Annotated in this window: 41 protein-coding genes, 1 tRNA gene and 1 riboswitch (1 of these 43 running past the window's edge); of the genes, 13 read left to right on the top strand and 29 right to left on the bottom strand. The window is 46.8% G+C overall.

The genetic code is table 11. From position 1 onward, the window contains the following. Both rny and rfbA read left to right on the top strand, forming a co-directional pair. A protein-coding gene (gene rny, locus CIK89_RS03775) for a ribonuclease Y (protein ID WP_094390109.1) crosses the window boundary here: on the top strand, positions 1-139 show its 3' end. Its footprint begins 1400 nt before the window's first position; 139 of the gene's 1539 nt are visible here — the last part of the coding sequence; its start codon lies beyond the left edge, outside the window; it ends in the stop codon at positions 137-139. Between the two features lie 174 nt (positions 140-313). Then, positions 314-1189, top strand: coding sequence for a glucose-1-phosphate thymidylyltransferase RfbA (rfbA, locus tag CIK89_RS03770; protein WP_094390108.1), 876 nt, complete (start codon positions 314-316; stop codon positions 1187-1189). Between the two features lie 98 nt (positions 1190-1287). Here rfbA and CIK89_RS03765 read toward each other — a convergent pair whose 3' ends face one another. The 4 genes from CIK89_RS03765 to CIK89_RS03750 form a co-directional block, all read right to left on the bottom strand. Beyond that, positions 1288-3249 carry a hypothetical protein gene (locus CIK89_RS03765; RefSeq protein ID WP_094390107.1) on the bottom strand — a complete coding sequence of 654 codons (1962 nt, stop codon included), beginning with the start codon at positions 3247-3249 and terminating at the stop codon, positions 1288-1290. 43 nt (positions 3250-3292) lie between these two features. Further along, a complete protein-coding gene (locus CIK89_RS03760) occupies positions 3293-3964 on the bottom strand; it encodes a hypothetical protein (protein WP_094390106.1) in 672 nt (223 codons plus the stop codon). 12 nt (positions 3965-3976) lie between these two features. Further along, positions 3977-5926 (bottom strand): hypothetical protein, encoded by a 1950-nt coding sequence (locus CIK89_RS03755; protein WP_094390105.1) that lies wholly within the window; start codon positions 5924-5926, stop codon positions 3977-3979. A gap of 119 nt (positions 5927-6045) precedes the next feature. Next, on the bottom strand, positions 6046-7989 hold the full coding sequence (locus tag CIK89_RS03750) for a sugar phosphate nucleotidyltransferase (protein WP_094390104.1): 1944 nt from the start codon (positions 7987-7989) through the stop codon (positions 6046-6048). Positions 7990-8197: 208 nt separating this feature from the next. Between CIK89_RS03750 and CIK89_RS03745 the strand changes: the two genes are divergently transcribed. Next, positions 8198-8779 (top strand): sigma-70 family RNA polymerase sigma factor, encoded by a 582-nt coding sequence (locus CIK89_RS03745; RefSeq protein ID WP_094390103.1) that lies wholly within the window; start codon positions 8198-8200, stop codon positions 8777-8779. A gap of 130 nt (positions 8780-8909) precedes the next feature. Here the strand turns inward: CIK89_RS03745 and rpe are convergent, their stop codons facing one another. From rpe to CIK89_RS03705, 9 genes are all read right to left on the bottom strand, one after another. Continuing rightward, positions 8910-9557, bottom strand: a complete 648-nt coding sequence (gene rpe, locus CIK89_RS03740) for a ribulose-phosphate 3-epimerase (protein WP_094390102.1) — start codon at positions 9555-9557, stop codon at positions 8910-8912. A gap of 29 nt (positions 9558-9586) precedes the next feature. Continuing rightward, positions 9587-9718, bottom strand: coding sequence for a hypothetical protein (locus CIK89_RS13900; protein ID WP_256387362.1), 132 nt, complete (start codon positions 9716-9718; stop codon positions 9587-9589). Positions 9719-9797: 79 nt separating this feature from the next. Then, a complete protein-coding gene (gene fmt, locus CIK89_RS03735; RefSeq protein ID WP_094390185.1) occupies positions 9798-10772 on the bottom strand; it encodes a methionyl-tRNA formyltransferase in 975 nt (324 codons plus the stop codon). Positions 10773-10812: 40 nt separating this feature from the next. After that, positions 10813-12618, bottom strand: a complete 1806-nt coding sequence (locus CIK89_RS03730; protein WP_094390101.1) for a chloride channel protein — start codon at positions 12616-12618, stop codon at positions 10813-10815. 39 nt (positions 12619-12657) lie between these two features. Next, positions 12658-13227, bottom strand: a complete 570-nt coding sequence (locus CIK89_RS03725; protein WP_094390100.1) for an L-threonylcarbamoyladenylate synthase — start codon at positions 13225-13227, stop codon at positions 12658-12660. Positions 13228-13241: 14 nt separating this feature from the next. After that, positions 13242-14828: a peptide chain release factor 3 gene (locus CIK89_RS03720; RefSeq protein ID WP_094390099.1), complete on the bottom strand. Its 1587-nt coding sequence runs from the start codon at positions 14826-14828 to the stop codon at positions 13242-13244. Next, positions 14825-15673 carry a dTDP-4-dehydrorhamnose reductase gene (gene rfbD, locus CIK89_RS03715; protein WP_094390098.1) on the bottom strand — a complete coding sequence of 283 codons (849 nt, stop codon included), beginning with the start codon at positions 15671-15673 and terminating at the stop codon, positions 14825-14827. Before rfbD ends, CIK89_RS03720 begins: the two co-directional genes overlap by 4 nt. 4 nt (positions 15674-15677) lie before the next feature. Beyond that, complete coding sequence (locus CIK89_RS03710) at positions 15678-16223, bottom strand: DUF4924 family protein (RefSeq protein WP_094390097.1); 546 nt, start codon at positions 16221-16223, stop codon at positions 15678-15680. Positions 16224-16238: 15 nt separating this feature from the next. Further along, complete coding sequence (locus CIK89_RS03705) at positions 16239-16901, bottom strand: LysE family translocator (protein ID WP_094390096.1); 663 nt, start codon at positions 16899-16901, stop codon at positions 16239-16241. A gap of 137 nt (positions 16902-17038) precedes the next feature. Between CIK89_RS03705 and CIK89_RS03700 the strand changes: the two genes are divergently transcribed. Then, positions 17039-18019 carry an ROK family protein gene (locus CIK89_RS03700; RefSeq protein WP_094390095.1) on the top strand — a complete coding sequence of 327 codons (981 nt, stop codon included), beginning with the start codon at positions 17039-17041 and terminating at the stop codon, positions 18017-18019. Between the two features lie 113 nt (positions 18020-18132). Then, positions 18133-18320: riboswitch (cobalamin riboswitch) on the top strand. 605 nt (positions 18321-18925) lie between these two features. Here CIK89_RS03700 and ccsA read toward each other — a convergent pair. The 7 genes from ccsA to CIK89_RS03665 form a co-directional block, all read right to left on the bottom strand. Next, positions 18926-20929, bottom strand: a complete 2004-nt coding sequence (ccsA, locus tag CIK89_RS03695; RefSeq protein ID WP_094390094.1) for a cytochrome c biogenesis protein CcsA — start codon at positions 20927-20929, stop codon at positions 18926-18928. Positions 20930-20963: 34 nt separating this feature from the next. Beyond that, the gene (locus tag CIK89_RS03690; protein WP_094390093.1) at positions 20964-22106 is read right to left on the bottom strand and encodes a Rid family hydrolase; all 1143 of its coding nucleotides are present in this window, start codon (positions 22104-22106) and stop codon (positions 20964-20966) included. Positions 22107-22120: 14 nt separating this feature from the next. Beyond that, positions 22121-22834 carry a hypothetical protein gene (locus CIK89_RS03685; RefSeq protein WP_158214966.1) on the bottom strand — a complete coding sequence of 238 codons (714 nt, stop codon included), beginning with the start codon at positions 22832-22834 and terminating at the stop codon, positions 22121-22123. Positions 22835-22857: 23 nt separating this feature from the next. Beyond that, positions 22858-24144, bottom strand: a complete 1287-nt coding sequence (locus CIK89_RS03680) for a porin (protein WP_094390091.1) — start codon at positions 24142-24144, stop codon at positions 22858-22860. A 63-nt stretch (positions 24145-24207) separates the two neighbouring features. Further along, positions 24208-25617, bottom strand: a complete 1410-nt coding sequence (locus tag CIK89_RS03675) for a di-heme oxidoredictase family protein (RefSeq protein WP_371593238.1) — start codon at positions 25615-25617, stop codon at positions 24208-24210. A 148-nt stretch (positions 25618-25765) separates the two neighbouring features. After that, positions 25766-26917, bottom strand: coding sequence for an imelysin family protein (locus CIK89_RS03670; protein ID WP_094390089.1), 1152 nt, complete (start codon positions 26915-26917; stop codon positions 25766-25768). Positions 26918-26956: 39 nt separating this feature from the next. After that, on the bottom strand, positions 26957-28357 hold the full coding sequence (locus CIK89_RS03665) for a hypothetical protein (protein WP_094390088.1): 1401 nt from the start codon (positions 28355-28357) through the stop codon (positions 26957-26959). Positions 28358-28575: 218 nt separating this feature from the next. On the opposite strand from CIK89_RS03665, the gene CIK89_RS03660 reads away from it, so the two are divergent. Then, positions 28576-28953 (top strand): hypothetical protein, encoded by a 378-nt coding sequence (locus CIK89_RS03660; RefSeq protein WP_094390087.1) that lies wholly within the window; start codon positions 28576-28578, stop codon positions 28951-28953. A gap of 80 nt (positions 28954-29033) precedes the next feature. Next, the gene (locus CIK89_RS03655) at positions 29034-29993 is read left to right on the top strand and encodes a LuxR C-terminal-related transcriptional regulator (RefSeq protein ID WP_094390086.1); all 960 of its coding nucleotides are present in this window, start codon (positions 29034-29036) and stop codon (positions 29991-29993) included. A gap of 4 nt (positions 29994-29997) precedes the next feature. On the opposite strand, the gene CIK89_RS03650 is transcribed toward CIK89_RS03655, so the two are convergent. The 5 genes from CIK89_RS03650 to CIK89_RS03630 all read right to left on the bottom strand — a co-directional run bounded on the left by CIK89_RS03650 (position 29998) and on the right by CIK89_RS03630 (position 35462). Continuing rightward, entirely contained in the window at positions 29998-30621 is a 624-nt protein-coding gene (locus CIK89_RS03650; protein WP_254046607.1) for a response regulator transcription factor, read from the bottom strand. Between the two features lie 400 nt (positions 30622-31021). Continuing rightward, complete coding sequence (locus CIK89_RS03645) at positions 31022-32182, bottom strand: sodium ion-translocating decarboxylase subunit beta (RefSeq protein WP_173815665.1); 1161 nt, start codon at positions 32180-32182, stop codon at positions 31022-31024. A 32-nt stretch (positions 32183-32214) separates the two neighbouring features. Beyond that, entirely contained in the window at positions 32215-32670 is a 456-nt protein-coding gene (locus tag CIK89_RS03640) for an acetyl-CoA carboxylase biotin carboxyl carrier protein subunit (RefSeq protein WP_094390084.1), read from the bottom strand. Positions 32671-32672: 2 nt separating this feature from the next. Next, positions 32673-33713, bottom strand: a complete 1041-nt coding sequence (locus CIK89_RS03635; RefSeq protein ID WP_094390083.1) for an OadG family protein — start codon at positions 33711-33713, stop codon at positions 32673-32675. A gap of 57 nt (positions 33714-33770) precedes the next feature. Continuing rightward, a complete protein-coding gene (locus CIK89_RS03630) occupies positions 33771-35462 on the bottom strand; it encodes a putative transporter (RefSeq protein WP_094390082.1) in 1692 nt (563 codons plus the stop codon). A gap of 201 nt (positions 35463-35663) precedes the next feature. Here CIK89_RS03630 and mutA point away from each other — a divergent pair, with 201 nt between their 5' ends. The 4 genes from mutA to CIK89_RS03610 all read left to right on the top strand — a co-directional run bounded on the left by mutA (position 35664) and on the right by CIK89_RS03610 (position 45072). After that, positions 35664-37514 (top strand): methylmalonyl-CoA mutase small subunit, encoded by a 1851-nt coding sequence (gene mutA, locus CIK89_RS03625; RefSeq protein ID WP_094390183.1) that lies wholly within the window; start codon positions 35664-35666, stop codon positions 37512-37514. A 4-nt stretch (positions 37515-37518) separates the two neighbouring features. Beyond that, a complete protein-coding gene (gene scpA, locus CIK89_RS03620) occupies positions 37519-39684 on the top strand; it encodes a methylmalonyl-CoA mutase (RefSeq protein ID WP_094390081.1) in 2166 nt (721 codons plus the stop codon). A gap of 236 nt (positions 39685-39920) precedes the next feature. Next, positions 39921-42806, top strand: coding sequence for a putative LPS assembly protein LptD (locus CIK89_RS03615; protein ID WP_094390080.1), 2886 nt, complete (start codon positions 39921-39923; stop codon positions 42804-42806). A gap of 4 nt (positions 42807-42810) precedes the next feature. Continuing rightward, the gene (locus tag CIK89_RS03610; protein ID WP_094390079.1) at positions 42811-45072 is read left to right on the top strand and encodes a cation:proton antiporter; all 2262 of its coding nucleotides are present in this window, start codon (positions 42811-42813) and stop codon (positions 45070-45072) included. Positions 45073-45128: 56 nt separating this feature from the next. Here CIK89_RS03610 and pepT read toward each other — a convergent pair whose 3' ends face one another. The 3 genes from pepT to CIK89_RS03590 all read right to left on the bottom strand — a co-directional run bounded on the left by pepT (position 45129) and on the right by CIK89_RS03590 (position 50572). Continuing rightward, entirely contained in the window at positions 45129-46352 is a 1224-nt protein-coding gene (gene pepT / locus CIK89_RS03605) for a peptidase T (protein ID WP_094390078.1), read from the bottom strand. Positions 46353-47216: 864 nt separating this feature from the next. Further along, on the bottom strand, positions 47217-48017 hold the full coding sequence (locus CIK89_RS03595) for a ThiF family adenylyltransferase (RefSeq protein ID WP_094390076.1): 801 nt from the start codon (positions 48015-48017) through the stop codon (positions 47217-47219). A 2-nt stretch (positions 48018-48019) separates the two neighbouring features. Continuing rightward, a complete protein-coding gene (locus CIK89_RS03590) occupies positions 48020-50572 on the bottom strand; it encodes a C10 family peptidase (protein WP_158214965.1) in 2553 nt (850 codons plus the stop codon). Positions 50573-51004: 432 nt separating this feature from the next. Between CIK89_RS03590 and CIK89_RS03585 the strand changes: the two genes are divergently transcribed. The 3 genes from CIK89_RS03585 (at position 51005) to asnA (ending at position 55327) form a co-directional block, all read left to right on the top strand. Beyond that, positions 51005-51078: transfer RNA gene (locus CIK89_RS03585), tRNA-Arg, on the top strand. Positions 51079-51391: 313 nt separating this feature from the next. Then, positions 51392-53824 carry a beta-galactosidase GalA gene (gene galA, locus CIK89_RS03580; protein ID WP_254046606.1) on the top strand — a complete coding sequence of 811 codons (2433 nt, stop codon included), beginning with the start codon at positions 51392-51394 and terminating at the stop codon, positions 53822-53824. 465 nt (positions 53825-54289) lie between these two features. Next, positions 54290-55327: an aspartate--ammonia ligase gene (gene asnA, locus CIK89_RS03575; RefSeq protein WP_094390073.1), complete on the top strand. Its 1038-nt coding sequence runs from the start codon at positions 54290-54292 to the stop codon at positions 55325-55327. 105 nt (positions 55328-55432) lie between these two features. On the opposite strand, the gene CIK89_RS03570 is transcribed toward asnA, so the two are convergent. Continuing rightward, positions 55433-57283 carry a DNA polymerase III subunit gamma/tau gene (locus CIK89_RS03570; RefSeq protein ID WP_094390072.1) on the bottom strand — a complete coding sequence of 617 codons (1851 nt, stop codon included), beginning with the start codon at positions 57281-57283 and terminating at the stop codon, positions 55433-55435. Positions 57284-57671: the final 388 nt, after the last annotated feature.

Genomic DNA, 57671 nt, shown 5'->3' with positions numbered 1-57671 from the left:
TGCAGATAAGATGGATGACGCAGAGACCGAGGCACTCAGTGGTGAGATTGCTACCAAGATTCAGAATGAGATGACCTATCCCGGACAGGTGAAGATTACTGTCATCCGTGAAACTCGTTCTGTGGCTTACGCCAAATAAAAGCAATTCATAGTATCAAATAACGAAGACTCCTTCTTTGCCTAATAGGGAAAGAGGGAGTCTTTGCTGTATATCATGCGGACCTTTGGTGGTTATTTGCTTTTTCTTATTCATTTTCTTTGTCATACAAAGAATATTTCGTAACTTCGCACCGAAAGATTAAAACACAGAACTATGAAAGGTATCGTATTGGCAGGAGGTAGTGGCACACGTCTCTATCCTATCACAAAGGGAATATCCAAGCAACTGATTCCCATTTTCGACAAACCGATGATTTACTATCCTATATCGGCTTTGATGCTGGCAGGCATACGGGAGATTCTTATCATCTCTACTCCTTATGACCTTCCTGGTTTTAAACGCTTGTTGGGAACAGGTGAAGACCTCGGAGTACGTTTCGAATATGCAGAACAACCATCGCCGGATGGACTGGCACAGGCCTTTATTATAGGTGAAGAGTTTATTGGCAAAGATAGTGTATGTCTTGTCTTGGGCGATAATATCTTCTATGGTAGTGGATTCACGGGATTGCTCCATCAGAGTGTGAAAAATGCGGAACAAAAAGGACTCGCTACGGTGTTTGGCTACTATGTCAACGACCCAGAGCGCTATGGCGTGGCAGAATTTGATGCCGACGGCAATTGCCTCAGCATCGAAGAGAAACCCGCAACCCCCAAATCCAACTATGCCGTGGTGGGGCTCTATTTCTATCCAAACAGCGTGGTGGAAATTGCCAAAAATATCAAGCCAAGTGCACGAGGCGAATTGGAAATAACAACAGTCAATCAACAATATCTGTCACAAAAGACGCTGAAGGTGCAGACATTGCAGCGTGGTTTCGCTTGGCTCGACACGGGCACTCACGACTCACTGTCGGAGGCTTCTACCTTTATCGAAGTGATCGAAAAGCGTCAAGGACTGAAAGTGGCCTGTCTGGAAGAGATTGCCTACAAGCATGGTTGGATTACGAAAGAAAAACTTCGTGAGGTGGCTGCTCCAATGGCAAAAAACGAATATGGCAAATACCTCCTGCAACTGGCAGAGAAATAACAGGACACCGTCTTTTTGGAAGGCATCACTCTTCGCCCGGAAAGCGCGACCACATAAGAAGATACCGCCCGATGCGTTACACATCGGGCGGTATCTTCTTATCGCAGCAAGCCTTGCCAACTCACGGGCCGACCATCTTCCGTTGCTCCTTCTATCGTGACAAGATAGCGTTTCGATGAGTCGGAAGAATAAAAACGCACAATGGCTTCACCAGCATCGTCGGTCTGCAACGAGGGATTCCAATAGAGCGTCGTGCGATAGTCGGGGCGCGTATAGTCGCTCTTATCCGTCTTGGGATACTGTGGTGAATAGAACTCCATATTGTAGCGATAGCCCAACGGGGATATCCTTGCCATGGAGAGCAGGTGTTTGCGCTTTTCTATCTCCGAACCATCTTTAAGGAAGATGAACAACACGCCAGGGATTCTGCCTCTAATATCAGCGCGCACACCATACATCGTATTCTGAGGATGGTTCATCGAGAAATATTCTATACTCCGCACATTCTGCGGCAAGATAGCCAATATTTCTTCGTCATCTGTTTCTGTCACATTGTCCACATATTTTTTTCCAACAATCTGTCCAATACCACCGATTCTCTTGTGGCCATCTTCACCAACAGAACAATAGATGCCCAACTGGCTGAGGAGTGTTTCCATGGATGCCGCATGCTCAATACGAGGATCATTCGGATAAAGATTGCGAGGGGCTTCCAGTTGGCCATAGTTCATCGATTTGGGTTTCTTTTTACTTCCTTTCTTCTCAAATTCGGGCAGTTCTACCACTCCATTCCAAGCATACATCTGCTGTTGGTTGCTCTGCTTGACATAGACGGACAAATCATTGCCCGTTTGACAAGCATAGTGAGGCAATCTCACCGTAGGGGGTATTTGCTTGTCAACTTGTAGTTCGACCATCTCCGTACTACCACTTTTTTTTGTGCCTTCCAATAGCCATGTCGTGCCTTCGGGACTGTCCACCGTCAGCGAGAAAAGACTGCTGTCGCCCAACTCAAACTCATGGCGCACTCCCTCCGCGGGGTTCACCAATAGCAGATGAGGATTCTTTAATTTCGATTTCAACGTGCCTTTCACTCTGCCCGTGATACGTTGTTCTGTCTCTATCGGATAGGTCATCTGTGGATAGCGGCCACGAAGCATATCGGCAAGGGGATAGACGCCATCGCGGCGACTCACTGCCCATTGCGATAGTGTTGGCTGCAACGTGTCGGGCTTCACCACGTCATAGTCGGTCACCGAAACTGAAAAAGTGCCTTTTAAGGGGCGGCCTTCCTGATCGGTCAAGGTCAGCGTGGACGCTATGGGCATCTTCTTGCCTTCTGTCATCTGACTTTTCATGCTCACACATATGCTGTCGCGACTGGCAATTTGCGTCTCACAAGAGGCCAAGACCAATTTGTCTCGAGGACGGATCATGGCCACCGTCACTACGCCTGGACGCAAACGACTCATACCGATTCGCAACACACGCGAACCGATATAGGGTGTTTCCACCAAGTTGCCGCCACCATATATCACACAGGTCAACGTGTCAGACTCGCTCGCATCCGACATGCGGATCAGCAATTGTCCCTTGCGTTGCTTCACTTCCAATAGGGGCGATGATTGCAGGGCAATAGGCGCTTCCACGCACGACACATAGCGGTCGTCGCCTGTCTTTGCCGTCACATAGATGGGCTTATAGCAGAAATAATCCGAACCGAAGTTGCGCATCCACTGCGTATAGGCCACCATGGTGTAGCTACCACTCGTCATCGTCTTCGATAGAAACATCGCATTGGCAAACACACCATTGCTGTCACAACGCACTTTCATGCGCTGAACCAACGTGTCTGCGCGTTGGTCATAGAGTTCCACATAGACATAGCGCGAGCGTGACACAGGGATGCGAGTGGCGGCATCCAACAGATGAGCACGAAACCATATCGTGTCTCCAACCATATAATAAGGACGGTCTGTGTGCAGATAGATTCGCTCCTGAGGAACCTTTGAGTAATAGTCAAGCAGATGAGACATCACAGAGATGCTGTCATTATCCATCGCACTTGCCTGTACAGATTGGCATATCCATAAAATTAAAAAACTAACATTTATCTTCACATTGTTCATACTCCAAATCAGCATTTAAAATACAGGTTCTATAATCGCACCATTGTTCGTATTCAAGTCTATCCAAATTCTTTCGAATAATTTCATCTATGTCATCATTGGGATTAACAGCCGATAGATCCCAATTACCAATACCACAATATTCACAAGCACTTGTGGCAATTCGATATGACGTCATACAATTAGCCAAACATTGAGATTCGTTGTCTATACTTCTCGTTTTAGTTTGCAAATCAATTCTAATATTGTACCGTTGAAGAGCTCGCAAATAATCTGTTCGGCAAATATTTATATTCTTAAAAGCCTTATTCTTTGCATTATATAGCACTAATGCCCTATGAGAATAATTTATGCCTGTCATCATCGTCAACTGTCTAACAAAATTTGTTTGGCGCATATGCGAATCTGTATGTACAGCAGAATCCAAAAGCATTATATAACGTTTTTTCTCTTTAGCAGACATTCTATTTACTATACTTCGAATTTCAGAACGATCTCTACCAACAACTTCTTGATATTCCTGAAATTGCTCTGAGGCAACAAACATATCAGCATCCGTCAGAATCCGCTCTGTTGTACCATTATTATCATCGCCACATGCCATAAAAGTAGCGAATGCAAATATCATCATTACAAACTGTTTCATATTTATCTTATATTAGATATTAATCAATCCTTGCCAACTCACAGGTCGTCCATTAGCCATCACTCCCTCTATAGTGAGAAGATAATGCTTCGACACATCAGAAGAGTAGAACTGCACCCTTACTTTCCCTGCATCATCCGTTGTCACCGAAGGATTCCAATAGAGCGTCGTGCGATAGTCGGGGCGCGTATAGTCACTCTTATCTACCTTGGGATATTGTGGCGAATAGAATTCCATGTTGTAGCGGTAGCCTAAAGGCTGTACCTTTGCCATGGAGAGCAGATGATTTCTACGTTTGATTTCCGAGCCATCCTTAAGAAAAATAAACAGCACGCCTGGGATTGTTCCATTTGGTGAAAACCTCACACCAAATACGCCATTTTCCGAACGATTTTTCGGGAAATACTCTATTGACTTAACGTCAGAAGGATTCGTTTGCAGTACTATTGAATGATCAGTTTCCTTAAAATTATCAATATAACAAACAACATTTTGCATATGTTGTTCTCCTTCAGGAGTTATCGTAACCCAAATTCCCAATTGCGACATCAAAACACGCATTGTTGTGGCCCACTCTAATCGAGGATCATCTTGAGGAATTCCACGAACAGCTTCAATATTCATGAAATTTTTCTTCTGTTTTTTTTGATATTTTCCAATTCGGACGAACTCTGGGAGTTCTATCTCTACATTACGACTAAACATTTGTTGCAATTTGCTTTGCTTCATAAACGAATTCAAAGAGCTTGATTCTCTAATAGAATATATAGGAAGACTTATTTGAGGAAAGCTTTGCTTGTCGATTTCGAGTTGAACGAGGGAGGTCCTGCCATTTTTCTTTGCGCCCTCTAAGACCCATTCTGCCCCCTCAGGACAATCTATTTCCATTGAGAAAGAAGAACTATCACCTAATTCAAATCTATTATAGTATGCCCTCATAGGATTCACCACCAATAGACTTGGATTCTTTAATTTCGATTTCAACGTGCCTTTCACTCTGCCCGTGATACGTTGTTCTGTCTCTATCGGATAGGTCATCTGTGGATAGCGGCCACGAAGCATATCGGCAAGGGGATAGACGCCATCGCGGCGACTCACTGCCCATTGCGATAGTGTTGGCTGCAACGTGTCGGGCTTCACCACGTCATAGTCGGTCACCGAAACCGAAAAAGTGCCTTTTAAGGGGCGGCCTTCCTGATCGGTCAAGGTCAGCGTGGACGCTATGGGCATCTTCTTGCCTTCTGTCATCTGACTTTTCATGCTCACACATATGCTGTCGCGACTGGCAATCTGCGTCTCACAAGAGGCCAAGACCAATTTGTCTCGAGGACGGATCATGGCCACTGTTACTACGCCTGGACGCAAACGACTCATACCGATTCGCAACACACGCGAACCGACATAGGGTGTTTCCACTAAGTTGCCGCCACCATATATCACACAGGTTAACGTGTCAGACTCGCTCGCATCCGACATGCGGATCAGCAATTGTCCCTTGCGTTGCTTCACTTCCAATAGGGGCGATGATTGCAGGGCAATAGGTGCTTCCACGCACGACACATAGCGGTCGTCGCCCGTCTTTGCAGTCACATAGATGGGCTTATAGCAAAAATAATCCGAACCAAAATTGCGCATCCACTGCGTATAGGCCACCATGGTGTAGCTACCACTCGTCATCGTCTTCGATAGAAACATCGCATTGGCAAACACACCATTGCTGTCACAACGCACTTTCATGCGCTGGACCAACGTGTCGGCATTCTGTTCATAGAGTTCCACATAGACATAGCGCGAGCGTGACACAGGGATGCGAGTGGCGGCATCCAACAGATGAGCACGAAACCATATCGTGTCGCCAACCATATAATAAGGACGGTCTGTATGCAGATAGATTCGCTCCTGAGGAACCTTTGAGTAATAGTCAAGCAGATGAGACATCACAGAGATGCTGTCATTATCCATCGCACTTGCCTTGAACCCGCAGGTGCTCAGCAAAATAAACAAGAACAACTTCCTACACATCTTAATTGTATCTATATTCGCAATCAGATTTACATTGCATATTGTATTTCTGCATCCGATTATTCTTTTGGTTTAGAGAAGGCTGCTACGCAACGACAGAGGGCATCGGGATTGCCCATGTCATACATCTCACCATCAAGCCGCACACCCATCATGCCATGGTTGCTACGAACGGCCTCAAGTGCTGAGGTGAGCTCTATCTCGCGTGTATGGTCGTTTCCTTCATCGGCTTTTCGTATATCGGTTTCCAACTGCTGGAAGACCTCCGGTGTGAGGATATACTGTCCAAACACACTGCAATACTCTTTCTTTCCATCGTTGCCACGCACACCAAGGAACTCTTCGGCATAACTGGCCTTGGGTTTCTCGTTCATTGCCGATACATTGAGAATGGTGTTCTCTTTGTCTTCCCAGATGCCACTGAGTATGCCGTAACGACTAACTTCGGTCAGTGGAACGGAATGGATACTGACCATGAGTCTGTTGTAGCGCTCATATTCCTCGATGAGTTGTAGGGCACAGGGTTTATTGCGATGGCTACGGTAGATCGTGTCACCTAAGAGTAGGAGCACTGGCTCATTGTGTGTGAATTCCACAGCCTGATAAACGGCATGGCCGAAACCGCGCTTTTCTTTTTGATATACGTAGCGCAGTCGCTTACCGATATCAAGAATGCGGTTTTCATATTCTTGTGCTTCGGTATTGAGCTTCGACAGATGTTCTGCAGAAAGCGGTGTTTCGAAGAATTCAGTATAGAGTTTACGTTCCTCCTCAGAGCCCAATACGAGACAAATCTCCTCGATGCCACTCTTTACCAGTTCTTCAAGCAAAATGAGAATGACGGGGCGCACCATGCCATCGGCACAGGGTATGGGGAAAAAGTCCTTCTTTAATCCGCGGGTCGCGGGGTATAGTCGTGTGCCGAAACCTGCCACGGGGATAATAGCGCGACGTACCGTATGTACAGGGTTGATGGTCAATTGGTAGGCACGCATGCCTTCGCTGTTGAGGTAATCAACCAATTTCTTCTGTGATTCCGCATCGCGTGCGAGAAATTGCACACTTCCATCGCCGTGTGAACCAACACCCTTTCCACCATATACCAATGGTTGGATGGCAGGATCCCTCAATACTTCATGGAGTTTTGGTGCTTGTAGTGCAGGCGACATGGGCGTGATGTATTCCTCAAACATATTTTCTGTCTCTGTCATCAGTTGGCCCAGTTGCTCCACTTGTCCCTCTGCCATATATTTCACAGCACGTTCTATGATTTTGTGGTTCCATTCTCCTAACGCCCGATGGAGGTTTTGCTCCTTCTCGTTTTGCGCAAATGGATAGGGCTTATTCAAGTCAGAAAGGATGCGGATTGTATCTTTTGCAGTGCAAAGGTCTGCAAACACCCAGTGTAGTGTCTTTTTGACATTGAGTGACTGCACTTCGATTTCATCGCCATCAAAGGTCATCAGATTGGGTTTCACACCAAAGGCGCATGCTTGGTCAAGTCGTCCGCAACGTGACGAAGTGCGCTGTTCACCGAGATAGGCGATATTCATTTCGCCCATGGTGTTGAGGTTCAAGTTGTACAGCAGGTTGAAAGCACGTGCAACCAAAACACAAATAGCTGCAGATGACGATAGTCCGCTCTTCATGGGAAGCGTCATATTGGTAATGCGGATGCGCACACCACCCACCTTATACCATTCCAACATGTAGCTGGCTACACCTGCACAGTAGCAGAAGAACGATCCCGATTTGGCAACACGCTTCAGATCTGTCTCTGTCATGCGGCATGAAAAGTCACGCCACGCATCTTTCATTTCAGCGGCATCGCTATGCATTTCGAAGTTGGAGGCTTTCTCCACTTCTGCATAAATTCCTTGTTCGATACCAGTAACTATAGCCATACCCGGAAGGATATCGGCATTCATGGTTCGGTAATGGCCTGCCCAGTCGGTGTGTTCTCCAAAGAGGCACAAACGCCCCGGAACAAATAGTTTCAACATAAATAAGTCTTAGCTTGGTTATATATTCAGTTCACAAAGTTAAAACAAAAGAATGAGAAATCACGAATTTCTGTTAGAATAATTTGGAGATACTGAAATTTTACCTTAAATTTGCATCATATAATGGTAATATTGCCAGTAACCCATCTTAAAAAACAATAGGCTTATCGATTAAATTCTACCCTCAAGAAATCAAAACATTTGGACCATGAAGGGATATGCAAACTGCTCCGACGATATGTTGGTGCAAGCCTATATGGAGGGCAAGGATTCTGCTTTCGATGAGTTGTTGGCACGCAATCAGCAGCAATTATTCGATTTTATCTTGGCTTTGACCCGTGATAAGGACAAAGCCGATGACCTCTTTCAAGAAACTTTCATCAGAGCTATCGTGAAGATGAAAGATGGACAATACTTCAATCAAGGCAAGTTTCTATACTGGTTGATGCGTATTGCCCGTAATTTGCTGATTGATGATGTGAGAAAACAAAAGAAAGGACAGGCGGTAAATATCAGCGATGACGAGTTGCTGACGGTCATAGATTGTGGACATCCCTATAAAAGTAGGGAAGATATGCTGGTGGCTGAGGAACTCAGTGGCCACATGCGACAACTGATGGATCTGCTTCCTGATGAACAGCGCGAGGTGGTATTGATGCGTTATTATCAGGGTTTGCAGTTTAAAGACATAGCCGAAATTACCAATGTCAGTATCAATACTTCGCTTGGGCGTATGCGCTATGCCATTCGCAACATGCGCCGTATGGCCAAACGTATTAATTTGATATAGTATCTGATAGTATGATGTGAGGTATGAAACTCCTTTACACCAATACTGATGTTTCATCTTGGTGTAAAGGAGTTGTCGTATGTGCAGGATGATTTAGATCATCTGCTGTTGTTGAACTGCTATTGGTTGTTTAGAGATTGCGCAATTCGTGGATAGTCTGTTCTGGTTGCTTGCTTTTGAATACGTAGCTACCGCTGACAAGAACATCCACACCGGCTTTAACCAAGCGTGGCGCAGTCTCGCCCTGTACTCCACCATCCACTTCGATTAGTGCTTTACTGCCAGTTTGGGCGAGTAATTGGCGCAAGCGCTGCACCTTGCCGATGGTGTTTTCAATGAATTTTTGTCCGCCAAATCCAGGATTGACGCTCATCAGCAATACCATATCCACATCTGCTGCAATGTCTTCCAATACGGAAACAGGTGTGGCGGGATTGAGTGTGACACCAGCTTTCATGCCAGCATCGTGTATTTCCTGTACTGTGCGGTGTAAGTGGCGACAGGCTTCTACGTGAACATTCATCATCATAGCGCCAAGTTTAGCGGTTTGCTTGATATACTGTTCTGGATTTACAATCATGTAATGCACATCCAATGGTTTGGTGCACTTTGATGCAACAGCTTCGAGTACAGGAAAGCCGAAGGAGATATTGGGTACAAAAACCCCGTCCATAACATCGAGATGAAGCCAGTCTGCTTCACTTCTGTTGATCATTTCAATATCGCGGTCGAGGTGCAGAAAGTCGGCCGCCAGTAATGATGGAGATACTTTAGTCATCTTGTCAGTTGTTGATTTAAGTTTCAAGTTCAGTTCATCCCCACTACCTTGACAGTCCCATCGCTTTCAACAATGGTCTTGTAGGTGCGAGCCACCTGTTTAATGAGCAGGATGGTTGTTTCGCTGGGTTTGTCCGTTTCGTGCTTATTGGCGCTTGACATCGGCTTTTTCCTTATAGTTTTCTATAAGAATAAACGAGGTCTTTGCCGTTTTAGTATATTTTTAAAGTGATTTTTTTACTTATCCCACGTGACACTGATCCAGTTCCTTCATGCCATTCATGAAGTCGCGTGCCATCATGCGCTTCTTTCCTGCCAGTTGAAGTTCCTCGAAACAGAGCCATTCATCAATAGTAGCCACCAGCAAGCGCTTACCTTCTATGCAGATTGTGCCTGGTGCAGCGGTGGTGGATTGACCGGTTTTGCTTGTGCGATAGACTTTCAACAGTGTCTCTTTACCATCTGGTGTTATCAGATTGGTCCAAGCTCCTGGTATGGGACAGAGGCCGCGCACGAAGTCATACACCTGTTTTGCTTTCTGGTTCCAATTGATTTCGCAGTTTTCTTTGAACAGTTTCGGAGCGTCTTTGAGGTCCTTGTCTTCTATCTTTTCGCTTTGTGCCACGGTCGCAGGATGCCCATTGGTAGCCACAATTTGTTCGAGCGTTTCGAGACAGAGTTGTGCGCCGAGGTGCATCAGTCCGTCATAAACATATTCCACATCGGCATCGTCTGGAATGTCGAAAGGCTTGCTCATGATGATACGACCAGTATCAATATCGTGGTCGAGGAAGAATGTTGTCACGCCAGTTTGTGTCTCACCATTGATGATGGCCCAGTTGATGGGCGCCGCACCACGGTATTGTGGCAGTAGGGCAGCATGTACATTGAATGTGCCATATTCGGGCATTGCCCATACCACTTCGGGTAACATGCGGAAAGCCACTACCACCTGAAGGTTGGCATTGTAGCTCTTCAACTGTTCCACGAAGTTCTCGTCTTTCATCTTCTCAGGTTGTAACACCGGTAATCCATGTTCCAAAGCATATTTTTTGACGGCAGGTGCTTGGAGTACCGAACCGTGTCTTCCTACGGGTTTATCGGGTTTGGTGACTACAGCCACTACATTATAGTCGTGTTCTACCAGTGCTTGCAGTGTCTCTACGGCAAACTCCGGTGTTCCCATAAATACTATTCTAAGGTCTTCTTTCTTCATCATTGATATGATTGCTACACATTATTAATATAAATAAATGCTATTCCTGACTGAAGTCGCGCACCATCTTACGATACATACCGTATATGCGTTTCTGTGAGATATAGCCACGCAGACAGCGGTCAGCGTCAAGTACAGGCAGCCAGTCAGCCTGTGTTCGTTCAAAAGCCTTCATTACATCAGTCATCGGCATGCCATCGGTGAGTACTGCAGCCGGTTTAGTCATGAGTTGACTGGCATGGAAATGGTGATATAGTTCGGTGCGGAACATCACGTGGCGAATGCGTATAATATCTATTTCCCCTAACAGATGTCCTGCAGCGTCAGTAACAGGAAGCACACTCTGCTTAGAGCGACTGATCTTATGTACCATTTGTCCGAGTTCCATATCAGCATCCACCGATTGGTAGTCGCGGTCTATTACGGTTTCCATATTCATCAGTGTGAGCACAGAATGGTCGGTGTGGTGGGTGAGCAACTTACCTTGTCGGGCGAGTCGCATACCATATATACTATGCGGTTCAAAGATGATGATGGTGAGATATGCCGATACCGAAACAATCATCAACGGCATGAATAGGTTGTATCCACTGGTAATCTCGGCGATGAGGAATGTTCCTGTCAGCGGTGCATGCATCACTCCCGACATGACTCCAGCCATGCCCAATAGTGCAAAGTTCTTCTCAGGCACATATATTCCCACTTGATTCATGTTCCACAAGCGTGAGAAGACGAATCCGGTGAAGCATCCTATGAACAAACTGGGTGCGAAAGTACCACCACAACCGCCGCCTCCATTGGTTGCCGATGTGGCGAACACCTTGGTGAAGAGCACCAGCGATAGATATATCATCAGATATTCCGGATGTCCGTAGAATAGTGAACCGTCGAGAATCTGGTTCCAGTCAGTCTCCGATTTACCGTTGAGCAACAGGTTGATGGCATGGTATCCTTCGCCATAGAGTGAAGGAAAGAGGAAGATCAGCGTGCTCAGAACAACGCCACCGATAAGGAGTTTGACGTATGGCTTGTTTTTAAATCGAGCATAAACATCCTCGCAGGCATTCATAGACCGTATAAAATAGAGGCTGACGAGACCGCAGGTGATTCCTAATAGAATAGATGCCGGTACACGTTCCACCGTCCAGTCGTTGTCGAGATGGAAGGTGAATAGTGTTGAGGCACCGCTGAAAATATAGGTGAAGCAGGTTGCTGTCACACACGATACCAATACAGGCAGCAGCGAAGCCATGGTCAAATCGATCATCAATACTTCCAGCGTGAATACCAATCCTGCAATCGGCGCCTTAAAGATTCCGGCAATGGCACCAGCAGCACCGCATCCCACGAGCGTCATCAGCGTTTTGTTGTCGAGTCGAAACAGTTGCCCGAGCCTTGACCCGATGGCCGATCCCGTCAAAACGATAGGCGCCTCAGCTCCCACCGAACCACCAAAACCGATGGTGATGGCTGATGCAATGACCGATGACCATGTGTTGTGGGCTTTCAGTCGCGACTTGTTTGACGAGATGGCATATAGTATTCGCGTGATACCGTGAGATATATTGTCTTTGACGACATGTCTCACAAAAAGCGAGGTAAGGTAGATGCCGATGACAGGATATACCAGATAGAGCCAGTTATAACTTGTTGCAGTAAACTTACCCGTCAGCAGTGAGCCTATCAGGTCAATCATACTGTGCAGGATGAAAGCGGCTACAGCAGACAACAGGCCCACAAAGAACGCCAGAACGAGTAGAAACATTCTGTCGCTAATGTGTGTTACCCGCCATTCGTGAATGCGGTGTCTCCAGTCTGTGCGTGTCGCTATTTCATGTTGACTCATATCTGTTCTCTTGTTTCGGTCTGTTGGTTGAGGGGGTTGCTATTTGCGGATGATGGTCACTTGACCGTCTTCTGTCAGTTTAATGATACTCGATGGCTTGTGAGGCTTATGCTCCTGTCGGCGGCTCCAGCATACATAATCTACGGCTTCGATAATCTTCGGATCGATGTCGGGGTAGTTTTGTGCAGCAGGTTCACCGCTGATGTTTGCCGATGTAGATACCAGCGCTTTCTGGAATCGGAAGCATAGCTCCTTGGAGAAAGGCTCCTGAGTGATGCGTATGCCGACGGAACCATCTTCGGCAATAAGGTTTTCTGCTAAATTGACCGCACCGTCGAGAATAACGGTAGTAGGTTTGTCGCAGCAGTCGAGCAACTGCCATGCCACATCGGGCACTTTGCGGATGTATCGTTGCAGGCGTGCATCGCTATCCACGAGGCAGATGAGTGCCTTCGAATCATCACGTTGTTTGATGTCATAAACACGTTTCACCGCTTCGCTGTTGGTAGCATCGCAACCTATTCCCCATACGGTATCGGTGGGGTAGAGTATAACGCCTCCCTTGCGGAGCACTTCCACAGCCTTACGAATATCTTCTTCTCTGGTCATTTGTTGGTATGTTTTTAGAATTCTGAAGTGAAATGGAACTTGATGTTCTCAAAGTCCTGTTGTGCCATAGACAATACATAGCTTGAGTCAGCGAGAAACACATCGCGTCCGTCCTTATCTTTTGCCATATACTGATACTTGCGCTTTTTGAAGTTGTCGAGCTCTGCGGCATTGTCGCTTTCTATCCAACAGGCCTTGTAGAGCTGTACGGGCTCCCATCGGCATTTTGCGTTGTACTCGTTTTCCAAACGGTACTGGATGACCTCAAACTGCAGTTGTCCTACCGTACCGATAATCTTTCTGCCGTTAAACTGGTTGACAAACAACTGTGCCACACCTTCGTCCATCAACTGGTCGATACCCTTCTGCAATTGTTTTGACTTCATTGGATCGTCGTTCTCAATGTATTTGAAGAGTTCGGGCGAGAATGATGGCAGTCCGCGGAAGTGGAGCTTTTCACCTTCGGTCAGCGTGTCTCCGATTTTGAAGATACCATTGTCTGGCAGACCGACAATATCTCCGGGCCATGCTTCGTCGATAGTACTCTTGCGCTGTGCCATAAACTGTGTGGGACTTGAGAAACGCAGCGTCTTGCCCTGTCTGACGTGCAAATAAGGCTGGTTGCGCTGGAATTTACCCGAACATACTTTGCAGAAAGCGATACACGAACGGTGGTTGGGGTCGATATTGGCAGTGATTTTGAAGATAAATCCCGTGAATTTAGGTTCGTCGGGCTTTACCATGCGCTCTTCTGCTTTAGTCTCACGAGGACTCGGAGCTATTTCTACAAAGCAGTTGAGCAGTTCCTGTACACCGAAATTGTTGAGTGCCGAACCGAAGAATACAGGTGCTACTTCGGCAGAGCGATAGGTCTCTACGTCAAATTCAGGATATACACCATCTACGAGTTCAAGGTCTTCACGCAGTTTGTCAGCATCGCGTTCACCGACTTTCTCATCGAGTTCTTTGCTGTTGATGTCTATTTCTACCTTTTCTGTTACTCGCTGTTTGTCGGGAGTAAAGAGGTCGAGCTTCTGTTCGTAGATATTATAAACACCCTTGAACTTCGCACCTTGGTTGATGGGCCATGACAGTGGACGCACTTTGATGCCCAGTTCCTGTTCGAGTTCATCGAGCAGATCGAATGGGTCGCGTCCTTCTCGGTCCATCTTATTGATGAAGATGATAACAGGCGTATTGCGCATGCGACATACGTTCATCAGTTTGCGAGTCTGTGCCTCTACACCTTTAGCGCTATCCACTACGATGATGGCAGAATCCACAGCTGTAAGTGTACGATAGGTATCTTCTGCAAAATCCTGGTGACCCGGTGTGTCGAGGATGTTCACTTTGTATTCAATGTCGCCACCTGCAGGTGTGTAGTCAAATTCCATAACTGATGTAGATACCGAGATACCGCGTTGTTTCTCGATATCCATCCAGTCGGAAGTGGCTGTCTTCTTGATTTTGTTGCTCTTTACAGCACCAGCCACCTGTATCTGTCCACCAAACAAGAGGAATTTCTCCGTCAGCGTTGTCTTACCGGCATCAGGGTGGGAGATGATGGCAAATGTTCTTCTTCTTTCTATTTCTTGATTCATAACTTATCGATACACTGTTTCAAACTGTCTTCCCAATAGGGAATATCTATGTTGTATGTGGTTTTAATCTTTGTCTTGTCGAGCACGCTGTAGTGTGGACGTGGTGCAGCAGAAGGATATTCTGCTGTGTGGAGCGGTCTTACCCGGCAGGTATTGATGCCAGCCAACCGATGGATAGCCTTGGTGAAATCATACCATGAGATGACTCCTTCATTGGAGAAATGGTAGATGCCAGGCTTGATGCCCTGTCCTATAGCAGTCATAATGGCGTTAGCCAAATCGTGTGCATAGGTGGGTGTGCCTATTTGGTCGAACACCACCCCAATGCTGTCTCGCTCCTTTCCCAATCTGATCATCGTCTTGACGAAATTGTTTCCAAAGATGGAATAGAGCCATGCTGTGCGCACTATCATGGTGCGCTTGCAGTATTTCTGCACGTTGATTTCTCCTTCCAGTTTTGTTCTGCCATAGACACTGTTGGGCTTGGTCGTGTCGGTTTCAACGTATGGTGTATGGTTTGTGCCGTCAAACACGTAGTCTGTGGATATCTGAACCATCCATCCGTTGCGTTTCTCTATAGCCTGTGCCAGATATGCAGGAGCAGTGGCATTGAGTGTTGTGCTGAGTTGTTCATCCGTTTCTGCCTTGTCAACGGCAGTATATGCCGCGCAGTTGATGATGCCGTCTATGTGGTGTTCATCCACAAAGTGAGCAATGGCATCGCTATCGGTGATGTCGAGTTCGTCGCGGTCTGTATTATAATAGGTGTGCTGTGGATAGTTATTCTCCAGCAGTTGTATCTCGTTGCCCAACTGTCCGTGGCAACCTGTTACAAGGATGTTCATCTTCCTATTCAAATTGCAGTGGTTCTTCTTTGTCTTTGAGATAATAGTCGTTGAGCATACCGATAAGTGTGCTAATCTCTTGTATGGCATGCTGTGTGTTGGGTGTTATCTCTTTTTTCTGCAACCGCAACATCATCACGCCATATAGCGAGTTGAAGCAAGTCTCTATCTCGTTTTCGTCTTTGCTTGCGCCATGGTTGCGCAACTCTACGATATAGGGTAGCACTTTGTAATATTCGGCGCTGTAGAACGGAAACTTTGTACTACCCAATAGTTGGGTATGTAGCTCCTGCAACATCTGCAGTGTCACCTTGTTGATCTGCAAGTGTCCTTTCTCCCGACAACCTTCCGAGTTCATCATTCTGATGAGGTTTCCAAACCAGTCAGCCTCATCTTCTTTCTGTTCGTCGGTATAGTCGAAGCGCTCGATGTATTCGCGTCGTATGCGGCTCAGCGAGCAGTCAAATGCTCTGATAATGTCTTCCACCTGCCACATATATAGCAGATACTCTGCTATGTTAGTCTTTCTGAGTTGTTGTGCTATTTGCATAATCTGTCTTATGTGCTAAAAGCGGTAAAGGTTAGTACATGTTCCGAAGAGGAATATGACGGAGAAGATGATGACAATGGCACCGATGATCTGATTAATGATGCGTATGCCACTGGAGTCGAAGATGCCTCGCACCTTGTCTATCAGCCATGTCAGTCCATACCACCAGACGAGTGCCCCACCCACAATGCTTGCAAATCCGACAATCATCTCAAATGGTCTGTTTGGAATGACAAATGCAAATTGTGCGAAGAGACCCATGAATAGAAATATAATCAACGGATTGGAGAAAGTGACGAGAAATGCCGTGATGGCATTGTGTGTCATCGATCCGCGTTGTTTACCTGATTGATGGATATTTTTGGTAGGGTCTGATCTCCATGTGTAGATACCAAACGACAGTAGAATGATGCTGCCAATGATCTGCAGATAGAATTTATTCGTGTCGTTATTGATGATGTCCATGACAAAAGCCATACCAAAGCCAGTGATGGCAGCATAGATGATGTCGCTCACTGCGGCACCCACTCCTGTGATGAATCCATACCATCGGCCTTTGTTCAGTGTGCGTTGCACACAGAGTACGCCTACAGGTCCCATAGGAGCTGAGGCAATCATGCCGATTAGCATTCCCTTGAATACCAAATCGACTATATTTATATGTATTGGAAACGGCATATCAAGTGCAAAGATACAAAGAATGTGTGTATCTCGTACATTTCTTTGGAAAAAACTTTGTTTATTCGATGTTTTTTTCATAACTTTGCCACTTGAAATTCGAAAATCAATAACTTAAAATACAATTTTATTAACTTATGAGTGAACAGCAAGGCATCAAACCATATGTCATAGGACTCGATCTCGGAGGCACCAATTCTGTCTTTGGAATCGTAGATTCACGTGGTGACATTAAAACTCAAACAGCCATTAAGACTGGCGGATATACTTGTGCAGAAGATTTTGTTAAGGCTTCTGTCGAAGCACTTCTCCCTATCATTGACCAAGTAGGAGGTATTGAGAAAATAAAAGCCATGGGTATTGGTGCACCCAACGGCAATTTCTATAGAGGAACCATAGAGTTTGCTCCCAATCTGCCATGGGCACACGATGGTATTGTGCCATTGGCACAGATGTTCAGCGATGCACTCGGCATTCCTGTTGGCTTGACCAACGATGCCAATGCTGCTGCATTGGGTGAAATGGTATATGGTGTGGCACGCGGCATGAAGAATTTTATCGTCATCACCCTTGGTACCGGAGTTGGTTCGGGTGTGGTTGTCAATGGACAGCTGCTCTACGGTCACGATGGATTTGCCGGTGAGTTAGGTCACGTCACTATGGTTCGTGGTGCTCAAGGTCGCATTTGCGGTTGCGGTCGCACTGGATGTTTGGAGGCTTATTGCTCTGCCACAGGTGTGGCACGCACTGCCCGCGAGATGCTTGAGAAGACCGAGCGTCCCTCATTGCTCCGCGAGCTGGATGCCGAAAAGATTACTTCGCTCGACGTAAGCATTGCCGCAGGCAAGGGTGACGAACTGGCTAAAGAGATTTTCGACTTCACTGGTACGATGCTTGGTGAAGCCTGTGCCGACTTCGCTGCATTCTCTTCTCCTGAGGCATTCATCTTCTTTGGTGGCCTGGTGAAAGCCGGTAAGCTCATCATGGATCCTATCAAAGTAGCATATGACAACCACGTGATGAACATTTTCAAGGGTAAGGCCCAGTTCTTGGTGAGCGGTCTCGATGGCGCTTCGGCTGCTGTTCTTGGTGCGTCAGCCATCGGTTGGGAAATCTAATCCCTCATCCATCAGATAGTAACGCAAACTATTATCATAATTGCCACAGTTGCCAGCATTGTGCAACTGTGGTATTTTTTTGCTGTTTTGTTTGGTGGTTCCGTGGAATTATACTATCTTTGCAACGTCAAGGTACGCATAACAGCGTTTAAAAGGGAATGTGAGTGAGAATCTCCTACTGTCCCGCAGCTGTGAGTTCCCTTAGCACATTCCAAGCAAAACAATCCACTGCCCTTTATGGCGGGAAGGAGTTTGGAGTGGGAACAAAGTCAGAAGACCTGCCTCGATGTTAATATGCGCATCGCTCTCGATGTAAGGGCGACCGTGCGACAATACTGATTAAGACCAAAAAGCACAAGAGGGCCACTATGTGGTTGCTCTTAGTCATTGTTATACATGTATAAGTATTTTGATGTAAGTTTATTTCGTTTGTTGAAAGTCCAGCCGTGATGGCTGGGCTTTTCTGATTTCTTGCGACCGCCACAGCCCATGTTTTGAAGATTTATCTAACGTAGTTTTGTTGTCCGTGTAACATATTGATATTCAAAAGGTAATATCCATAGCTCGGCAAATCAAATTGTTTTCCTCGGCAAATCAAATTGTTTTCCTCGGCAAATCAAATTATTTTCCTCACCAAATCAAATTGTTTTCCTCACCAAATTCATTGAAATTGCTCACCAAATTCATTGAGATTGCTGAGCAAATTCATTGATTTTACTGATCCATGTACCTTGCGAGCGGATGCAATGTAATGATAAATTGTGTGTTATGCGGCTTTGTGAAAGGATGTGGAAAATAGAATTTTGATGGCGTGAGAAACCAAGTGGCGGCTTTCTGCAGATAGATACTCTGCGAAAGCATAGGGAGAGTGATGGGGCAGAAAGCTGTTTGTAGGCTGTGCGTGCGTCATGCATAGCTGTGCATGCCACCAAGGAAATAGTTGACACCGAAGTAGGTCATCAACACCGAGAAGAATGCGATGAGCATATAAAGATGGTATGCCACAGGTCGATGGGGCGCAAAGAAAGTGGTGCGGTGTAGTGGAACGGCATAGACGAGCAGGGTGATGAGTGCCCAAACCTCTTTCGGATCCCAGCTCCAATACTTTCCCCACGACACGTTAGCCCATACCGCACCGAGGAATATGCCGCCTGCCAACAGGAAAACGGCTGGATATAGCATCAGTTGCGACAGTACGGTGAGCAATTCCTCGTGGCCGGTATGGCCACGATGATGGGCTATCAGTGCCACTATGCCACTCATCATGGTGAAAGCCAAGAGTGCATAAGCCATCATGACGAGGCTGACGTGGATGGTGAGCAATGGCGACTGGAGTACGGGCATGAGTGATGTAATCTGCGGATTCATCTCGCTCAGATGGGCTACCAGTAGGGTGAACCCCGACAGCAGCAGGGCAAACGGAACGATAATAGATAGGCGGCGATGGAGCATCACACCGACGGTTTGCAGCGCAAGAGCGAGAAAAAGCATGGTTTCAAAGCCGTTGCCCAAGGGGATGCGACCGCTGATGTACCAGCGCAAAGCATAGCCTGCCACCAATACCAACCACGATAGTCCTCCCAAGAGGCAGACCGTTTGCCATAAGCAATGGCGGAAACGAAACGCAGGGATGAGCAACAGGCAGAATGCCAATATGCCCAAGGTGAGATTGGTCATAAACAGCAGACTGACAAAGGGTATGCGGTTGTAACATATCTCTGCCACGAGGCGGTGCTGATTGATAGCCACACCACTTGCCGGGCGCAACAGTTCACCTTCGGTGAGCATCAGTATGATGCCCACTTTCTCGTCGAGCTCTCTGACAGCCTTAGTTTCCCCACCGATGGCAATGAGTTGTTGCAGTCGATACTGACCTGTATTGTCGAAGAGATCGGCAAGGCGGGCATATTTACCGTCGATGCCCAACTGTTGGCGCAACTTGCTGTCTTTCACCAAGAGCATTGGTTCGTCAGACCAAGTCTCAGGACGCTGCATCCAACCATATACCACTTGTTCGGCAGTAAGCCCTTTATAGGAGGTGCGCCCATAGAGTTTAAGTAGGAAATCGCGTGCCAGCGTGTTGAGTGGTGCTATTCGGTCGTTATAGACCACCGGCATTTCAGCCAACCGATTGGCTCGTTCTGCCGTGATAGTAGGCACACTTCGGGCATGTACAGACATGGAGCAAACTATCAGCAGCATGAGTGTAGCACCATGGCGCAACAGGGGTGACCGCAGTAAGCGACCGAATGTTTCGCGCCGGTCGATGAGCAACCAGACCATCGATAATGCCAGTAATACATAGCCGCCATAGCTGATGGGAGTGCCCCACGGGTCGTAGTTGACTGTAAGTACCGAACCTTGACGGTCAGGGTCAAACGATGTTTGGTAGAAACGATAGCCCTCCACCTCAAGAATATGGTTCATCGAGATGGTGGCTTCATGGTGTTGACGGTCTGCCGTAATGTAGGTTACCTGGCTCTGAAAGTCTTGTGGCGCCTCTGTACCAGGATAGCAAACTACGGAGAAACCTTGTAGGGTCATCTGCTGAAAAGGCAATGCTGCCGACAGCTGTGAGTCTTTGATGGTGTAGCAATCTGCCGGTTGGCCTTTGCGCAAATGGAGTGTGCCCTCGCTACTGGTCAGCCATGAGGCGGCAGCCCCTGCCAGTATCAGCAACAGCGCAGCATGAAGCAACATCACACCCAGTCGCCGCCAGAGGCGCATGCGCCATATAGCCGCCATGCCTCCCAAGGCCATCAATGCCCAAAGCGCAAAGAACCATGAGGTGTGATAGACATGTGTGGCAGCATACGAAGCCCCATGGCGTTGCTCCACGAAGGTGGCAACAGCCATGGTGGCTATGAGTATGGTCATAAGCAGCGTGAGAACGATGCGGAGATGTTTCATCTTTGGATGTTGTAACGTAAACTTTACAATGTTATCAGAATGGGTTGTACTGCGGGTGGAGGGTCTTGCGCACTGCCATGCACTCCATTTCAATCAGCCACCCCGGTCGGCATACTGGTGCATGGACTATCACGTAGGGATGTCCAGGGAAGCGTTCGGCAAACAACTGACTGACTACAGCATAGTCGGCAGTGTCGCGCAGATAGACCACCATCATGCCTACGTCCTCCATGGTGCAGTCGGCTTCAGCCAACAGCGCTTCTACATTCTCCCACATGCGGTGGGTCTGACGGCGAATGTCCTTGGGATAGACAATCTGCCCCTTGTTGTCGATACTGGCAGTGCCCGATATAAACACTTGTCGGCGGTCGCCATAATCGACCATGGTGCCTCGCTCAAAGCTCACACCATACTCGCTGGTGCGGTTCAGGTGGGTAGGAGCATAGAGATATGCCACTTGCTCTTTCTCAATACCAGCCACGGCATAGGTGTCCAACTGTGTCAGCACGTTAGGGTCTGCCTGTCTGCCACCAATGCCGGTAGAGGCTATGAAGTGGGTCTTGGCAGTAAGTCCTTGGGTGAAGAAGAACTGGTTTCTCGCACGCACCACACCGCCATAGTTTAAATCCACATCGTTGACAAAAAACCAAGTGCGTATGCAGTTGTCCTTCAGCGTGCATCCTTCCTCAATGAGCTGCAGGTTGTATTCGTTGAAAAGCAGGCGAGTCTGATATTCAGAGTTGGTTGCCATGTTGTGGGCACTGCCGCTCCAAAGGTGACGGTAAGCACCGTGGCGCACCTCATAAAGGCCACTTTGACCTATTCCGGTCTGTACGTCGGTCATCAGATAGACCCACAGTGCCACCTTGGTGCCGTCGAGCGGAGCCTGCTGGATGATACTTTTGGCACAATCGGTCATATCTGCGGCAGCCACTTCATCTTCCTGATTGGCAGAGTCGCTTAGGAAATAGCGCTTGAAGATGCAGCGTGCACCATGCAAAGTGTTTTCTACCAGTGTGGAATAGGCATCCATGATGGCTTGCAACTGCTGTGGAAAATCCATAGTGGCATCATCGACATGGATTATGGCATGGTATTCTTTCACTGCCGTGTCATTGTCGAAACAGAAGATGTCGGCATGTGCCTTTTCGTATTGTATCGTGTTCAGTCTATTCATATCTTTCTTTGATGTTATTGCTCTGCACCTCCGTCAATCCAACTGTCGATAAGGGGCAGGATAAGTTCTGCGTTCTTTTCCGACACAAGGTCGAAGTGGTTCATAGAGATACCCTCTACATGTTCGTTGTGTAGCACCATGTGTAGCACACTCTCTGCGGCATTGCCAGGCGCTACGAGTTGGTGACCTTCCACTTTTCTGGATGCCACACCTACCAGTGCTGCATACGATTTGCCTGCCGTAAGGTTGAGGCCTGCTGCGGCATGGTTGCTTGCGCCGTGGCAGTTGGCACAGGTTGTGTTGAGGTATCCCTGCTGTATAGCATTGAGCATACTGGCATCTACGGTGCCCAACTCCAGTCGGATGGTGTCGCGCACACCTTCGGTTGCCACTTCGCTAAACGTCACTACATTTCGGCGCAGACGGTCGAGCACACAGAGGCGAACACTCGTCACTTGGTCGGGAATATTGTTCAGCGTCATGCTCACCTGTCCGTCGGCATTGGCCCGAACGGCTTTAGAGATGCTGGCATAGTCATCGCCTTCGGCAAAGCCTGCCAGTGACACGGTGTAATTATCGGTCCAATGGTCCAAACCAGTAATGGTTGCCGTGAGTCGGGCTGATCGTCCGGTGGTGTCAACAGCCACCTCATTATAGATGCGTCCGTCGTCGCAGGCTGCCAACAGCAGTACAGCGATGGCAGCAAATGCGAAGATACGGATTTTCATTGACTTATACAAATATTTCATCATTAAAAAGCAAATTGCATCATGATACATGCGGTATGGGTCGCAATGCCGAGGTCATCGAGGTCGCGGTCTAATTGTGTGGCATGTCCGGTACGACCGATATACTGATACATGGCAGACAGTTTCAGATTGGTGTTAGGTACAAAATAGTTGACCACGGCTGCCGGCATGTTGAGAAAACCGTCTTTTGAAGAACCATTGCGGTCCATGAAGTCGTAACGCACGCCCAATTGCCATTGTGGAGCTACGAAATAGCCTGCTAGTGCATATCCTCCCCAGAAGTCATAAGTCTTGTCTATCTTCTGACGGTCGGTGAATCCAACATGCATGTAGTAGGCTTCGGCAGCAAAATACCATTTGTTTTTCAGCCAGGCAAACTCCAAACCGGCGCGGAAGTCGTTGGTACTCTCGTTTTCTGCCTCGTTGTTGTAGTTGGCGCTGATGCCGATAAGCATCTTGTCGAGATGTTGCATCTTGGCATTACCCTGTGTCATGGGCATCGGACCATTAGGCATATAGGTCAAACGACCAGCGTAGAGCAGTGAAGGCAAATGGTTGTCGTCGCTGAAACCTTTGGTGGCACTGTTGACAGATGACCCTGTTCCGTTGAAAAGTCCTGCTTCATAGCCAAACTTATTGTTGATGACGCCATGCACCTCAAAGCCCAAGTCGAATCCGGTGCCTATGCTTGGGGTGACGGCATTGAGGGAGTAGGGCAGGATGCTGCTTGCAGTCAGCGAAGTGGGAACCTGTGGAAACAATGTCTCGCCAAGTGTGGTGAGGTAGGCATGTGTGAAGGGTGTCTTGAATTTACCAGCGCGGAAACGCAAGGCAGGACTAACGGCATAGTCAATCCATGCCTGTTGCAACACATTGCCACCCGATGCTGCGGCATTGATACTGATGTTGTAATCGATCTTACCGAATGCCTTACCGGTGAAACCGATGATGGCATAGGGAATGGCAAAGCCACTGTTGGCAATGTTATCTTGATTATAGGCTTTGTCAAGTCCCTCGTCGTCGTAGTATTTCATGTTGAGCGTACTCTGTACATACATATAGGGCTTGAACACGAAATTGCCATCCTTAGACTGAAGGGTGAAGCCACGGTCGTCGGCAATGGGCAGCACGCCGTTCTCCATATCCATTTTGCCAGTGGTGTTGTCGGCACTCTCGGTGTTGGCGTTGGCAGCAAATTCGCTGTTGTTTTCTATCTTTTCTGTCTCGGCAAAAGCACCTGCTGAGAGCAGAGAGGCCATAATGATGGCCATGATTCTGTTGTATTTCATTGGTTGTATTTGTTGGTTTTTACCTGATTATTGTTGGATGATACGTCTGACAAGATGCTTGAATTAAAGTGACCAAAGGAATTGTATCAGCTGGTTGCGCTGTTGTTTGGTCATGTTCTTAAACTTGTTTTTGGAGGCTTCGCCCTCGCCGCCGTGCCACATAATGGCTTCGGTGAAGTTGCGAGCCCGGCCATCGTGCAGGAAACAGGTGTGTCCGTTTACCTTTTTCTGCAGACCGATACCCCACAGCGGGGTGGTGCGCCATTCGTTTCCACGAGCCAGACCACTCACAAAATTATCGTTCAAACCCACGCCCATGATTTCTGAACCCATGTCGTGGAGTAGATAATCGGAGTAGGGGTGTATGGTTTGTCCTCCAAGCCAAGGCAATGTAGTGCCTGCCAGTAAGGTGGTGCCGCGCTTTTTGGTATGCAGCGTAGTGACGTGGCACAGGTGGCAGCCTGCCTGATAAAAGAGTTTCTGACCTTCAATGACGTCGGGATCGTTGACATTGCGACGGGCAGGAACAGCAAGTGACTGCATGTAAAGATCGACATCTTCCATCTGTTCGGTGGTGCAGTCCAGTTGTTGATAGGACAATCCCATCATCGAACCATCCTTCATCTGTGATTGTCCTTCACAGATCTCCTCAGGATAGCGGCTGTTGGTGAGGCCCATATCGCTCGAAAAGCCCAGTTCGACGGTCAAATCGGCATGTTGCGCCTTGTTGCCGGAAAGTCCCAGTTGGCGCACACCACGCTCAGTGATGTAGTTGCAGCGACCGCTGATGCCCCATTCGGGATAGTTGCTCTTGCGTGCCAATGCCTCTATTTCGTTGGGATCGAGTGCCATCATCTGGCCCATACCTACGTGGCGAAGCGGAACACGAACGGTGCAGAAGAGATCCTCAGGACGGATACTGTCGGCATACCATTCGGTGATATGCCATTTAGGAACGCAGAGCGTGTATTTTTCACCGTCTGGAAAGGAGTATGTCATCGAGTCAATAGTCACTTTTAGTTTGCCTTCAGGCTTCACACCATAGATGGCTTGGTCGTGAATGACGCGGCCATAGTTGGGAAAGAATGTCCCGTTGCGGCGCGTGATGTAGATCAGCGATGAGGTAAAACCGTACTGTCCGGATCCGTCATCGCTTCCGTTTTTGAAGTTTGTCCAATAGGTTGGTTCCGTGCGACCGGCATTACGGTGGCAACTGCCACAAGAGTAGCCTGCATAGACAGGGCCGAGGCCGCCGCCATAGCCATTCTCATTGGCAGATTTGACATTGTCGTAGAGTTGGTCGCCAGAGCTGAACCGTGAACTATAAGCCCCTGATAGCCATCTTGCGCCTTGGTCGTAGGCCACCGATGAACTATAGAAACCGGTGGAAGTGCCTGCTGATAGTTCGTAGCCAGTGGGCACATCGATGTCGGTCACATCGAGTTTTTCATCGTCGGTGCAGCTACCAAGCATGGCCAGAGCGGTCAACAGCAAAGGGAAATGCAGCCATTTATTCATGTTTAGTATGTTTCTTTTTGTTTGCCACGATAGCGAAGGCGAGGAAATGGTGACTTTCCTGCCTTCGCCATGTGTGGATAATATGGTTCTTGTGTTAGCAATTTTAGTTTACGGTGCGTGCTTTACCATCTTTGAAGATGAGGAATTCCAGTGTGTGGAAACCGCGGAGGCTCTGTGCTGATTCTATCTTGTCGTCGCTCTCGCCTTCTTTCCAGTTGAGGTTAGAGAAGTCTTGCGACTTCAGAATCTGTACAATCTGTGACTGGTCGAGAGGCCAGCTGTCCATGTTGGGGTCAAGTCCAAGCTCATCAACAGGACCGAAGAGGAAGGCCTCACTCTGTTCCCAAGGAGCACGAGCATCGAGCCATGCCTGAGCGCAAGCAGAGAAATTTGCATTTGAAGGACTGGCCTTGAAAGCACGAACTGCGGTGTCGAGAGCTGCATTCTTTTCTGCCAATTCCTTGTAGGTAGGCAGTACTACTGCATCAACATACTGTTTGACGATGGGATCAAGAGTGGCATCGTCGTTGATGTTGGTATCGAAATAAGGTTTGAGTTCCTGTTCGATGAAGTTCACGAGGTCGGCACAGGCATTCATGGCAGCTACAGTTTCGGTGGTGTTGATATTGTTGCGGAATGGCTGTGTAATAGCATAGATGGCATCGGCTGCTGCGGCAATCTTCTCCTTGGCTTCGGTATCGAGTGTAGCATTCTTCTTGGCGAGTAGTGCTGACAAAGAATTGCTGTTGATGCTACCATCGCGTGAACCATAATAGGCATTGCGGATAGAGTAGATGTTGTTGCGATAGTCGTCGCGAGAATGCCAGCTGTACCATGATTCTACGGCATAGAGTGCTTCGGTCTTGTTGCCGGCAGTGTATTTGCTGTATGGGTCCCCAATCTTGGTGTCGCCAACCTCACCTGCAATGTCGATACATCCTTCGAAAATCTGATCCACACAGTCGATGGCTGACTTATATTCTGTGGTGTTATGGTTCTTGAAGGTGTTGGCATAGCCATTGTTCCATTGGTTGTAAAGGGTGTTGGCATCCTCTTTCAGCAGGTTGGATACAGTTACCATGTAGTTTGCCCATTGCTCGGCATAAGCAGAACTGTAGTCAAGATCTGATGCCTGACTGGGGTCGATGATTGGATTGTTGACGTCGTTTTTGTCATCGCCACAGCTGACAACACTGGCGGAGAGTGTGCATACTGATACCATCAGCAGTGCGTACTTAAAAAACTTTTTCTTCATGAGTCTGTATTGTTTTGTTGTTTATAATTTGCTTATTGGTTATTTCTTAGCGAACCACAGCATGTATGCCACACCGATACGCAGTTCGTTTTCGCTATTGTATTGGCTCGTGCCAAACATCTTGGAGGTGCCTATCTGACGAGTGGTGTAGTCGGCTTTGACTACCAAGTTGGGTAATGGACGCCAGTTGGCACCGATACTCCATAAGCTGACTTGGCATCGCTTATCGGCAATCAAACCTGATTCACATTTCTCTTGTGGGTTATAATAGTTGTAGTGCACGAAAGGATAGATAACGGGGAAGTGGGATACACCGGGGAAAAACGATTTGAGGTTCACACCTACTTCGGCGCTCCAATCTACTGCGCGCTTGGCAACAGGTCCCATACGACTGTAAGGCGACTTGTTGGAGTAGTATTTGTTGGCGGCAGTGAGTCCTGTGGTCTCAGTGATATTGCCAGAAAGGTAGTTGGCACGTGCGGTTACATAACGGTTGCTGTACTGTGTATCAAAGGAGTAGAGCAGTACGTTGATGTCGCCCATGTTGGCATAGGTAATGAGTTTGTCGGCGTTTTTGCCTGCCTTGGGATTGTAGAACATAGATGCTCCGACTCGCAAACCGGGTATTCCGCGCCAATCCAGACGTAGCGTATAGGCAGGAGCAGTGAAATTGTCGGTTTCAAGAAATCCTTGTTTCCCTCCTTGTATCCAGTTGTATGAGTCGAAACCATTGGGGTTCAGACCTGCTGTTACCAGTGCTTGATAATCGAAAGTGGCAGCTCCTTTGCCTACTGTACCGAATAGTTCTACACCAGTCTCGTGCCAGGTAGAAGCCATAATCGTGGTCGCACCCTCTGGTCGTGCGGCTGTAAAGAAGTTCAAAGGTTCGTGATGGGCGTTGGTAAGTCCTACGGGAATGATGAGATGTCCTACGCGAACATTGAATTGTGGAGCGATGAGTCGGGTGATGTGGAATTGTTCGAGGGCAACTTCGCCACCTTTTTCCATTTCTGTTTCATATTCGCCATTCTCACTGCCTGACTGTGCTTCCATCTCTACGGCAGAACCTGTTCCACCTGCTTCGAATTCTATTTCGGCAGAAAGAATCCATTTGGGAGTAATCTTATATTCGCCTTGAAGGATGAAGCGAGGAATGGAAATCTCGTTGTGGTTGATCTTTGTATTGCCTACGCTATTGCCATAGAAGCGGTTCAATCCGTAATCTTTGAAGGTGGCAAGCATCTCACCGTAGCTTCCGATGCGCCATTTTTCATAGTCGTTGCTGTTACTCTTTTTGGGTTGAGCGGCTTTTGGCGCTGTCTCATTGCTTGTTGTTGCATCCTGAATTAGTGCATCGTTGTTGTCTTGTGAACCGATGGCCATTGCGGAAGTAGCGGTCAACAGGCCAGCTGCCATCATCAGAAATTGTCTCTTGTTCATGTTTTTGCGTCTTGTATCGTTTATTTTTCGGCTGCAAAGGTACGGTGCTTTGATGAGGCATGCAATACTCAAAAAATGTGAAATAGTGTAACGAAGGCTTTATCCGCGATACTTAATTGTGGTGATATAAAATAGTTTTAAAGATTTTCTTTTTGCTCTATTTGTTTTGTATAATGCGCTCTTTTTGATAACTTTGCACGTTGAAATCAAACGTTACAATGGGAAGAAACAAATATTCGGCTGATGAAATCAAACAGATAGCCAAACTGCTTCGCCTGAAAAATGCAAGCAATAGAGCTGGACAGAAACAAGTGCGTCACGACTTGCGCACGCAGTTTGAATTTAATATCTCTGACTTTAATGAGCCTGGAAAGGCTTTCGGTGAGGAAGAACTCCATGAGGCAGTGCGTCGTGGCGCTATTCAGATACTTGATGATGCTACCATTGAGGCGATGAAAGCCAAACGGGCACGTGATAAAGCGCGCGATGAGGCGGCCCGCCAGCAAGAAGCACTTGACAAAGGAGAACAGACCGACTGGCAGGAGGCATTGAGCGAATGGAAAGAATGGGAGAATCAGAACGATACCCAAAAATAGGTATTGTGGTTGGAAAGTATTGTCGGTTTGTCTGAAAATGACTAATTTTGCAGCGTATTAATATATATAGGTAAGCAACAATGAAAACTCTGAAAATGTATGAAGCAAGCGATAAGATGGTGACGCTTATGCGCGATAACTATCATCTATTGCAGACCTTGGAGAGCTTTGGCATTCATCTCGGATTTGGAGATAAGACTGTAAAAGAGATGTGTGAGGAGAATAATGTGGATACTTATACCTTTCTCGCTGTAGTCAATTACACTATTAACGGACATACGGACTTCAATGACGATGCACAGCTCGATGTACGTACACTGTTGCATTATCTGGAAGCGAGTCATACTTATTTTCTTGACTACCAATTGCCAACCATACGCAAGAAACTGGGTGACTGTCTGGACAGCGATAATGCCCTCGGACAATTGATAATGAAGTTCTTTGATGACTATGCTAGAGAAATTCAACGTCATATGCGATATGAGGAAAAAACTTTGTTCCCTTATGTGGAGGCATTGCTCAATGGTGAGGCAAAGAAAAACTATAATGTTGATACCTTCTCCAAACACCATGAATCCACAGACAGAGTGCTGATAGAACTTAAACTGATGGTGATTAAATATCTGCCTTCAGACGGCAAAACCAACAATAAACTCATGGCGGCGCTATACGACATCTATAACAATGAAGAGTGGTTGCGTAATCACGCTAACGTGGAAGACTACATTTTTACTCCTGCCATACGCAGATTGGAAAACCAACTGAAGCAAGATAAGGTGACGCGAAATATCTCTACGATGGTCAATAAAAGCGGCAATGATAATAATGACATGTTATCAGACCGTGAACGGGAAGTGATAGTTTCATTGGTTCAAGGCATGGCGAACAAGGAAATCGCCGATCATCTCTGTATCTCGGTCAATACGGTCATTACCCATCGAAGGAATATTGCTCGCAAACTGCAGATTCATTCGCCTGCAGGACTTACTGTTTATGCCATTGTCAATGGCTTGGTAGATATTTCAAGTGTAAAACTATAGCCGATCAGATACGGTTGATATCCACATAACCGTTCATCACAGCATAGATGGTGAGTGCGCTGACACTCTTGATATTGAGTTTCTCCATAATGTTACGGCGGTGGGTGATGACGGTAGAGAGACCTATATGTAGTTGGTCGGCAATCTCTTTGTTGATGTGACCTTCTACAATCAGTATCATCACCTCTATTTCACGATCACTCAATATTCGAGAAGTTGATTCCCCCTGCATATTGGGTAAGTTGCGTCCGCCCTTGTGGGCATGTTGTTCCATCGCAAGCAATTGCTTGATAAGGTGATCTTCTGGTTGGTTAACACACAATGAATGAAAGCCTGATAAACCTGATGCTTCTTCGTTCTGCAGCGTCAGCACGATAGTTTTACGCTGGCGTTCCATGAAAAACGAACGATGGCGCAATACCACGCTGATATCTACAAAATAGTGGAAATAACTATCAGGACGATTGGCTTCCAGTTCTGTAAGTGTACCGTAGGTATCTACTTCCATGATAGGCATTACGTCTTGGAGAATATGGCGAAGCCCCAATGCTGCAAGTGCATTAGGATCGATGATGGCAATGCGTGGTTTGGGCATGACTGCCCCCTGTTGTGTGTCGTGTCTGTCCATTGTGTTTTCGAAAACTTCCGCAAAGGTAAAATGAATAATTGGTTCTACCAAATTTTTTTATAACGAATCTGTTTGATGGATATACCATTCAGGCTGTTAGTCTGCTGAGAATATAGCATCTACTTGCTTTAGTTGGGGTTCGGTCGATGTTCGACAAACGCTGAAATAAGCCATCGAACACCACCGGTAAGGCTATGTCATACAAAGCTTTAAAGTCAAGTGGTGTTCGAGTGTTCGATAATAATTGAAAACTGAAATTTATGTATGCTATCATACCCGCGTTTGGAGTATGATGAACCTTCCTGTTAAACCACTGATAGAGGCTGAAAGACACGCGGGAAAACAAAAGCAGGACTTCCCAAAAGAGAAATCCTGCTGATGATATCATGTCTTTGCTTATCTACGAAAGGAAACCAAGCAGGGTACCGGCAGCAACAGCCGAACCGATTACACCGGCTACATTCGGACCCATGGCGTGCATGAGAAGGAAGTTGTGACGGTCGTATTCCAATCCGAGGTTGTTGGAAATACGTGCTGCCATAGGTACGGCACTTACACCAGCGTTTCCAATCAGTGGATTCAACTTCTTATCCTTTGGCAGGAAGAGGTTCATAATCTTCACGAAACATACACCGCTCATAGTGGCGATGATGAATGCACCAGCACCGATAGCGAAGATATAGATGGTGTTTATAGTCAGGAACTCTGATGCCTGAGTAGAACAACCTACGGTCAAACCAAGGAGCATTACCACGATGTCGTTCAGAGCAGCACCAGCTGTCTTTGCCAAACGAGTGGTCTTGCCCGATTCTTTCAGCAGATTACCGAAGAAGAGCATACCCAAAAGAGGAAGGCCTGAAGGCACGAGGAATGTGGTGAGAAGCAATCCAACGATTGGGAACAGAATACGCTCGGTCTGACTTACCTGACGCGCTGGCTTCATCTTGATGACGCGCTCCTTTTTGGTGGTAAGCAGACGCATCAATGGTGGCTGAATCAGTGGAACAAGAGCCATGTAGGAGTAAGCACAAACAGCAATGGCACCCATGAGGTTGGGAGACAATTTTGATGAAAGGAAAATGGCAGTAGGACCATCGGCGCCACCAATGATAGCAATACCAGCAGCCTGGTTTGGCTCGAAACCCAATAGCAAAGCGAACATATATGCACCGAAGATACCAAACTGTGCTGAGGCTCCAATGAGCATCAGTTTAGGATTGGCCAACAGGGCAGAGAAGTCTGTCATGGCACCAATGCCAAGGAAGATAAGTGGCGGGTACCATCCCTGGCGGACACCTTGATAGAAGATGTTCAGCACAGAGTTGTCTTCATAAAGTCCAATCTCCAGTCCGGCATCAGCACGGAAGGGAATATTGCCCAGAATGATGCCTAATCCAATAGGAACAAGCAATAGGGGCTCGAAGTCCTTCTTGATGGCAAGCCAGATGAAAAGCGCTCCGACTGCTATCATGATGAGGTTTCCAGCCGTAGCATTGGCAAAACCAGTGTAGGTCAGAAACTCATTGAAGTTTTCTGCTATGAAATGTAAGAAATCCATAATCTTGCGTGTTTATCACATTTTTTATTTATCGATTAACCGATGGTCAGCAGTGCGCTGCCTTCCATTACGACATCACTTACATTGACATTGATAGCGGTTACGGTACCTGCGTATTCTGCCTCGATGTTGTTCTGCATCTTCATGGCTTCAAGCACGACAAGTGTATCGCCAATGGCTACGGTGTCACCGACCTTCACATTGATAGAAGTGATGGTGCCTGGCAGTGGAGCCTTTACTACATTGCCACTTCCTGCTGCGGCAGGAGCGGCAGCCTGAACCGGCTTAGCTGTTGGTGCAGCGGCTGCAGGAACAACGGGAGCTGCAACCTTTGGCTTCACAATAGTAGGATGCTTAGCTGCATTGATAGGCTGCTGGAGCTCTACTTCAAACGGAATTCCGTTTACGTTTACTTTGGCAATGTTGCCTTCTACTTCCTCGATTTCTACATCGTAGTCAACACCTTGTACTTTATACTGATATTTCTTCATTGTTATAATGCGTTATTAGTGGTTGTGGGAATTTGGGGAGCTGCATGGTCGGAGGGAACGACGGGATCGTGGAAATGTGTCATTTGTGAATATTCGTCGTCCCAACGGGTTGGTTTCGGCTGGATGGTAATCACACCGCTTTCTACGTCGTGAACATCATCCTCATATTGACTGAGGGCCATACCGATGACCGCCATATATATTTCACGGTCGATACCTTTTGTTTTCAGACCATCTTGCAATACGTTACCAGTGATGCGGCTAACCTCCATTGCTGTCTCAACAGTTTTGGTGATTGGTTTGAGTGGTTGTTTGTTTGCCACCTTCTTCGCTGTTTCAAGATGCTTCATAAGCAGACCGAACAAGGAGAATACAATCCAAAGCAGGGCTAAGCAAATGAATACAATACCCATTGCCATGATGGTAATGGCAAATCCATGGGGGTCTTCGCGTTTAAACTTGTCAACCTTTGATTCGCTAACAGTAGTGATGTTGGATATACCTGGAGTAACACGGTCGGCTGATTTTACTTCCCAGTCGGCGGCTGTGCCGTTGTTGGCTATACGAGCATACGATTGATCGGCTTTCAGTACCGGTACGGTGACTGAGTCAATCAATTGTGTGGCATTACCGTTGTAGAGTGCAATCCACAATGACTTTGTAGAGTCAACAGGTGTTGTCAGATGCAGTGAACCCAAATGGGGCTGACTGTTGAGAAAGAGTACAAGGTGCTGACGACCACTCAAGTTTGTGCGCAATTCTCCGTTGGGGATGATGCTCATGCGCTTGATGCGTTCGGGCACGCTCATAGAACGCTGGAGAACGGAGCGGTCAGTGGTGATATACATACCACGGATATTATAGGTTGAGTGGGAGATGTTCTCTATCTCAACCCATGCTTCACGCTGTCCGTATTCGTCCTGCAGGCTGGCGCGGTTGTTGGTCATCACTTCGTTCAGCTTGATGCTTGCATCCATTTGGGCATGCATGGCGGAAGTGCCTGCCAGCAACATAGCGCTTAACAGAAATCCGAATTTTGTCATGTTAGTAATGTAATGTATAATTATGTAAGTTTTTCGTATTATATGTATTATCGGCTGTTATCCGCAGAAGAACAGCACGATGATTTGGGCCGTGAAGATGCGAAGGAACATCGACAGCGGATAAACTGTTGAGTAACCTACAGCAGGGGCTTCGCGAGTACAGATTGAATTGGCGTATGCCAATGCGGGTGGGTCGGTATATGTACCGGCAATCATTCCTGCGATGGTGAAATAGTTGAATTTGAAATAAAGACGAGCTATAGGACCTACGATGAGGATTGGAATGATGGTTATGAGGAAACCGGTCATTACATAGAGCAGACCGTCACCTTCTACAACAGTCTCAAAGAAGTTGGCTCCTGCCTTGATTCCCACACTTGCTAAGAAGAGTACCAGACCGATTTCGCGCAACATCATATTGGCCGATGTCGTTGTATAGGTTACCAATTTTACTTTATAACCATAACGTCCGATAAGAATTGCGATAATCAGCGGACCACCTGCAATACCGAGCTTCATTGGAACAGGCATTCCTGGGAATGCTACGGGCAGTGAACCGAAGATAATACCGATGATGATGCCCACGAATATCGTTGCAATATTTGGGGCATCAAGGCGACGGATAGAGTTACCCATCTCGTTGGCTACACGGTCAACAGCGTCTTCAGGACCTACTACCATAATGCGGTCACCCACTTGAAGAGGCAGACTGCTGGAGGCAAAGATATCCATGCCCTGACGGGTGATACGGGTTACATTGACACCATGTACACTTGAGAAATGCAACGATGCCAGCGATTTTCCGTTCATCTTGGGGTTGGTTACCAAGACACGCTTTGATACGAAAGGTTGGTCCTGTTGTTCCCAGTTGACCTGTATCACTGGACCGATAAAGGCGATGATAGCCTCGGCATCAGCTTCTGTACATACAATATAGAGTTGGTCACCTTTGTGGAATACGGTGTTGCGGTTTGGAATGCTCACGTGACCTTCGTGCAGAATACGTGAACATACAAAGTCGCGGTTCAAAAAGTCGTGAACCTGTAACATCGTTTTTCCTTCAAGGTAAGTGTTGGTCACTTCAAGGTGCATCTTGTGAGGCTTCTGATTGGCTTTCACACCTTCATGCTCGTTGAGTTCGTCTTCTTCTTTCTCCAAGCGAACCTTGCATATATACCTTATTAATATAGTGGCACCAATAATACCCAATACACCGAGTGGATAAGCACAAGCGTAAGCCGATGCTATCTGTGGTGCATTGTCGGTAAATACCGAGCCCAATGCTTCGTTGGCAGCACCAAGTCCTGGTGTGTTGGTCACAGCACCATAGAGCGTACCGACCATCATTGGTAGGTTGCAGACGTTGGATGTGTCGAAGAAGATGAAGTAGCAGGCAAACATCACAAGAATGTTGAGTAGGATAGTCGTTATGGCCAATCCGTTCAGCTTGATGCCTGTAGTACCAAAACTCTCAAAGAAACCAGGTCCAACCTGTAGTCCTATCATGAAGACAAACAGTATAAGACCGAAGTCTTGAATAAATGTCAAGATGGGAAGTGGGGCAGTAAATCCAATGTGGCCAGCCACAATGCCAGCAAACAACACAAAGGTGACACCCAGCGAGATGCCTCCAATCTTGATTTTTCCCAAATATACACCAGCGGCAATCACCACGGCATACAGTAGCGCAATATGCGCCACAGAATCAGTTGTGGTAAATAAATCTTTTAACCATTGAAATGCTTCCATAACATGCTTTTTCTTACAGCATGCAAAGGTAGCCAAAAATTGCGCAATAGCATAATTTTTGTGCATCTTTTTTTTATAAATATCAAAATATTATTAAATCTTTCGGCGGTTCAAAAATTATTTGTAACTTTGTAGGCCGCAATACATGTGTGCATAACCGAATTTGACTACAACGAAACAACTTACATAATCATTCAAACTATGGCTAACAAAGAAAAACTCTTCACCGAGTTTCAGGCGCCAACCACACAAGAGTGGCTGGACAAGATTGAAGTCGATCTGAAAGGTGCTGACTTCCAGAAACGACTCGTGTGGAGAACCAATGAGGGTTTCAACGTACAACCCTTCTACCGCCGTGAAGATCTGGCAAACTTGAAAACTCCAGATGCACTTCCCGGTGAGTTCCCATTCGTTCGTGGAAATAAAAAAGACTCTAACGAGTGGTATGTTCGACAGAACATCGTCGTTACCGATCCTGTAGAGGCCAACAAAAAGGCACTCGACATTCTGATGAAGGGTGTAAACTCTATCGGATTCCGTTTTGACGGTGATCTCGTTAGTGCCGATTTTATCGACAAGTTACTGAAAGATATCCGTTTGGATATTGTAGAGGTCAGCTATCGTACATGCCCATGTCATGTTCTTGAACTGGCAGAAATTCTGAAGGCTTACTTCGAGAAGGAAGGCTATGATAAGGAAAAAATCGTGGGTGGTGTAGGTTTCGATCCCATAGACAAGATGATCCAAAAGGGTAAGGATACCAGCAAGGTACTTGCCAAACTCCCTCAGGTGGTTGAGGCTTTCAAGGAATATCCCAATCTGCGTTGCGTTATGGTACACACCGACACGCTGAACAATGCCGGTGCATATATCGTACAGGAACTCGGCTATGCCCTCGCTTGGGGTAATGAGTATCTGCAGCAGTTGGTGGATGCCGGCGTAGATGTAGATCTTGCAGCCAAGAGCATCAAGTTCTATATGGGCGTTTCTGAAAACTATTTCATGGAAATTGCCAAGTTCCGCGCAGCTCGTCTGTTGTGGGCCCAGATTGTAAAACAGTACGAGCCTAAGTGCGACTGCTCTTGCAAGATGGTAATCAACGCTTCTACTTCTACTTACAACCAAACTGTGTTTGACAGCTATGTTAACCTGCTCCGCTCACAGACAGAGGCAATGAGTGCTGCCCTTGGCGGTGTTCATTCACTCGTCGTAACTCCGTTTGACGTGGTATATGAGAAGCCAACCGATTTCTCAGAGCGCATTGCTCGCAACCAGCAGTTGCTCATCAAGGAAGAGAGCCATTTCGATCGTATCGTCGATCCTTCTGCCGGTTCTTACTATATCGAACACCTCACTGATGCGTTGGCTCAGGAGGCTTGGAAGATTTTCCTCAAAGTGGAAGAAGAAGGCGGATTCCTCGCTGCTGTTAAGAATGGCACCGTACAGGATGATATCAATGCTACCAATGTGAAGCGTCACGGCGATGCTGCTAAACGCAAAGAGTTCCTTCTCGGAACAAACCAGTTCCCCAACTTCACAGAGAAGAGCGAAGGCAAACGCGCCCTCGGACCTTGTGCATGTGGTTGTGGAAAGGCAGAAGAAACTCCTTTCAAGAAGCTCGAAACCACTCGCTTGGCTGCCGACTTTGAGAATCTCCGCATCCATACTGAAGAGGCCAAGACACCTACTGCGTTTATGTTGACCATTGGTAATTTGGCTATGCGTCAGGCTCGTGCACAGTTCTCTTGCAACTTCTTGGCTTGTGCCGGTTATAAAGTTATCGACAATCTCGGCTTCAAGACCGTAGAGGAAGGCGTTGATGCTGCACTTAAGGCTGGTGCAGATATCGTAGTACTCTGTTCGTCAGACGATGAATATGCAGAGTATGCCATCCCAGCATTCAAGTATTTGGACGGACGTGCCATGTTTGTAGTGGCAGGAGCTCCTGCATGCATGGACGACCTGAAGGCCGCTGGTATTGAGAACTTCGTACACGTTCGTTGCAACGTGCTTGAGACTTTGAAAGAGTACAATCAAAAGTTAGGCATCTAAAGTTATGAGAAAAGATTTCAAGAATATTGATATTTATGCCGGCATCCACGCCACCGATGGCGCAGCCTGGCTGAAAGAGAACCACATCGTGCCTAACTGGAAGACACCAGAGCACATTGAGGTTCGTCCCGTATATACCAAAGAAGACCTTGAAGGCATGGAGCACCTCGACTTCACAGCAGGTATCCCTCCATATCTACGTGGTCCGTATAGTATGATGTATCCATTCCGGCCATGGACTATCCGTCAGTATGCCGGATTCTCTACTGCAGAGGAGTCGAATGCATTCTACCGTCGTAACCTCGCCAGTGGTCAGAAAGGTCTGTCTGTAGCCTTCGACTTGCCCACCCACCGTGGTTATGACCCCGACAACGCTCGCGTAGTTGGCGACGTTGGTAAAGCAGGTGTATCTATCTGTAATGAAGAGAACATGAAGGTGCTCTTCTCAGGTATTCCCTTGAACAAGATGTCTGTCTCGATGACCATGAACGGAGCTGTGCTTCCTATTTTGGCTTTCTATATCGTAGCAGGTCTGGAGCAGGGTGCTAAGCTGGAAGAGATGGCAGGAACTATTCAGAACGATATTCTGAAAGAGTTCATGGTGCGTAATACCTATATTTATCCACCTGCATTCTCAATGAAGATTATTGCCGACATCTTCGAGTTTACCTCACAGAAGATGCCTAAGTTCAACAGTATCTCTATCTCAGGTTACCACATGCAGGAAGCTGGTGCTACTGCCGACATCGAATTGGCATATACACTTGCCGACGGTATCGACTATCTGCGTACTGGTGTTAATGCAGGTATTGATGTGGATGCTTTCGCACCTCGTCTGTCGTTCTTCTGGGCTATCGGTATGAATCACTTCATGGAGATTGCCAAGATGCGTGCAGGTCGTCTGTTGTGGGCTAAGATTGTGAAGAGCTTCGGTGCTAAGAATCCAAAGTCACTCGCTCTGCGTACCCACTCTCAGACTTCTGGTTGGTCGCTGACCGAGCAGGATCCTTTCAACAATGTAGGCCGTACCTGTATTGAGGCTATGGCAGCTGTATTGGGTCATACTCAGTCGCTCCACACCAATGCTCTTGACGAGGCTATTGCCCTGCCTACTGACTTCTCAGCTCGTATTGCTCGTAATACCCAGATCTATATTCAGAACGAGACTAAAGTCTGCAAGCAGATTGACCCATGGGCAGGTTCATACTATGTAGAGACCCTGACCAACGAGCTCGTTCATAAGGCTTGGGAGCATATTCAGGAAATCGAGAAACTTGGTGGTATGGCAAAGGCTATTGAAACTGGTCTGCCTAAGATGCGTATTGAAGAGGCAGCTGCGCGCACTCAGGCACGTATCGACTCTGGTGTACAGACCATTGTTGGTACCAACAAGTATCGTCTCGACCATGAAGATCCTATCGATATCCTCGAGGTTGATAATACAGCAGTACGCAAACAGCAGGAAGAGTGCTTGGCAGAGGTACGCGCTTCACGTGATGAAGCCGCTTGTCAGGCAGCCCTCAAGGCAATTACCGAGTGCGTTCGCGATTTCAAGGAAGGCCGCAAGAGCGAGAACAACTTACTCGATTTGGCAGTGAAAGCAGCTCAGTTGCGTTGTACTCTTGGTGAGATCAGTGATGCCTGCGAAGAAATCGTAGGTCGTTATAAAGCAGTAATCAGAACCATTTCAGGCGTGTATAGTTCAGAAAGCAAGAACGACTCCGACTTTGAGAAAGCCTGCGAGTTGACCGAGAAGTTTGCGAAGAAGGAAGGTCGCCGTCCCCGTATCTTCGTTGCGAAGATGGGTCAAGACGGTCACGACCGTGGTGCAAAGGTAGTAGCCACCGGTTATGCCGACTGTGGTTTCGACGTGGATATGGGACCATTGTTCCAAACACCTGCCGAGGCTGCACGTGAGGCAGTTGAGAACGACGTACATATTGTTGGTGCATCGTCACTCGCCGCAGGTCACAAGACCTTGATACCTCAGCTGATTGAGGAATTGAAGAAACTTGGACGTGAAGACATCATGGTTATTGCCGGTGGTGTGATTCCCGCACAGGACTACGACTTCCTCTATAAAGCCGGTGTTGCCGCCATCTTCGGTCCTGGTACATCTGTAGCCAAGGCTGCCTGTGAGATGATGAAGATTCTTCTCGACGAGGAATAAATCGTACGCAGTAATCGTACATCGTACGAATATCCGATATCAAGAGCGTGTCATGACGTTGTGTCATGGCGCGCTTTTTATATTGTTATCTTTGTAAAGCAGTTCAAATCGATATCGATATGATGTTGTGTCGCGGTGGGTATTTTATATGTTGTCTATATGAGTATTACAAAAATTTACGTTAAACATCTGCCGATGTGTAAGTGAATTCATTTTTTCTTTGTACCTTTGCAGCCGTGAGAAAAAATATGCTCATCATATTGCTCTTTTTCGTCATTACATTTGTAATGGCGGAGATGCCTCGTTTGACCTTTCCTATACTTGGAGCGGCCAATACTGATGTGTCTGATTCTGTGGGTAAAGGGCAGACGGTCAATACGCAGTTGTTGCCCCATAGTGCCAAGTCCGACAGTACTGTAATTGATACCACAACACAGGTTCTTGCTGATACCGCAAAGATGGATTCATTGCAAAAAGCCATCTGGATGCACAACAAAGCTATTGACGACTCTTTGCGTGCCGACTCTATCAATCGTCAGCGTAAGAATGGTATTGATGCTCCAGTGGAATATACTGCTGAAGACTCTATGACCTATGAAGGTGCTTCAGGTTTAGCCCATCTGTATGGCCAGTCCCATGTGAAATATCAGGATATGGATTTGCAGAGTGATCAAATCTTCATGCAACTCGATTCCAGTTTGGTACATGCTACAGGTTCGCTCGACTCTCTCGGTAAGAAATTCGGTACTCCAATATTCAAGATGGGTAGTGACACTTATGAGAACGACACTATAGCTTTTAATTTCAAGACCAAAAAGGGACTCATCAGCGATGTATATACCCAGCAGGATGATGGCTATATGACTGCCCAACTGGCTAAGCGTGGAGCCAATGGTGAGATTTATTTGCAACACGGTCGTTATACCACCTGCGACAAAGATCATCCCGATTTCTATATAGCCTTGTCACGTGCCAAGATGCGCCCAGGTAAGGATGTCGTGTTCGGTCCTGCTTATTTGGTAGTAGCAGATGTGCCATTGCCATTTGCCATACCTTATGGTTTCTTCCCTTTCAGTAAGAGTTATTCTTCTGGTTTTATCATGCCTACCTATGGTGATGAAACATCGCGCGGTTTCTACCTCCGTGATGGTGGTTACTATTTTGCCATCAACGACAAGATGGACTTGAAACTGTTGGGTGAAATCTATACCAAAGGATCGTGGGGACTCTCTGCAGCCTCCAACTATCGCAAACGCTATAAGTACAGCGGTTCGTTTTTTGCCAGTTACCAGAATACGGTGAATGGCGAAAAGAATATGCCCGACTATACCAAAGCCACCAGTTTTAAGGTGCAATGGAGTCACCGTCAAGACAGCAAAGCTAATCCCTATAGTTCTTTGTCTGCCAGTGTCAACTTTGCCACATCGAGCTATGAGCGCAACAACCTCACTTCGATGTACAATCCGCAGGCAATGACACAATCTACACGTACCAGCTCGGTATCATGGAGTACCACATTCTCCAGTATCGGCATGAGCTTGAGCTCAACGTTCAACCTCAACCAGAACATGCGTGACTCGACTATCGCCCTGACATTACCCGACCTCAACATCTCTATTTCGCGCTTCTATCCTTTCAAACGCCGTCATGCTGTAGGTAAGGAACGCTGGTATGAGAAGATCTCTATGAGCTATACCGGACAGTTGAGCAATAGCATCAGTACCAAGGAAGACCGTTTGATGCACTCCAGCTTGACACGCGATTGGCGCAACGGTATGCAGCATAGCATCCCCATTAGCGGCAATTTTACATTGTTTGGCTATCTGAATATCAATCCGTCGTTGACCTTCACCGACCGTATGTACACGCAGAAGCAGGAACTTTCGTGGGACGAAGCCACACAGACAGTGAAGCGCGATACCTTGCAGGGATTCTATAATGTCTATAACTGGGCTTTCAGCGTTTCGGCATCTACCAAGCTCTATGGTATGTATATCCCCAGTCGTAAAGTATTCGGCGACAAGATCATGGCGGTTCGCCACGTGGTAACACCATCTGTCAGCTTCAACTATGCACCAGACTTCAGTGCGTCGCGCTATGGATTCTACAAGACCTATCAGAAGACCGATGCCGATGGCAATGTGTCGCTTGTAGAGTATTCACCCTATGAGGGATCACTATATGGTGTGCCAGGTCGTGGCAAAACTGGTAGTATCTCGATGGATTTGTCCAACAATATCGAGATGAAAGTGAAGAGCGATGCCGACTCTACGGGTGTGAAGAAAATCAGTATCATCGATGAATTGGGAGCCTCTATGTCGTATAACATGGCAGCAGAGGAACGTCCATGGAGTGACCTCTCTACACGTTTACGTTTGAAACTCACCAAGAGTTATACGTTGAATATCAATGCGGTATTTGCCACTTATGCTTATGAAGCCGATTCCGTAGGTGCCCGTCCTTACATCGGAACCCATACCGAATATAGTAAGGGCCGCTTCGGTCGTTTCCAGGGCATGTCGCAAAACCTTTCTTATACGCTTGATAACAAGAAAGTGAGCGACCTTATCAAGTGGTTGAAGGGCGAACGTCCTAAGCGTAAGAACGACCGCGACAGTCGTGCTAATCGTGATGACGACTACGATACAGGTGTTGAAACCAATGTCGATGAGGATATGGAACGTGGAAAACATGGTGCCCGTAAGGATAATGCCGGCAAGGCAGAGACCGACGAAGACGGTTATATGGCTTTCAATCTTCCTTGGTCGCTCAGTTTGGGTTATGGTGTCACCATGCGAGAAAACACCAGTGGCAAGTTCAATTACGATTCGATGCGCTATCCTTATAAGTTCACCCAGAACCTCAATGTCAGCGGTAACCTTCGCATTTCCGATGGTTGGAACATCTCTTTCTCTTCTGGTTATGACTTTGAAAACCATAAGATTTCAATGACCACTGCGTCACTGTCGCGCGACCTCCATTGCTTTAATATGTCGTGCTCGGTGGTGCTGGCACCCTATACGAGCTACAATTTCTCGTTCCGATGCAATGCAGCAACCTTGACCGATGCGCTGAAATACGATAAGCGCAGCAGCTATTCCAACGCAGTACAATGGTACTAAATCTATGGCAGAACTTCCCGCACTCGTCAAAGACCTTGCCCTCATCCTTGTGGTGGCAGCATTTGTCACGCTTATCTTCAAGCGACTGAAACAGCCTCTTGTCCTTGGATATATCGTAGCAGGATTCTTAGTTTCACCGCAGATGCCCTATACCATGTCGGTGATGGATCGTGCCAATGTGCAGATGTGGGCAGATATCGGTGTGATCTTTCTTTTGTTTTCCCTGGGTCTCGATTTTTCTTTCAAGAAGATTGTGAAGATGGGCATGGCTCCTGTCATAGCCGCTTGTACCATCATCTTCTGTATGATGATGGCAGGAATTGTAGTGGGCAAGGCATTCGGTTGGACCCACATGGACTCCATCTTCCTTGGCGGTATGTTGGCTATGTCGTCCACCACTATCATATATAAGGCATTCGATGACATGGGACTTCGCCAACAGCGATTTGCAGGAATGGTGATGAGTGTGCTGATACTGGAAGATGTGCTTGCCATTGTGATGATGGTGATGCTATCTGCCATAGCCAGTGGCAGCAGTCCCGATGGTGGTCAGATGGTCGAGAGTGTATTGCGTATCGGATTCTTCTTGGTGCTTTGGTTTGTGGTCGGCATCTTTTTTATCCCTGCCTTCCTTCGTGCCACGCGCCGATTGATGAATGAAGAGACGCTACTCATCGTGGCGCTTGGTCTCTGTTGTTTCATGGCAGTATTCTCCACCAAGGTCGGCTTTAGCAGTGCCTTTGGTGCATTTGTCATGGGTAGTATTCTTGCCGAAACGGTCGAAGCCGACAAAATCGTGCGTTTGGTCGAACCAGTGAAAAATCTCTTCGGTGCTATTTTCTTCGTGTCGGTGGGTATGTTGGTCGAACCGCAGGTGCTGGTCGATTACGCCTGGCCCATCATCGCTATCACATTGACCATTCTTATCGGTCAGTCGGTATTTGGTTCGTTGGGATATCTCATCAGTGGCAATCCGTTGAAGACAGCCATGAAGTGTGGATTCTCTATGGCCCAGATAGGTGAATTTGCCTTTATCATTGCATCGTTGGGCTTGTCGCTTGGTGTCATAGGCCATTTTCTCTATCCAGTGGTCGTGGCAGTATCAGTTGTCACAACCTTCCTGACACCATATATGATACGCATGGCTGAACCCTGTTACAATATCATGGAGCGCCATCTGCCTAAGAAATGGATTGTGGCACTCAACCACATCACGATATCTCATCCGCAGACACCCTCTGCAGAAAACAAATGGAAGAGTCTATTGATACAGATGCTCCGCAATACGGTTATCTACAGCATCCTTTCCATTGCTGCCATCGTGTTGATGTTCACCTTCTTCTTGCCATTTGTGCGCAGCTTTTTCCCCTCATACGAACTTCACTGGTATGCCAATGCCATCTGCGGAATATTGACCGTGCTTATCATTTCGCCTTTCCTTCGTGCAATGGTGGTTAAGAAAAACCACTCTGATGAGTTTAAGGCACTGTGGGCAGAGAGTTGGGTCAACCATTTTCCGTTGATATTTACCATCATTGTTCGTGTGGTATTGGCTTGTGCTTTTGTCTTCTATATCATCAACTATCTGAGTCGTTTCAAGAATGCCATCATCATCTCCATAGCGTTGGCATTGGTTGTACTGATGGTATTGTCGCGCGGATTGAAGAAAGGAAGCATACAGATGGAGCGTCTCTTCATTCAGAACCTTCGTTCTCGCGATATTGAGGCACAAGTGCATGGTCGTCGCCGCCCACTTTATGAAGGGCATTTGCTCGACCGTGATGTCCACATGGCAGACTTCGATATTCCCTTCAACACCCGTTGGATGGGCAAGACCCTTCGTCAGTTGGCACTTGGTCAGCAGTTTGGTGTGCATGTCAGCAGTATTCTTCGTGCCGGTCATCGGTTGAATATTCCCGATGGCAACGATGTCATCTTCCCTGGCGACCGACTACAGGTAATCGGCAACGACGATCAGCTCCGCCAGTTGGGCGAAGCCATTAAGCGTGAGGTGTTGGGCGATGATATTGATTTCGAGAAGCGTGAAATGAAGCTCCGTCAGATGGTCATCACCGGTTCAAGTCCTTTTGTTGGCAAGACCCTTGAAGAGAGTGGCATCCGTTCACAATACAGCTGCATGGTAGTCGGATTGGAGGAAGGAAAGGAAAATCTCTCTCAGATTCATCCCAAACGCAAGTTCCAGAAAGGCGATATCATCTGGGTGGTTGGTGAAAAAGAAAGCCTTGAGGCAATCCTCAAGGCTTGATATCGGTATCGTTTCCGATTTTTCTTAGACCTTGTCAGGTCTGTTTATCTTTATGCTTAGTCGTTATATCCAGCAGTAAGTTCGCAGATTTTCACGATAACATTCATGGCTTTCTCCATCGACTGTATTGATACAAACTCGTATGGTCCATGGAAATTCACACCACCAGCGAAGATATTGGGGCAGGGCAGACCTTTGAACGAAAGCTGTGCACCGTCGGTACCACCGCGTATCGGGCTGACCTTTGGAGCCACACCAGTATCTTGCATGGCACGCAATACGAGGTCTATCACGTGCATCTGTGGATCAATTTTCTCCTTCATGTTGTAATACTGGTCGCTAACCACAGCCTCTACAGTTCCCTCACCGTATTTTTCATTCATCTTCTCTGCACACTGCATGATGAAGTGTTTGCGGTCTTCAAACTTCTCGCGATCATGGTCGCGAATGATATAGTTCAGCTTTGCCAGTTCTATATTCGACTGAATGCCCAGCAGGTGATAGAAGCCCTGATAGCCTTCGGTGGTTTCTGGTGTCTCGTTTTCGGGCAACATCTTGGCAAACTCCGCAGCCAGTGCATTGGCATTGATCATCTTGCCTTTTGCATATCCTGGGTGTACGCTCACTCCCTTGATTGTGATTTTGGCAGAAGCGGCATTGAAGTTTTCAAATTCCAATTCGCCCACATCACCACCGTCCATGGTGTATGCCCATTCGCATCCAAACTTCTCTACATCGAAGTGATGGGCGCCCATACCGATTTCTTCATCGGGGTTGAAAGCCACTCTGATCTTGCCGTGCTTAATCTCTTTGTGTTCTTGCAGATAAACCATGGCCTGTACGATTTCGGCAATACCCGCCTTGTCGTCTGCACCGAGCAGAGTGTGTCCGTCTGTCACAATGAGGTCTTCGCCCACGTGTTGTAACAGTTCGGGAAATTTCTTCGGACTGGATATGATACCCTCCGACAGCAGGATATCCGTACCATTATAGTTTTGCACAATCTGTGGTTTGATATCTGCACCAGAGCAGTCAGGGCTTGTATCATAGTGTGAGATGAATCCGATGGTGGGCACCTCTTCTTTGATATTCCCCTTGAGCGTGGCGTAGAGATAACCTTTCTCGTCGAGTTCCACGTCGTCGAGCCCCTCGCGTTCCAGTTCTTTCTTCAGATATTCCGCAAACAACAGTTGTTTGCTTGTACTTGGCACAGTCTGGCTTTCTTCGCTCGACTGTGTGTCAAATTTCACGTAATTCAGGAATCTTTCTGTTATATCCATATTTGCTTATTGCTATTGTTTCTGTCTGCGAAATTACGAATAATTAGGCGAACCGCCAAATATAATGTAGTTTTTTAGGTTAAATTGTAGCTGTTCTGCCTATGCGCTTGGGGTGTGGTAATCTTCTATTGCGGTAGATTTTGTCTATGCACTCCACGTTTGTAGCAGCTTTTGCCTTGGCACACATAAAATTTTAGTTTTCAGAAAATTTCGACCACTCGACCACCGAAGCGTGCATCGTGCTATCATACAGTAGTTTAGGTGGTGGTCGAAGCTGTTTCTATCGACCACTCATCGACCACCGCCAAAATTTGTTGAATTTTACATTTCAGACCAATATACGTATTGTCAGACATTTCCAAACCTTTGGCAAAAGTATTGCCCAACGTTTGGTAAGAGTGTTTTCCAACGTTTGGTAAGAGTGTTTTCCAACGTTTGGCAAAAATGTTTTCCAACGTTTGGCAAAAGTGTTTTCCAACGTTTTAAAAATATCTTTTCAACGTTTGATAAAGGAGTTATCCAACGTTTGATAAAGGAGTTATCCAATGTTTTATAAAAGTATTATCCAACGTTTGATAAAGGTGTTATCCAATGGTGGATAAAAATTTTTGCAATATTGTATAAGAGTTCTTATCTGCTAACGTAAAACAAACGGAAAACAGTAGGAACTTTCACTTGCATCGTAAGCAGGTTTTTTGCAATCGTTTCTCGGTGGTCGATGTGTGGTCGATGAAAAAAGCTTCGACCACCAGCAAAAACCTGAATGTCATGAGGTTATGCGCGTTTGTGGTCGTGTGGTCGAAAAAAACAGAAAACTATTTTTTTTGTATCTTCGGCTTGTCGATACAAGTCTTGATAGTGTGATTATTCCTTGCTTTTGTTGTAGATGTCTTTGAGGATGAGTCCCGCCAGGGTAAAGCCGAATATGCCGGTGATGTGGAGTAACGATCCGTTGATTTGCGCTTTCCGCACATTCCAATCGTGATGTGCCAGTTCGGGATTGCCTTCCTGTGTGCCGGTTGGTGCAAAGGCAGCATCTACGGAGTTGTCGGGACCTAAGTTGGGCAGTAACTCCTGACTAAACACACATAGAAACTTACGCGCAGGGCGCCGTTTCAGACTGCGGAATTTGTGGCGTAGGGCAGCTCCCAACGGACAACCTTTGACTTTCCAAAACTCAGCCACCTCTATCTTGGTAGGGTCCATCTTCAGTGCAGCCCCCATCGACGAGAAGAATTTTGCCTTGGTGCGACATGCACACTCGATGAGCAACAGTTTGTCGCGAAGGCTGTCGATGGCATCTACTATATAGTCGTAGTCCTCAAGATGGAAACTCTCGGCAGTCGTTTCGTCGAATATCATCTGCAGGGCAGTGATATCTGCATGAGGGTTGATGTCGAGAAGATGTTCTTTGAGTGCATCCACCTTGACACGTCCCACGGTTTTTGTAGTAGCCATGAGTTGACGATTGACATTGCTGATAGCCACTTTGTCAGAATCAACAATGGTGATATGGCGTACGCCAGAACGCACCAATGCTTCTACACACCAACTGCCCACGCCGCCTACACCGAAGACGATGACACGTTTAGATTGAAGCGACTGGAGGATGTCTTCACCCACCAGTCGCTCTGTACGGTTAAAAATGCCTTGTTCTATATCCATGCTTATTTCACAGCAACTTTCGTGCCATCTACCACATAGATGCCTGCTGCAACGGGAATGCTGACAGGTTGTCCTGCTGTTGCTTTAACTTCAGCCACCTTCTGTCCGTTCAGCTTGTATATATTGACAGTCTTGTTGCGGTCTGTTGTGATGTTGATTTGACCATGGTCACCGCGGATATAGGTTTTGCTGATATCCACCTTGCCAATGCCCGTGCCGCCTTCGGCGCCAGCCACATAGGCTACGACATCAAAAGGTCTTATTCTGTAAACGTAACCAAGCTTGTCAATAAGAGGGAGTTGCCATTCTTGTAGTGATGTGGTGACATCATATTCTGTACCGCCTGTGCCATTATCGTAGATGCCATTAAATTGTACATAAATGGTTTTGCAACCTACTGCATCTGGTGTGTATGTTGCTGTCAGTTGGGTGATGGTACCGTTACCAGGGAACACAATCGTGTTTGAGTTCGTACCACCCCATGTGAATTCTTTAGCACCAAAACCACTAATACTCCAGGTGCCAGAGGATAGTCCGCCGTTGTTCTTGATATCGTACCGAACCACCAGCTTGTCGTCTTTCACTTTTGGAACTTTTACTCTATCATTGTTGTAATAGGCATCCTCTGTTTCAAACTCATTGCTGGCATTGGTTACAACTTGTACCAATTCGAGTTGCGGAATTCCAGAGGGTGTTGCAGTAAACTTCTTGGCACTGACCAGTTCGGTACCAGAATCTACATCTTTTACCCAAAGGTAGAATTCCTCAGCAGGTACAGGGATTGCCACCTCACGTATTGACTTGCCTTTAGCAGGTACACTTACATAGACGTTAACACCATCTTCAGGACAAGTCTGATCTGTGCTGGTATAGACACTGAGCATACTGAATACATCATTGTCTGTTGCGTTGCTAACATCCAACTTAATGGTATTGCTCTTGCCTGATAGCAATTCGCTTTCTACGATTACCTCGGCGGTCAAAGGATATAACTGCTTGAGGCTGGTTTCTGTAGCCTCTACCGTATAGTAGCCCATGCGCTCCAATCCTGCTTCCTTCCAAGTGATATTGTCTTCACTATACACAGGGTAAATGGTGGTAACACCTACAGGGAAAGCGTAGTCTATTTTATAGGTATTGGGGAACCAGTAGTTTTGTTGGAGATTCTGAACCATTCTTGTGTTAGTAATCAGCTTCATACTGCCGTCAGCAGCTTTAATTCCCCAACCGCAATAGCCAGAGAATTTTTTCGGAGCTCTGTTGGTGAAGTAGTTATAGAATTCAATTTTGAAGTTGTCGGTAGCACTTGTTCGTGTGTCTTGGGTTATCGTGATCTTAGTATCAGTACTGATACCCGTGGCATATATCGGCTTGAGTGTTACCAGTGGTATATCCTCTTGACCATTATCGGGCATGATACCTATAATCATATCGCTACCTTGGTTATAACCATCGGGTGCATTACCCGAACCGATGCCGCCCTTCGCGGGATTGAGGATCGTGATGTCGAAATAACCATCTTGATAGCCGCCCCATCCCCAATTGATGTGGTACAGACCTTTTCCGTCAGAACCGTCGCAGACAAACTGGTGACCGCCATCTGACGATTGTCCGCTGTAGAGAATAGGTCTTTTGGCTATGAGTTCATTGTCAATCAACGTATTCCATTCTTTTATGGAGAATGCCTCACGACGAACTTCTGCCATGAAGTCTTTGTCATAGCCAAAATATTTAGACAGATGTTCAGGATTAACATTAGCACCAGACGATTGCCCATAGTCCATCTTTACAGCTACACCGCAATGATGCATGAGTTTGGCAACGGCATTGGCTTGGTCATCATTAAAACTTCCAGATCTGTATTGCGGTAGGATATTATCCCAGTCGTAGGTGCCATCGGTAGCTTTGCTGATGCCAGGCACGTTGATTTTATTGCTTCTAGTGGTATAGCCAGAAATATCTGCTTGTAGTTGGCTGGGATACTTCCAATAGCCCATCACCTGCGCCATGGCGGTTGCCACACAACCTGTTACCGCCTTGTGGACACCGTCGTATTCGGGACACATGCGGTTGTAGGGGTCGCCTTGGTTCCATTGGATGTTGCCCAAGAGTGGAGCTACGGTAGGTTGGGTGTAGGATGCCGACTCGCGCAGCGCCTTAGCTTCGGCAGCTGTGCGCAGGGCATGGGGATTGCCAGCTTTCACCTCTTCAACAAATTTCTGATAGGCGGTGATGAACTCGACGTATGCCTCAGGCAATGTGTCTTCGGTGTAGTTGCCTTGCTTGGCATAACCCACAATCTCAGGCAACCGGTCGTCTGCAGAGACGATGGTGTAACCCTTGTTCGTTCCGTTTTCAATCACATAGTAGGCAGGATCGATGCCGTTGGTCTTTTGAACCATTCTCGGTTGGGGCGACATGGCGTCCATGCTGATGCCCAATCGCTCGGCTTGTTGCTGTGCAATTTTGAGTGCTTGTTGGTAACTGCGTGGTCCTGCAAAAGCCATCAGTTGCACAAAACACATGGCAAAGAGTAGGAGTAAATGTTTTCTCATAAGCTTACTATATTTATGGTTTATATGTTGTCGTCGGTTGTAATTATTTTGCAAATATAGCATGATTTTCTGAGATTTACAAGTCGTAACACCTGCTTTTTACGCTATGAAACATCTTTTTTATCAGATGAACTTGTTTTGAGCTGTTTTGTTGAGCCAATAAGATTGGTATGAGGGGAAAACAGTGGGTATGGTAGAGTACAATGGTGCAGAAATAGAATTTATATCAGTCGTACCATTGCAGAGAAAATGGGAGGCAGCGTTGATATTGACCGGCAATACACTCCTGGTGCACGCTTTGTCTTTACCATTCCCGACAGACAGGCATAATACACCGTAGTCAAAAGGATAGGCAGAAGTGAAAACGAAGGGTGAAAACCACCAGATAAATTTGGTAGTTCGCTCGCTTTTTAGTAATTTTGCACTCGCATTGGTTCCGTAGCTTAGCTGAATAGAGCGTCAGATTCCGGTTCTGAAGGTCCAGGGTTTGAATCCCTGCGGAATCACTAAAGAGCATGACTTATCAGAAGCCATGCTCTTTTTCAGCTATTTATACCTACGTTCAACAATATCGGCGGTATAATACTTTAATGACCGATGTTTTGAAATGACAGGGTGTTGTTTATCCATAACTATTTGCATTATTTTGCAGTTTTGCGTACTATATTGTCTTCAACTCGTTGCATTACCAATAATTCCTTATCTTTGCAGAAAATAATATTGGATTTCATCCTTCCATTTCATGGCGAGAAAACGAAGGGTGAAAGCCCACTCTAAAATGATATAATCAGAAATAGAAACAATCAATGACGAAAAACAATGAAGATAAGAAAATGGTTACTCTTAGCTGTCGCCAGTATGCAGATGACTGGTGCCATGGCTGACAACGTACGTGAGAAGATTCTCATAGACGAAGGATGGAAGTTTGCTTTTGGAAATGCTGCCGACCCTGCCAAGGATTTTGGCTGTGGTACTGAGTATTTCAACTATCTGACCAAGGCAAATTCCATACATAACGCAGGTCCGTATGCTCAGAAATTCAACGATTCCACCTGGGTGTCTGTCACTATCCCTCACGATTGGGTGACCAATCTGTCTTATGCTCGGAATGCAAGTCATTCGCATGGTTATAAGACTGTAGGATATAAATTTCCAGAGACAAGTGTAGGATGGTATCGTAAAACTATCAGTATTCCTAAGGAGGACTTGGGAAAGCATATCGCCATTCAGTTTGATGGTATCTTCCGTAACGCACAAGTGTGGTTCAACGGATTTTATATGGGAACGGAACCGAGTGGCTATGCTACACAGGTGTATGATGTGACCGAATATGTCAACTATGGAGGCGAGAACCTCATCTGTGTGCGTGCTGACGCAACATTAGAGGAAGGATGGTTTTATGAAGGGGCAGGCATCTATCGGGATGCTTGGCTGTTGAAGTCTGCTTCCGTAAGTGTGGCACCATTTGGCACTTTCGTGTTTGCCGATATCAAGAAACCCTACGATGCTGCGGTGGTTCATGTGAAAACTGAGGTCAACAACCATTCGCTTGAATCGCAGCAATGCAGTGTAGAGCAACGACTGCTGGACGCAGAAGGTAAACTGGTGGGAAAGGCTGAAAGCGTAAACCTTAGTCTAAACGCCAAACAGACCCTTGGCTGCGAACAGACCATTGCGCTCGACCATCCGCATCTGTGGTCAACCGACGACCCTTATATATATAAGGTGGAAACTACGGTAAAGGTGAATGGTGAAGTGACAGATGTCTATGAAACGACAACGGGTATCCGTGAAGTGGTGTTTGATGCTCAATCGGGTTTCATGCTTAATGGAAAACCCATCAAACTGAAGGGCGTCAATATGCATCAGGATCATGCTGGGGTAGGGGCTGCTATTCCCGATGCTTTGCAGGCTTGGCGCATCAAGAAGCTCAAGGAGTTTGGCTGTAATGCCTATCGTGCTTCACATAACCCCATGACACCTGCCTTGCTCGATATTTGTGATAGAGAGGGACTGTTGGTCATCGACGAAAACCGTTTGACCGGTATTAACACAGAACACTTGCGCTTGCTGGAGAACATGATTAAGCGCGACCGAAACCATCCGTCAGTCATTCTGTGGAGTGATGGTAATGAGGAGTGGGGAATAGAAAACTCCGTACAGGGCACACGTATTGCTGCTGCCATGCGAGAATATACCCGACTGCTCGATCCTACACGTCATTCTACTATTGCCAATGCCGGAGGTTCGGAGATGATTAAAGGACTGGATGTGGTTGGCTTTAATTATATCGTGCAAAACGATGTGGATAATAGAAAAAAAGCTAATCCTGACTGGAAAATCGTGGGCACAGAGGAAACAACAGGTTGTGGTACCCGTGGGGTGTATTTCGAATCAAAAGAACAGCCCGGACACATGGTTAGCATGAACAGAGGAACAAAACCTGGCGTGGAAAACGTGATAGAGCGCGGGTGGAAATTCTATGATGAACGCCCGTGGGCTGCCGGTCTTTTCTATTGGACAGGATTTGACTATCGTGGCGAACCTAATCCGCTGGAATATCCCGCCCATGATTCTGAGTTTGGTATCCTTGACTATTGCGGTTTCATGAAAGATGAGGCATTGTATCTGAAATCTGTATGGACTGACGAGCCTGTGTTGCATATATTCCCACACTGGAATCTGCAAGGACATGAAGGTGAAACCGTCGAGGTTTGGGCGTATAGCAACTGCGACGAAGTGGAACTGATAGTGAATGGAAAGAAACTGGGACGCCAGACCATGCCTAAGAACGGTCACCTGAAATGGCAAGCTGTTTATCAGCCCGGAAAGGTTGTGGCTATTGGTTATAAGAATGGTAAACGTATGCTTACCCAACAAGTGGAAACTACCAAGCCGGCTTATAAGATTGTGATGAAAACAGACCGTCAGGCGATTAGTGCAGACGGACGCGATGTGGCTGTTGTCACAGTAGAAGTGCAGGATGCTAAGGGACGTATAGTGCCCGATGCTTGTCCGATGCTGACGTTTAAACTTGCAGGTGATGGCAGAATACTCGGTGTAGGAAATGGAGATCCGTCTTATCTTGGTGCTGACCATCCTGATCATAACGACTGCCATGAGTTTAGCATTCCTGCATTCAATGGACTGGCGCAGGTGATCATCCAGAGTTCACACCATTCCTCTGCACTGCAGTTGAGCGGCGAAGCCAACAAACTTAAAACTGGAGAACTGACTATTAATACTAAATGACTGAACTTTCGCATGTGGGGAAGTTAAGGGAAGTTAGAGAGAAGTTAGAGAGAAGTTAGAGAGAAGTTAGAGGGAAGTTAGAGAGAAGTTAAGGGACAAATGTCCTACGTCTTACGGCAAAAGGCTATTGTCTCTTAACTTCCCGAACGACCGTAGGGAGTGATAACTTCTTTAACTTCAATCAATTCCCTCAGTTGCGAAGCATGTGGGGGGAAGTTAATGGAAGTTAGGGAAGTTAGAGAGAAGTTAAGGGACAAATCAGACGGAAACACAACGGCTTAACATAGGATGATGTAAATACCTGTCATTTGTCAATTCGAATGCCGTTCATTGTGGCAATATGTCGTCAATATGCATTAATTATAACGGAAATAGTATCATTGTGTAAAAATATCTGGGCTTTTTGCTTGCAATTTAATATAAAAGTAGTACCTTTGCAGAAGAAATAAAGAAAAAGCATAAAAAATGACCAGACTTATTAAACCTATAGTATATCAGCCACTGCTCGATGTGAAACACACCGAACAGGGAATCAAGCTTATCAAGGAGTTCTTTCAGCAGAATCTATCTACTGAATTAAGACTCCGCCGTGTCACAGCTCCTTTGTTTGTTTTGAAAGGACTCGGTATCAACGACGACCTCAATGGTGTGGAGCGTGCCGTTTCGTTTCCTATCAAGGATCTTGGCGATGCTACGGCAGAAGTAGTTCATTCGTTGGCTAAGTGGAAACGCCTTTCGCTGGCAGAATACAAAATAGAACCAGGATATGGTATCTATACCGATATGAATGCTATCCGTGCCGATGAGGAACTGGATAATCTACATTCGCTCTATGTCGATCAGTGGGACTGGGAGGCTGTTATCACTCCAGAACAGCGCACTGTGGCTTATCTCAAAAATGTGGTAGAGCGCATCTATGCAGCTATTCGCCGTACGGAATACCTCACCTGTGAGACCTACGATCAGATTAAGCCCTTCCTGCCTGAGAAGATTACCTTTATCCATGCAGAAGAACTCTTGCAGATGTATCCAGACAAGTCGCCGAAAGAGCGCGAAGATGCCATCTGTGAGAAATACGGTGCGGTGTTTATCATAGGTATCGGTGGTGTACTCTCTAACGGAGAGAAACACGATGGACGTGCACCAGACTATGATGACTGGTCAACAATGGGCGAGAACGGACTGCCGGGACTCAATGGTGATATTCTGATTTGGTATCCTGTATTGGGACGCTCGTTTGAGTTGTCGTCAATGGGTATTCGTGTGGATAAGGAAGCCTTGTTGCGACAGTTGAAACTGGAAGGTAAGGAAGATCGCGAGCAACTCTATTTCCACCGCAAACTATTGCAGGGCGAACTGCCATTAAGCATTGGCGGCGGTATCGGTCAGAGTCGCTTGTGTATGGTATTGCTTCATAAAGGACATATCGGTGAGATACAGGCTTCGATATGGCCCGATGATATGCGCGCCGAGTGTAAGGCACTGGGCATGCAGTTGATATAATTCGAAACAGGCAGGCCTGATGTCCCTGTTGGGACGTCGTGCTTGCCTGCTCGATTTGCTTAGCGTCAGTAGTTAGAGGCCTGAGTCGTTTGCGATAAATAATGCTTAGGCCAATTCAAGATTCAACATGTCCCGCAGTTGCTTGACTGCGGGATTATCTTTTTCCATTTCTTCGTATTGCTCACGACGGGTCAGAGAACGCTCTTGTTCGTCGAACTCTGCCAAAACGATGTTGAGCGTAATCTTATTGTTTTGCAGATGCAGTTTCAAGGTGTTGACAATACTGCCTTTGATCTGCTGCATCTGTTCCATGACCAACTGGTTGTCAACCGTTACCTCTATCTGTGGCATTTCTTTAATGACCGGTGTCATGTTCTTCATGCGAGTGGCAACGGCACTGTATTGCTGGGGCATGCGGTTGCACATGGCAATCCATTCGCGAGTCAGGTCGGCTTCGGTGAATTCGGCTTGATCCTGTGTTGCGGCGCTTGTTGCAGCTTGCTCGTTGACCAAGACATCAGCCATCGGAGCCTTGTCGGTGTCCGACTGTTTGCGCAGATTGTTCCATGAGAAGCCAACGGCAGTTTTCAGACGTGGGCGGTTTGCTGTATTGTAGGTAGCCACCTGCTGCCTGGGCTGGGGAGAGGCAGTCTGCGTCTGTTGCAGAATCTTAGGAGTGGGTACAACATTCGTAGCGGAAGAAGTCTGCTGAGAAACTCTTCCTGCTGCCGATGCTGTGGATGCGGCAGTAGCAGCTGAGGCCACCTGTTGAGCCTGCTGTGTGTGTTGCGACTGCCGTATCAAGTGTTTGAACAGGGATTTCAGTCTTCTGGGCCTACGCCCACTGCCAGCCCCCTCGGCGGGCTGAGTCAGCTGAGCTACCTCGATGAGCGTCAGTTCTACCAGCAGTCGTTTGTTGGAAGACTGTCGGTAGTTAATGTCGCATTGGTTCATCAGGCGCAGGGCACTATAGAGGAAGCGCAAGTCGCAACGCTGCGCCTGTTGCTGCAGACGCTCCCGTTGTTGTTCGCTTGCCTCAAGCAAAGGCAGGGTCTGCGGGTCTTTTGCCATCATCACGTTACGCACGTGTTTGGCAAGCCCCCCTATCAATAATCCGCCATCGAAACCATGTGCAATAATCTGGTTGGCAAGCAACATGATTTCGCTTACTTTGTTTTCGATGGAATAGTCTATAATCTTGAAGTAATAGTCGGAGTCGAGCACGTTCAAGTCTTCTATCACCTTCTGATAAGTGATATTGCCTTGGCAGAATGATGCAGCCTGATCGAAGATGGAGAGTGCGTCGCGCATTCCGCCATCCGCCTTTTCTGCTATCACCTCCAGAGCCTGCTCTTCATATTGTATGCCCTCTTTCTCTGCAACCGATTTCAGATGAGCAATGGTGTTTTGCACGGTCATGCGCTCAAAGTCGTAGATTTGGCAGCGGCTGAGAATGGTAGGCAGAATCTTATGCTTCTCGGTGGTCGCTAAGATAAAGATGACGTGTGCCGGTGGCTCTTCCAGTGTTTTTAGAAAAGCATTGAAGGCAGCGGTAGAGAGCATGTGCACCTCGTCGATGATAAACACCTTGTATTTACCAACCTGCGGTGGGATGCGGGTTTGCTCCATGAGTGTCTTGATATGCTCTACCGAGTTGTTGGAGGCGGCATCGAGTTCGAAGATGTTGAACGACCGTTGCTCGTTGAAGGCTTGGCAACTTTCACAGTGTCCGCATGCCTCCCCGTCTTCCGTGGGAGAGAGACAGTTGATAGCCTTGGCAAAGATACGTGCGCAGGTAGTCTTTCCTACACCTCTCGGACCGCAAAACAAGTAGGCGTGAGCCAGTTTGCCGCTCTTCACAGCATTCTTCAGCGTAGTGGTCAGTGCTTGTTGTCCCACTACGGTATCGAATGTGGCAGGGCGGTATTTTCTTGCCGATACGATATATTCTTCCATGTGATTAATAGATTTCGCACACAAAGGTACGATTAAGTGAGCAGAATACAAAAAGAAATACCAAATTTCTTTTTGGATTCTCGAACGTGAGTACCTTGGACCTTCAGGTCAGAGGTACGATTAAGTGAGTGAAATTCCAAAGAAAAACACCTTTTTCTTTTTGTACTTCCGAGCGGAAGTACCTTCGACCTTCAGGTCAGCGGTACGAATAAGCGAGAGAAAAACCAAATAAATTTGTGTTTTTCCGAATGTGAGTACCTATGAAATGCACCCCTAAAGTTAGACATAAAGCTTTTAGAGGTACATTATGAGTAGTTTTCATTCATTAAAAGAAAGATTAGAAACAGTATTAAAGGTAAAGTCTGGCGTACCCATCGTCCAGTTATGC

This window comes from Prevotella sp. P4-119 (assembly GCF_002251345.1).
Taxonomy (GTDB): Bacteria; Bacteroidota; Bacteroidia; order Bacteroidales; family Bacteroidaceae; genus Prevotella.
The sequence above is the reverse complement of the archived record's forward strand: the minus strand, read 5'-3'. Positions and strand labels throughout refer to the sequence as shown.

What these genes read in the sequence shown, in the direction of transcription:
- rfbA (WP_094390108.1), top strand. Translation starts at nt 314, where the DNA reads ATGAAAGGTATCGTATTGGCAGGAGGTAGTGGCACACGTCTCTATCCT.
- CIK89_RS03765 (WP_094390107.1), bottom strand. Translation starts at nt 3,249, where the DNA reads ATGGATAATGACAGCATCTCTGTGATGTCTCATCTGCTTGACTATTAC.
- CIK89_RS03760 (WP_094390106.1), bottom strand. Translation starts at nt 3,964, where the DNA reads ATGAAACAGTTTGTAATGATGATATTTGCATTCGCTACTTTTATGGCA.
- CIK89_RS03755 (WP_094390105.1), bottom strand. Translation starts at nt 5,926, where the DNA reads ATGGATAATGACAGCATCTCTGTGATGTCTCATCTGCTTGACTATTAC.
- CIK89_RS03750 (WP_094390104.1), bottom strand. Translation starts at nt 7,989, where the DNA reads ATGTTGAAACTATTTGTTCCGGGGCGTTTGTGCCTCTTTGGAGAACAC.
- CIK89_RS03745 (WP_094390103.1), top strand. Translation starts at nt 8,198, where the DNA reads ATGAAGGGATATGCAAACTGCTCCGACGATATGTTGGTGCAAGCCTAT.
- rpe (WP_094390102.1), bottom strand. Translation starts at nt 9,557, where the DNA reads ATGACTAAAGTATCTCCATCATTACTGGCGGCCGACTTTCTGCACCTC.
- CIK89_RS13900 (WP_256387362.1), bottom strand. Translation starts at nt 9,718, where the DNA reads ATGTCAAGCGCCAATAAGCACGAAACGGACAAACCCAGCGAAACAACC.
- fmt (WP_094390185.1), bottom strand. Translation starts at nt 10,772, where the DNA reads ATGAAGAAAGAAGACCTTAGAATAGTATTTATGGGAACACCGGAGTTT.
- CIK89_RS03730 (WP_094390101.1), bottom strand. Translation starts at nt 12,618, where the DNA reads ATGAGTCAACATGAAATAGCGACACGCACAGACTGGAGACACCGCATT.
- CIK89_RS03725 (WP_094390100.1), bottom strand. Translation starts at nt 13,227, where the DNA reads ATGACCAGAGAAGAAGATATTCGTAAGGCTGTGGAAGTGCTCCGCAAG.
- CIK89_RS03720 (WP_094390099.1), bottom strand. Translation starts at nt 14,828, where the DNA reads ATGAATCAAGAAATAGAAAGAAGAAGAACATTTGCCATCATCTCCCAC.
- rfbD (WP_094390098.1), bottom strand. Translation starts at nt 15,673, where the DNA reads ATGAACATCCTTGTAACAGGTTGCCACGGACAGTTGGGCAACGAGATA.
- CIK89_RS03710 (WP_094390097.1), bottom strand. Translation starts at nt 16,223, where the DNA reads ATGCAAATAGCACAACAACTCAGAAAGACTAACATAGCAGAGTATCTG.
- CIK89_RS03705 (WP_094390096.1), bottom strand. Translation starts at nt 16,901, where the DNA reads ATGCCGTTTCCAATACATATAAATATAGTCGATTTGGTATTCAAGGGA.
- CIK89_RS03700 (WP_094390095.1), top strand. Translation starts at nt 17,039, where the DNA reads ATGAGTGAACAGCAAGGCATCAAACCATATGTCATAGGACTCGATCTC.
- ccsA (WP_094390094.1), bottom strand. Translation starts at nt 20,929, where the DNA reads ATGAAACATCTCCGCATCGTTCTCACGCTGCTTATGACCATACTCATA.
- CIK89_RS03690 (WP_094390093.1), bottom strand. Translation starts at nt 22,106, where the DNA reads ATGAATAGACTGAACACGATACAATACGAAAAGGCACATGCCGACATC.
- CIK89_RS03685 (WP_158214966.1), bottom strand. Translation starts at nt 22,834, where the DNA reads ATGAAAATCCGTATCTTCGCATTTGCTGCCATCGCTGTACTGCTGTTG.
- CIK89_RS03680 (WP_094390091.1), bottom strand. Translation starts at nt 24,144, where the DNA reads ATGAAATACAACAGAATCATGGCCATCATTATGGCCTCTCTGCTCTCA.
- CIK89_RS03675 (WP_371593238.1), bottom strand. Translation starts at nt 25,617, where the DNA reads ATGCTTGGTAGCTGCACCGACGATGAAAAACTCGATGTGACCGACATC.
- CIK89_RS03670 (WP_094390089.1), bottom strand. Translation starts at nt 26,917, where the DNA reads ATGAAGAAAAAGTTTTTTAAGTACGCACTGCTGATGGTATCAGTATGC.
- CIK89_RS03665 (WP_094390088.1), bottom strand. Translation starts at nt 28,357, where the DNA reads ATGAACAAGAGACAATTTCTGATGATGGCAGCTGGCCTGTTGACCGCT.
- CIK89_RS03660 (WP_094390087.1), top strand. Translation starts at nt 28,576, where the DNA reads ATGGGAAGAAACAAATATTCGGCTGATGAAATCAAACAGATAGCCAAA.
- CIK89_RS03655 (WP_094390086.1), top strand. Translation starts at nt 29,034, where the DNA reads ATGAAAACTCTGAAAATGTATGAAGCAAGCGATAAGATGGTGACGCTT.
- CIK89_RS03650 (WP_254046607.1), bottom strand. Translation starts at nt 30,621, where the DNA reads ATGGACAGACACGACACACAACAGGGGGCAGTCATGCCCAAACCACGC.
- CIK89_RS03640 (WP_094390084.1), bottom strand. Translation starts at nt 32,670, where the DNA reads ATGAAGAAATATCAGTATAAAGTACAAGGTGTTGACTACGATGTAGAA.
- CIK89_RS03635 (WP_094390083.1), bottom strand. Translation starts at nt 33,713, where the DNA reads ATGACAAAATTCGGATTTCTGTTAAGCGCTATGTTGCTGGCAGGCACT.
- CIK89_RS03630 (WP_094390082.1), bottom strand. Translation starts at nt 35,462, where the DNA reads ATGGAAGCATTTCAATGGTTAAAAGATTTATTTACCACAACTGATTCT.
- mutA (WP_094390183.1), top strand. Translation starts at nt 35,664, where the DNA reads ATGGCTAACAAAGAAAAACTCTTCACCGAGTTTCAGGCGCCAACCACA.
- scpA (WP_094390081.1), top strand. Translation starts at nt 37,519, where the DNA reads ATGAGAAAAGATTTCAAGAATATTGATATTTATGCCGGCATCCACGCC.
- CIK89_RS03610 (WP_094390079.1), top strand. Translation starts at nt 42,811, where the DNA reads ATGGCAGAACTTCCCGCACTCGTCAAAGACCTTGCCCTCATCCTTGTG.
- pepT (WP_094390078.1), bottom strand. Translation starts at nt 46,352, where the DNA reads ATGGATATAACAGAAAGATTCCTGAATTACGTGAAATTTGACACACAG.
- CIK89_RS03595 (WP_094390076.1), bottom strand. Translation starts at nt 48,017, where the DNA reads ATGGATATAGAACAAGGCATTTTTAACCGTACAGAGCGACTGGTGGGT.
- CIK89_RS03590 (WP_158214965.1), bottom strand. Translation starts at nt 50,572, where the DNA reads ATGAGAAAACATTTACTCCTACTCTTTGCCATGTGTTTTGTGCAACTG.
- galA (WP_254046606.1), top strand. Translation starts at nt 51,392, where the DNA reads ATGAAGATAAGAAAATGGTTACTCTTAGCTGTCGCCAGTATGCAGATG.
- asnA (WP_094390073.1), top strand. Translation starts at nt 54,290, where the DNA reads ATGACCAGACTTATTAAACCTATAGTATATCAGCCACTGCTCGATGTG.
- CIK89_RS03570 (WP_094390072.1), bottom strand. Translation starts at nt 57,283, where the DNA reads ATGGAAGAATATATCGTATCGGCAAGAAAATACCGCCCTGCCACATTC.